This window comes from Thiolinea disciformis DSM 14473, from assembly GCF_000371925.1.
Taxonomy (GTDB): domain Bacteria; phylum Pseudomonadota; class Gammaproteobacteria; order Thiotrichales; family Thiotrichaceae; genus Thiolinea; species Thiolinea disciformis.
The window spans coordinates 115,344-171,886 of sequence record NZ_AQVE01000007.1 but is presented as its reverse complement, the minus strand read 5'-3'; the positions used below and the strand labels follow the sequence as shown (position 1 = coordinate 171,886).

General features: G+C 45.9%; 63 protein-coding genes (2 of these 63 cut by a window edge). 34 read left to right on the top strand and 29 right to left on the bottom strand.

Annotation, left to right across the window (positions count from 1 at the left end; genetic code table 11):
- From A3IE_RS0107930 to A3IE_RS0107900, 7 genes are all read left to right on the top strand, one after another.
- Positions 1-1,016 carry the 3' portion of a DUF1501 domain-containing protein gene (locus A3IE_RS0107930; RefSeq protein WP_020395073.1) on the top strand. Its footprint begins 211 nt before the window's first position, so the window shows 1,016 of its 1,227 coding nt (coding positions 212-1,227); its start codon lies beyond the left edge, outside the window; the stop codon is at positions 1,014-1,016.
- A gap of 53 nt (positions 1,017-1,069) precedes the next feature.
- Positions 1,070-1,981 carry a recombination-associated protein RdgC gene (locus A3IE_RS0107925; RefSeq protein ID WP_020395072.1) on the top strand — a complete coding sequence of 304 codons (912 nt, stop codon included), beginning with the start codon at positions 1,070-1,072 and terminating at the stop codon, positions 1,979-1,981.
- Positions 1,982-2,163: 182 nt separating this feature from the next.
- Positions 2,164-2,706 carry a GNAT family N-acetyltransferase gene (locus tag A3IE_RS0107920; protein WP_020395071.1) on the top strand — a complete coding sequence of 181 codons (543 nt, stop codon included), beginning with the start codon at positions 2,164-2,166 and terminating at the stop codon, positions 2,704-2,706.
- Between the two features lie 3 nt (positions 2,707-2,709).
- Positions 2,710-3,732, top strand: coding sequence for an AraC family transcriptional regulator (locus A3IE_RS0107915; RefSeq protein ID WP_020395070.1), 1,023 nt, complete (start codon positions 2,710-2,712; stop codon positions 3,730-3,732).
- 123 nt (positions 3,733-3,855) lie between these two features.
- Positions 3,856-4,686, top strand: coding sequence for an NAD-dependent epimerase/dehydratase family protein (locus A3IE_RS0107910; protein ID WP_020395069.1), 831 nt, complete (start codon positions 3,856-3,858; stop codon positions 4,684-4,686).
- Entirely contained in the window at positions 4,683-5,153 is a 471-nt protein-coding gene (locus A3IE_RS0107905; protein WP_020395068.1) for a DUF2269 family protein, read from the top strand. Before A3IE_RS0107910 ends, A3IE_RS0107905 begins: the two co-directional genes overlap by 4 nt.
- A gap of 5 nt (positions 5,154-5,158) precedes the next feature.
- The gene (locus A3IE_RS0107900) at positions 5,159-5,776 is read left to right on the top strand and encodes a DUF4166 domain-containing protein (protein ID WP_020395067.1); all 618 of its coding nucleotides are present in this window, start codon (positions 5,159-5,161) and stop codon (positions 5,774-5,776) included.
- 42 nt (positions 5,777-5,818) lie between these two features.
- Here A3IE_RS0107900 and A3IE_RS0107895 read toward each other — a convergent pair whose 3' ends face one another.
- From A3IE_RS0107895 to trpD, 4 genes are all read right to left on the bottom strand, one after another.
- Entirely contained in the window at positions 5,819-6,100 is a 282-nt protein-coding gene (locus tag A3IE_RS0107895) for a hypothetical protein (protein WP_157832850.1), read from the bottom strand.
- Between the two features lie 70 nt (positions 6,101-6,170).
- Positions 6,171-6,971 (bottom strand): prolipoprotein diacylglyceryl transferase, encoded by an 801-nt coding sequence (gene lgt / locus A3IE_RS0107890; protein ID WP_020395065.1) that lies wholly within the window; start codon positions 6,969-6,971, stop codon positions 6,171-6,173.
- A 40-nt stretch (positions 6,972-7,011) separates the two neighbouring features.
- The gene (gene trpC, locus A3IE_RS0107885) at positions 7,012-7,815 is read right to left on the bottom strand and encodes an indole-3-glycerol phosphate synthase TrpC (protein ID WP_020395064.1); all 804 of its coding nucleotides are present in this window, start codon (positions 7,813-7,815) and stop codon (positions 7,012-7,014) included.
- Entirely contained in the window at positions 7,812-8,846 is a 1,035-nt protein-coding gene (gene trpD, locus A3IE_RS0107880) for an anthranilate phosphoribosyltransferase (protein WP_026154841.1), read from the bottom strand. Before trpD ends, trpC begins: the two co-directional genes overlap by 4 nt.
- 239 nt (positions 8,847-9,085) lie before the next feature.
- Between trpD and A3IE_RS0107870 the strand changes: the two genes are divergently transcribed.
- The 7 genes from A3IE_RS0107870 to A3IE_RS0107840 all read left to right on the top strand — a co-directional run bounded on the left by A3IE_RS0107870 (position 9,086) and on the right by A3IE_RS0107840 (position 16,838).
- Positions 9,086-10,003 (top strand): LysR family transcriptional regulator, encoded by a 918-nt coding sequence (locus A3IE_RS0107870; RefSeq protein WP_020395061.1) that lies wholly within the window; start codon positions 9,086-9,088, stop codon positions 10,001-10,003.
- Positions 10,004-10,274: 271 nt separating this feature from the next.
- Positions 10,275-11,252 carry a TerC/Alx family metal homeostasis membrane protein gene (locus A3IE_RS0107865; RefSeq protein WP_020395060.1) on the top strand — a complete coding sequence of 326 codons (978 nt, stop codon included), beginning with the start codon at positions 10,275-10,277 and terminating at the stop codon, positions 11,250-11,252.
- Between the two features lie 203 nt (positions 11,253-11,455).
- Entirely contained in the window at positions 11,456-12,616 is a 1,161-nt protein-coding gene (locus A3IE_RS0107860) for an ABC transporter substrate-binding protein (protein WP_020395059.1), read from the top strand.
- A 66-nt stretch (positions 12,617-12,682) separates the two neighbouring features.
- Positions 12,683-13,675 carry an ABC transporter ATP-binding protein gene (locus A3IE_RS0107855; protein ID WP_020395058.1) on the top strand — a complete coding sequence of 331 codons (993 nt, stop codon included), beginning with the start codon at positions 12,683-12,685 and terminating at the stop codon, positions 13,673-13,675.
- Positions 13,672-14,610, top strand: coding sequence for an ABC transporter permease (locus A3IE_RS0107850; protein ID WP_020395057.1), 939 nt, complete (start codon positions 13,672-13,674; stop codon positions 14,608-14,610). Before A3IE_RS0107855 ends, A3IE_RS0107850 begins: the two co-directional genes overlap by 4 nt.
- A complete protein-coding gene (locus A3IE_RS0107845) occupies positions 14,600-15,403 on the top strand; it encodes an ABC transporter permease (RefSeq protein ID WP_020395056.1) in 804 nt (267 codons plus the stop codon). Before A3IE_RS0107850 ends, A3IE_RS0107845 begins: the two co-directional genes overlap by 11 nt.
- A 10-nt stretch (positions 15,404-15,413) precedes the next feature.
- A complete protein-coding gene (locus A3IE_RS0107840) occupies positions 15,414-16,838 on the top strand; it encodes a gamma-aminobutyraldehyde dehydrogenase (protein ID WP_020395055.1) in 1,425 nt (474 codons plus the stop codon).
- 44 nt (positions 16,839-16,882) lie between these two features.
- Here the strand turns inward: A3IE_RS0107840 and ssb are convergent, their stop codons facing one another.
- The 4 genes from ssb to A3IE_RS0107820 form a co-directional block, all read right to left on the bottom strand.
- On the bottom strand, positions 16,883-17,380 hold the full coding sequence (gene ssb, locus A3IE_RS0107835; RefSeq protein ID WP_020395054.1) for a single-stranded DNA-binding protein: 498 nt from the start codon (positions 17,378-17,380) through the stop codon (positions 16,883-16,885).
- A 32-nt stretch (positions 17,381-17,412) separates the two neighbouring features.
- Positions 17,413-18,768 carry an MFS transporter gene (locus tag A3IE_RS0107830; RefSeq protein WP_020395053.1) on the bottom strand — a complete coding sequence of 452 codons (1,356 nt, stop codon included), beginning with the start codon at positions 18,766-18,768 and terminating at the stop codon, positions 17,413-17,415.
- 82 nt (positions 18,769-18,850) lie between these two features.
- Positions 18,851-20,545 carry a sigma-54-dependent Fis family transcriptional regulator gene (locus A3IE_RS0107825; protein ID WP_020395052.1) on the bottom strand — a complete coding sequence of 565 codons (1,695 nt, stop codon included), beginning with the start codon at positions 20,543-20,545 and terminating at the stop codon, positions 18,851-18,853.
- Between the two features lie 87 nt (positions 20,546-20,632).
- Positions 20,633-21,271, bottom strand: a complete 639-nt coding sequence (locus A3IE_RS0107820; protein ID WP_020395051.1) for a LysE family translocator — start codon at positions 21,269-21,271, stop codon at positions 20,633-20,635.
- A 101-nt stretch (positions 21,272-21,372) separates the two neighbouring features.
- Between A3IE_RS0107820 and A3IE_RS20205 the strand changes: the two genes are divergently transcribed.
- The 4 genes from A3IE_RS20205 (at position 21,373) to A3IE_RS0107800 (ending at position 25,812) form a co-directional block, all read left to right on the top strand.
- Positions 21,373-21,684 (top strand): putative signal transducing protein, encoded by a 312-nt coding sequence (locus A3IE_RS20205; protein WP_020395050.1) that lies wholly within the window; start codon positions 21,373-21,375, stop codon positions 21,682-21,684.
- A gap of 243 nt (positions 21,685-21,927) precedes the next feature.
- A complete protein-coding gene (locus A3IE_RS0107810; protein WP_020395049.1) occupies positions 21,928-22,803 on the top strand; it encodes a YiiX/YebB-like N1pC/P60 family cysteine hydrolase in 876 nt (291 codons plus the stop codon).
- Positions 22,804-22,871: 68 nt separating this feature from the next.
- Positions 22,872-24,908: a 3-hydroxyacyl-CoA dehydrogenase NAD-binding domain-containing protein gene (locus A3IE_RS20200; RefSeq protein ID WP_020395048.1), complete on the top strand. Its 2,037-nt coding sequence runs from the start codon at positions 22,872-22,874 to the stop codon at positions 24,906-24,908.
- Entirely contained in the window at positions 24,889-25,812 is a 924-nt protein-coding gene (locus A3IE_RS0107800) for a LysR substrate-binding domain-containing protein (RefSeq protein ID WP_020395047.1), read from the top strand. Before A3IE_RS20200 ends, A3IE_RS0107800 begins: the two co-directional genes overlap by 20 nt.
- On the opposite strand, the gene A3IE_RS20195 is transcribed toward A3IE_RS0107800, so the two are convergent.
- From A3IE_RS20195 to A3IE_RS0107755, 9 genes are all read right to left on the bottom strand, one after another.
- Positions 25,760-26,656, bottom strand: a complete 897-nt coding sequence (locus A3IE_RS20195; RefSeq protein ID WP_020395046.1) for a type II secretion system minor pseudopilin — start codon at positions 26,654-26,656, stop codon at positions 25,760-25,762. The two genes, A3IE_RS0107800 and A3IE_RS20195, sit on opposite strands and share 53 nt — an antisense overlap.
- On the bottom strand, positions 26,643-27,272 hold the full coding sequence (locus A3IE_RS0107790) for a prepilin-type N-terminal cleavage/methylation domain-containing protein (RefSeq protein WP_020395045.1): 630 nt from the start codon (positions 27,270-27,272) through the stop codon (positions 26,643-26,645). The genes A3IE_RS20195 and A3IE_RS0107790 overlap by 14 nt, the downstream gene beginning before the upstream one ends.
- Entirely contained in the window at positions 27,269-27,685 is a 417-nt protein-coding gene (locus A3IE_RS0107785) for a type IV pilus modification PilV family protein (RefSeq protein ID WP_020395044.1), read from the bottom strand. The genes A3IE_RS0107790 and A3IE_RS0107785 overlap by 4 nt, the downstream gene beginning before the upstream one ends.
- On the bottom strand, positions 27,663-28,091 hold the full coding sequence (locus A3IE_RS0107780) for a GspH/FimT family pseudopilin (RefSeq protein WP_020395043.1): 429 nt from the start codon (positions 28,089-28,091) through the stop codon (positions 27,663-27,665). Before A3IE_RS0107780 ends, A3IE_RS0107785 begins: the two co-directional genes overlap by 23 nt.
- A gap of 13 nt (positions 28,092-28,104) precedes the next feature.
- A complete protein-coding gene (gene gspG / locus A3IE_RS0107775) occupies positions 28,105-28,551 on the bottom strand; it encodes a type II secretion system major pseudopilin GspG (RefSeq protein ID WP_020395042.1) in 447 nt (148 codons plus the stop codon).
- Positions 28,552-28,600: 49 nt separating this feature from the next.
- Positions 28,601-29,827 (bottom strand): type II secretion system F family protein, encoded by a 1,227-nt coding sequence (locus tag A3IE_RS0107770; RefSeq protein ID WP_020395041.1) that lies wholly within the window; start codon positions 29,825-29,827, stop codon positions 28,601-28,603.
- Positions 29,814-31,532 (bottom strand): type II secretion system ATPase GspE, encoded by a 1,719-nt coding sequence (gspE, locus tag A3IE_RS0107765; protein WP_020395040.1) that lies wholly within the window; start codon positions 31,530-31,532, stop codon positions 29,814-29,816. The genes A3IE_RS0107770 and gspE overlap by 14 nt, the downstream gene beginning before the upstream one ends.
- Positions 31,533-31,692: 160 nt before the next feature.
- Positions 31,693-32,184, bottom strand: coding sequence for a DUF5362 family protein (locus A3IE_RS0107760; RefSeq protein ID WP_020395039.1), 492 nt, complete (start codon positions 32,182-32,184; stop codon positions 31,693-31,695).
- Between the two features lie 79 nt (positions 32,185-32,263).
- Positions 32,264-33,034: a DUF3050 domain-containing protein gene (locus A3IE_RS0107755; protein ID WP_020395038.1), complete on the bottom strand. Its 771-nt coding sequence runs from the start codon at positions 33,032-33,034 to the stop codon at positions 32,264-32,266.
- Positions 33,035-33,236: 202 nt separating this feature from the next.
- Between A3IE_RS0107755 and A3IE_RS0107750 the strand changes: the two genes are divergently transcribed.
- Positions 33,237-33,491, top strand: a complete 255-nt coding sequence (locus tag A3IE_RS0107750; protein WP_020395037.1) for a hypothetical protein — start codon at positions 33,237-33,239, stop codon at positions 33,489-33,491.
- A 66-nt stretch (positions 33,492-33,557) separates the two neighbouring features.
- Here the strand turns inward: A3IE_RS0107750 and A3IE_RS23165 are convergent, their stop codons facing one another.
- From A3IE_RS23165 to A3IE_RS0107735, 3 genes are all read right to left on the bottom strand, one after another.
- A complete protein-coding gene (locus tag A3IE_RS23165; protein WP_020395036.1) occupies positions 33,558-34,550 on the bottom strand; it encodes a C40 family peptidase in 993 nt (330 codons plus the stop codon).
- Positions 34,551-34,752: 202 nt separating this feature from the next.
- Complete coding sequence (speD, locus tag A3IE_RS0107740; RefSeq protein WP_020395035.1) at positions 34,753-35,565, bottom strand: adenosylmethionine decarboxylase; 813 nt, start codon at positions 35,563-35,565, stop codon at positions 34,753-34,755.
- Positions 35,566-35,711: 146 nt separating this feature from the next.
- On the bottom strand, positions 35,712-36,128 hold the full coding sequence (locus A3IE_RS0107735) for an OsmC family protein (RefSeq protein ID WP_020395034.1): 417 nt from the start codon (positions 36,126-36,128) through the stop codon (positions 35,712-35,714).
- 146 nt (positions 36,129-36,274) lie between these two features.
- Between A3IE_RS0107735 and A3IE_RS0107730 the strand changes: the two genes are divergently transcribed.
- Positions 36,275-36,514: an HP1242/YdcH family protein gene (locus tag A3IE_RS0107730; protein ID WP_020395033.1), complete on the top strand. Its 240-nt coding sequence runs from the start codon at positions 36,275-36,277 to the stop codon at positions 36,512-36,514.
- Here A3IE_RS0107730 and gshB read toward each other — a convergent pair.
- The 7 genes from gshB to A3IE_RS0107695 form a co-directional block, all read right to left on the bottom strand.
- On the bottom strand, positions 36,511-37,470 hold the full coding sequence (gene gshB, locus A3IE_RS0107725; RefSeq protein ID WP_020395032.1) for a glutathione synthase: 960 nt from the start codon (positions 37,468-37,470) through the stop codon (positions 36,511-36,513). The genes A3IE_RS0107730 and gshB overlap by 4 nt on opposite strands.
- A gap of 15 nt (positions 37,471-37,485) precedes the next feature.
- Positions 37,486-38,493 carry an NAD(P)H-dependent glycerol-3-phosphate dehydrogenase gene (locus A3IE_RS0107720; RefSeq protein WP_020395031.1) on the bottom strand — a complete coding sequence of 336 codons (1,008 nt, stop codon included), beginning with the start codon at positions 38,491-38,493 and terminating at the stop codon, positions 37,486-37,488.
- Complete coding sequence (gene secB, locus A3IE_RS0107715; protein ID WP_026154836.1) at positions 38,493-38,963, bottom strand: protein-export chaperone SecB; 471 nt, start codon at positions 38,961-38,963, stop codon at positions 38,493-38,495. Before secB ends, A3IE_RS0107720 begins: the two co-directional genes overlap by 1 nt.
- A 32-nt stretch (positions 38,964-38,995) precedes the next feature.
- Complete coding sequence (gene trxC / locus A3IE_RS0107710; protein WP_020395029.1) at positions 38,996-39,421, bottom strand: thioredoxin TrxC; 426 nt, start codon at positions 39,419-39,421, stop codon at positions 38,996-38,998.
- Positions 39,418-39,705 carry a glutaredoxin 3 gene (grxC, locus tag A3IE_RS0107705; protein WP_026154835.1) on the bottom strand — a complete coding sequence of 96 codons (288 nt, stop codon included), beginning with the start codon at positions 39,703-39,705 and terminating at the stop codon, positions 39,418-39,420. Before grxC ends, trxC begins: the two co-directional genes overlap by 4 nt.
- A gap of 2 nt (positions 39,706-39,707) precedes the next feature.
- Positions 39,708-40,133, bottom strand: coding sequence for a rhodanese-like domain-containing protein (locus A3IE_RS23265; RefSeq protein WP_020395027.1), 426 nt, complete (start codon positions 40,131-40,133; stop codon positions 39,708-39,710).
- Positions 40,134-40,270: 137 nt separating this feature from the next.
- Entirely contained in the window at positions 40,271-40,621 is a 351-nt protein-coding gene (locus A3IE_RS0107695) for an ArsR/SmtB family transcription factor (RefSeq protein WP_020395026.1), read from the bottom strand.
- A 224-nt stretch (positions 40,622-40,845) separates the two neighbouring features.
- Here A3IE_RS0107695 and A3IE_RS0107690 point away from each other — a divergent pair, with 224 nt between their 5' ends.
- From A3IE_RS0107690 to A3IE_RS23055, 4 genes are all read left to right on the top strand, one after another.
- Positions 40,846-42,135, top strand: coding sequence for a murein hydrolase activator EnvC family protein (locus A3IE_RS0107690; protein WP_245539185.1), 1,290 nt, complete (start codon positions 40,846-40,848; stop codon positions 42,133-42,135).
- A gap of 100 nt (positions 42,136-42,235) precedes the next feature.
- Positions 42,236-43,750 (top strand): S41 family peptidase, encoded by a 1,515-nt coding sequence (locus A3IE_RS0107685; protein WP_020395024.1) that lies wholly within the window; start codon positions 42,236-42,238, stop codon positions 43,748-43,750.
- Between the two features lie 62 nt (positions 43,751-43,812).
- Positions 43,813-44,292, top strand: coding sequence for a cyclic pyranopterin monophosphate synthase MoaC (gene moaC / locus A3IE_RS0107680; protein ID WP_020395023.1), 480 nt, complete (start codon positions 43,813-43,815; stop codon positions 44,290-44,292).
- A gap of 208 nt (positions 44,293-44,500) precedes the next feature.
- Complete coding sequence (locus A3IE_RS23055; RefSeq protein ID WP_051062493.1) at positions 44,501-45,892, top strand: hypothetical protein; 1,392 nt, start codon at positions 44,501-44,503, stop codon at positions 45,890-45,892.
- Positions 45,893-45,944: 52 nt separating this feature from the next.
- Here A3IE_RS23055 and A3IE_RS0107670 read toward each other — a convergent pair whose 3' ends face one another.
- Entirely contained in the window at positions 45,945-46,388 is a 444-nt protein-coding gene (locus tag A3IE_RS0107670) for a hypothetical protein (protein WP_020395022.1), read from the bottom strand.
- 200 nt (positions 46,389-46,588) lie between these two features.
- On the opposite strand from A3IE_RS0107670, the gene A3IE_RS0107665 reads away from it, so the two are divergent.
- Genes A3IE_RS0107665 through dapE form a run of 5 tightly spaced genes read left to right on the top strand, consistent with a single transcriptional unit; the run spans position 46,589 to position 50,179 of the window.
- A complete protein-coding gene (locus A3IE_RS0107665; protein WP_020395021.1) occupies positions 46,589-46,825 on the top strand; it encodes a hypothetical protein in 237 nt (78 codons plus the stop codon).
- 42 nt (positions 46,826-46,867) lie between these two features.
- Complete coding sequence (gene cysG, locus A3IE_RS0107660; RefSeq protein ID WP_020395020.1) at positions 46,868-48,307, top strand: siroheme synthase CysG; 1,440 nt, start codon at positions 46,868-46,870, stop codon at positions 48,305-48,307.
- 2 nt (positions 48,308-48,309) lie between these two features.
- Positions 48,310-48,684 (top strand): S24 family peptidase, encoded by a 375-nt coding sequence (locus tag A3IE_RS0107655; protein ID WP_020395019.1) that lies wholly within the window; start codon positions 48,310-48,312, stop codon positions 48,682-48,684.
- Positions 48,684-49,031: an ArsC family reductase gene (locus A3IE_RS0107650; RefSeq protein WP_020395018.1), complete on the top strand. Its 348-nt coding sequence runs from the start codon at positions 48,684-48,686 to the stop codon at positions 49,029-49,031. Before A3IE_RS0107655 ends, A3IE_RS0107650 begins: the two co-directional genes overlap by 1 nt.
- Positions 49,032-49,045: 14 nt before the next feature.
- Positions 49,046-50,179 carry a succinyl-diaminopimelate desuccinylase gene (gene dapE / locus A3IE_RS0107645; RefSeq protein ID WP_020395017.1) on the top strand — a complete coding sequence of 378 codons (1,134 nt, stop codon included), beginning with the start codon at positions 49,046-49,048 and terminating at the stop codon, positions 50,177-50,179.
- Between the two features lie 90 nt (positions 50,180-50,269).
- Here dapE and A3IE_RS0107640 read toward each other — a convergent pair whose 3' ends face one another.
- Positions 50,270-51,631 (bottom strand): TrpB-like pyridoxal phosphate-dependent enzyme, encoded by a 1,362-nt coding sequence (locus A3IE_RS0107640; protein ID WP_020395016.1) that lies wholly within the window; start codon positions 51,629-51,631, stop codon positions 50,270-50,272.
- 181 nt (positions 51,632-51,812) lie between these two features.
- On the opposite strand from A3IE_RS0107640, the gene hisC reads away from it, so the two are divergent.
- From hisC to A3IE_RS0107615, 5 genes are all read left to right on the top strand, one after another.
- The gene (hisC, locus tag A3IE_RS0107635) at positions 51,813-52,961 is read left to right on the top strand and encodes a histidinol-phosphate transaminase (RefSeq protein ID WP_020395015.1); all 1,149 of its coding nucleotides are present in this window, start codon (positions 51,813-51,815) and stop codon (positions 52,959-52,961) included.
- The gene (locus A3IE_RS0107630; RefSeq protein WP_020395014.1) at positions 52,958-53,839 is read left to right on the top strand and encodes a prephenate dehydrogenase; all 882 of its coding nucleotides are present in this window, start codon (positions 52,958-52,960) and stop codon (positions 53,837-53,839) included. Before hisC ends, A3IE_RS0107630 begins: the two co-directional genes overlap by 4 nt.
- Positions 53,836-55,152 carry a 3-phosphoshikimate 1-carboxyvinyltransferase gene (gene aroA / locus A3IE_RS0107625; RefSeq protein WP_020395013.1) on the top strand — a complete coding sequence of 439 codons (1,317 nt, stop codon included), beginning with the start codon at positions 53,836-53,838 and terminating at the stop codon, positions 55,150-55,152. The genes A3IE_RS0107630 and aroA overlap by 4 nt, the downstream gene beginning before the upstream one ends.
- Before the next feature lie 83 nt (positions 55,153-55,235).
- The gene (locus tag A3IE_RS23050) at positions 55,236-56,270 is read left to right on the top strand and encodes a cupredoxin domain-containing protein (protein ID WP_020395012.1); all 1,035 of its coding nucleotides are present in this window, start codon (positions 55,236-55,238) and stop codon (positions 56,268-56,270) included.
- 9 nt (positions 56,271-56,279) lie between these two features.
- Positions 56,280-56,543 carry the 5' portion of a GFA family protein gene (locus A3IE_RS0107615; protein WP_020395011.1) on the top strand. It continues 150 nt past the right edge of the window, so only the first 264 of its 414 coding nucleotides appear in the window; the start codon lies at positions 56,280-56,282; the stop codon falls past the right edge of the window.

Below are 56,543 nucleotides of genomic sequence, written 5' to 3'. Positions count from 1 at the left end.
TAAATACACTCGTTCCTCTTAAAGACTATGCAAAATACCAAAAGTTCCGCCCAACATTAAGCCAACCTGCACAAGCTTATAAATTAGCATCTTTGGATGGCAGTGGCATGGCCTTGAATCTTTATATGTCACACCTATCTAAATGGTGGAATCAGGGTAATGTGGCATGGATTCAAGGGGTCGGCTATGAGCATCCCATTTTATCGCATTTCCGCTCTAGCGATATTTGGGATACCGCAAGTGATGCTTTCGTAGAATCTGAAATTGGTTGGCTCGCCCAAGTACTGCCTCAATACAAATCCGGCCTGCATGGCATTATTGTCGGCGAGGGTTTAGGCCCCATGTCCGGCAAAGATTGCCACACCATTGCTATGCAAAGCCCTCAGGTCTTTCTCAATCAAATTAGCTTAGTAAAAGATGCCAATCCTTTGAAAAATGCGAGCCCAGCATTAGCGCATATCACCAATATTCAGCATCAACTGCACGAGGCTGGTTTGCAAATTAAAGAAAAGATGGGGAATCCTCGCCCTATTCCGGGTTTTGCCAATGGTGTTTTAGGCCGTCGTTTGGAATCTGTTGCGCAAATGATTTTGTCAGACGTGGATACGGCGGTTTATAAAGTTGAACATAGCGGTTTTGATACCCACGCTAACCAACTCAATAAACAGAATAATTTGTTAAATGAACTCGCTATTGCCTTGGATTCTTTCGCTAACACCATGCAGGCGAATGGCCGTTGGGATGATGTTCTAGTAGTGACTTATTCTGAGTTTGGGCGGCGTGTACAGGAAAATAAAGGTGGCGGTACTGACCATGGTGCAGCTTCCGTACAACTTGTGATGGGCGGAAAAGTTCGTGGCGGTGTGTATGGTGAACGTCCGAACCTCAATGAATTGGATAAGGACGGCAACTTGCATATGACAACTGACTTCCGCCAAGTCTATGGTACTTTGGCGAGTCGTTGGTTTAATGTGAATAACCCGTGGTCACAGTTCAAAACCATTCCGTTTGTCTGATCAAGCTGATTGCTTCATAATCGCCTTCCCAATAGCGATATGAAGCCGACCCTATGTGGTTTAAAAACCTCTATCTGTACCAATTACAACAAGAGTTTCCGTTAACGGCGGAAACTCTCCACGAACGTTTATCCTCCAAGCCTTTTGCGCCCTGCACGAAAGAACAACGCGAAGCAAGCGGTTGGGTAGCGCCACTCGGTAAAGATTCTGAAAATCTCGCTCATGGCAGCGGTGGTTTTATTCTAATCTCCATGGCACATCAAGAACGCATCCTGCCTTCTACCGTGATTCGCGAAACCTTGGAAGAGCGCGTTGAAGATATTGAAGCGCGCGAAAATCGTAAACTTGGCAGTCGTGAGAAGAAAGATTTACGCGAACAAATCGAATTTGAACTACTACCACAAGCCTTTACACGTACACGCCAATTGGATGCTTGGATTGATACGGAAAAACGCTGGGTCGTCTTGAATACCAGCTCAGCCAGTCAAGCCGAGCGCTTAACCAGCTTATTGCGTAAAACCATTGACTCTTTTCCCGTGATCACGCCGGATACCCAACAATCGCCGACGTTTGTGATGACGCAATGGCTGAGTAGCGGTGTCTTGCCTGCGCCATTTGAATTGGGTGAAGAATGCGAATTACGTAGCCAAGGTGAAACACAATCCGTTGCCAGCTTTAAAAAGCACGAATTGCTCAGTGATGAGGTAAAGACCAACTTAGCCAGCGGCAAATTCGTTTCCAAACTGATGCTCACTTGGGATAAGCGCATTAGCTTTGTATTGACGGATGCCCTACATGTTAAGCGTGTCAAGTTTCTGGATATCTACGATGAGCAACTTGAGGAACAAGACCCCCAATCTCAGGCTGAACGTAAAGATATTGAATTTACGCTGATGACGGGGGAGGTCGCACGCTTGATTGAGGATTTGATGCAGTGTTTTAATTCAGCTAAAACAACAGCTTAAATTTGAAACGAGGGCTTAGTGAGAATGACCTTCTGCGCTGTTTTTCGGATTCCTATCCAAACCAGTAATAGGCTCACACTCCAACCAGTTCGCTTTTTTTGTGAGGAAGGCCATCCTCACTAAGCCCTACGGCATTAAGTATAGTCAATTTTTTCAAACGCGTTGCTTAACTGAACAAAATCATGCAAAAAAATTTCTCATCTGTTCAATTGGTCACTTGCGATGAAGCAACTTATGCGAGCGCCATAGTAGCCATCTTGAATGACGCTATCGTGACATCGACCGCGCTTTATGATTATCGCCCACGCCCGCCGGAGGCCATGAATACTTGGTTTCAAGCCAAACGTCAGGGCAATTTCCCTGTGTTAGGCTTAGTGGATGATAGCCAGCAATTACTGGGCTTCGGAAGCTATGGCACATTTCGCGCTTGGCCTGCCTATAAATATACAGTGGAACACTCTATTTATATTCGCGCTGATCAGCGCAGCAATGGCTATGGGAAAACCTTACTGAAAGCGTTGGTTGAGCAAGCTAAGCAGCAAAACTATCACGCACTTATTGGTGCTATTGATAGCCAGAATCAAGCTAGCATTGCGCTCCATCAACAATTAGGCTTTCAACAGGTCGGACTTTTTCCACAAATCGGCTTTAAGTTTGGGCACTGGCTCGATGTAGCCTTTTATCAATTGACCCTGAATACGCCGCTACAGCCACAAGATGGCTAATTTATGGCCACTTTACTGACATCCCTTGCCTTATTGCTCTGTGGCTATGCGCTTTTTAGTGCAGTAGTACTGGGCTTAACTGAATTTCGCCTTCATAACACCAACCCAGTACCCACTGTTTTAGCAGGCTGGGTTTTATTAATAGCCTTAGCGGGTTTGCAACTGAGTCATTTTGCGTATCTGGCCTCTGAGCGAGACTGGATTCACAGCGCGCCTTATCGGATGTTGCTTTTCACCGTCGCACCCGCTTTTTATTTTTTCAGCCGACCTTTATTACAAGCCAATCATCAACTGTCGCCGCGACAAAGCTTACACATCTTACCAATCCTAAGCGCTGCGTTTATGCCTTACGCTTGGGCACTGCCATTAGCTTTTGCCGTGGGAGCCGGTTATCTATTGTGGCTTGCTAAAACCATTTATGCCTTACGCGCCCAACGCAGCCAATTCCAATGGGAATTAATGATTTTAGGCGGTGTTTTTGCCCTAGCCTTAGGCGTTATGCTCTTAGGTTTAGCACTACCTTTGCTGTCAGAACCTCTTTTTTTCAGTTTATATGCTAGTGCGATTGGATTTGCGTTTGTACTGGTCAATCTCGCCTTAAGTCGTGCACCACAACTCAGTAGCCAAGTTGAAGAAGCAGCCCGTGCTACTTATGCTAACTCCACCTTAAATCATGTGGATCATAACGCCGCCTTACAGCGTTTAGATCAGGTGATGAAGGAACAACAAGTATTTCAATCCCCTGACTTTGGTCTTGATCACCTAGCACAACACCTTCAACTCTCCAGCCACCAAACCTCTGAATTGATTAATGTCCATTTAGGTAAGGGTTTCTCGCGCCTCGTTCGTGAATATCGGATTGAAGCCGCCAAGGCTATGCTCATCGCTGAACCGAGTGCTTCAGTCTTATCGGTGGGTTTGAGTGTGGGCTTTACGTCACAATCGAATTTTTATGAGGCGTTTCGAGAAATTACGGGCACCACTCCCGCCCAATATCGCAAGCTCAACGCATCGAATCAGACTTAGTCTGACTAAAATTACTTCCCACTGATCTTTTCATAAGCTTATTCTAGTTCTCTTCGATCAAACCGGAAGTCAGAACCCCAGAAAGTCCTTAATATTCACTCAAGATTTTAAGGAGATAGCCACATGAATATTTTACTCACGGGTGCTTCGGGATTTATTGGTGGGCATATTAAAAAAGCACTACAAGCCGCAGGACATCAAGTCAAACCTATTTCACGCACACAAGGCATAGATTTTAATACCATGCTTACCCCAGACGCGTGGTTACCACACTTACGAGGGATTGATGCTGTTATTAATAGTGTGGGCATCATCGCAGAAACGGCTGGTCAAAGTTTTGAGAACCTGCATTATCGCGCCCCTGCGGCCTTATTTCAGGCAAGTGCAAAAGTAGGGGTAAAACGCGTGATTCAAATTTCTGCCTTGGGGGCAGACGCAAAGGCGTTTGCGCCTTATCAGCTTAGTAAGAAAGCTGCTGATGATGTTTTACGTGGCTTAGCTTTAGATTGGTTTATTCTGCGTCCCTCTTTGGTATACGGGGAAGGCGGCAAAAGCTCGGCGATGTTTAAACTCATGGCAAGCTTACCCATTATTCCGCTAGTGGGCGATGGCAAGCAACGCATTCAGCCGGTACATGTCAGCGATGTAGTCGCAACGGTTATGCAGGCCCTGAGTGCAACACCGGCACAACGTACCTTGGATGTGGTAGGGGCTTATCCGCTGAGCTTTATTGATTGGCTTCAAACGATGCGCCAGCGTGATGGCAAGAAAAATGCGCTAACCTTGCCTATACCTTTTAGCCTCATCCTAAACAGCGCAAAACTAATGCGCTATCTCGTACCGATGATGCACCCCGATAATTTACGTATGTTGCAGAATGGCAATGCTGCGTCGGTTGAGCCCTTGGCAGAGTTTTTGGGGCGAATGCCTTTGAGTGTGGAACAAGCACCATGATGTATTTAAGCTTGAAATACCTGCATATTTTAAGCATGGTACTGTTATTCGGCACCGGTCTGGGCAGTGCTTTTTATAAATGGATGGCCGATCGCAGCGGTAATATTGCTCATATTGCAGTCACTAATCGCCATGTGGTATGGGCTGACTGGATTTTCACCACACCCACGGTCATTTTTCAACCTTTAAGCGGCCTTTGGATGGTACATATCCTGCATTTGCCACTCAGCACTCCATGGATTGCGTTGAGCTTAGCTTTTTATGCTATTGCGGGTCTTTGTTGGCTGCCAGTGGTGTGGCTACAAATTCGGATGCGCCAACTTTCTGAGCAAGCCATACAAGAGCAAAGCGCCCTACCCGCTTTATACTGGCATTATGCGCGCATTTGGTTTTGGCTGGGTGTACCTGCCTTTATTGCCATGCTCTTAGTCGTACTCTTAATGGTGTTTAAATCAAACTTAGGATAGTTCGAATGAGTCATAGCACTACACAAACCCCCATACAACAAGCCTTGGGGGCGCAATGGGAAACCTTGCCTAGCGCACTTAAACGTCATTATGCTAAACATCCCGAGGGCTATACGCACCTCGAACAAGGTCACTTGGATATTAATTACCCAAGCTGGATGCAAGCTTATTTAAGCTTTATGCGCTTAATGGGTGCATTAATTAATCAACGCGGCACTGCGGTTCCTACCCATGTCGAACGTTTACTGGTAGAAGGCAAAGAACAATGGCAGCGTAGCCTGCAATTTCCCAATGGTCGCAGCGTTCAATTTAAAAGTCAGGTGGTTTATCACAACGCGAATGAAATCATCGAATACACTAATGCCATCATGGGTTTGAAAATGGCGGTGCACGTGGAGAATGGTAAACTCTATTACAGCGGCAAAAGCTTTATTCTAAAACTCGGCTCATTGCGCCTGCCCATTCCCGAGTGGCTGATTCTTGGACATAGTACGATTGAAGAAAACGCTATTGACGACCAGTCGTTTGAGATGGACTTTCGTATCAAACACCCTTGGTTCGGCGAAGTTTTTACTTATAAGGGGACGTTTAAGGTCTTGGAAGCACAACGCTTAACCAGCTAGTCCTGCATGAAAACATGCAGGAAATTATAGCTTTTGCATCATTTAAGCTGCTTTAGGCGTAGTATAATGTTGATTAGCTGCTTCAGCCGTGTTGGTTGGAGCGCTGGCTTGCCAAGTGGGCACGTTCACCATTTCATCCAAGGTCCAAGGCATACCAGCCTTACCTTGCAATAATTTCTGGCGTGATAAATTTAAGCTAATCAACTGCGCATCACTCATTCTCAGTAATTCACGCGCCGCACGCTCATAGCCAATCGATTCAAATGCACTTAAAGCTTTGCTAAAAAATCCGGGTGTCATAAAGGTATCCTCGCTTGTTGTCATAATTGCTGCTATGCAACAATTTTGCGCTTCTACCACTACGACCACAAGCGACGATTTATACCGAAACCCGTTAGGAAAGCTTACTTGAAGCAGGCACTTGACGATAAGCCCAAGCCATGACACCTAAGCCAAATAAAATCATGGGCACACTTAATAATTGCCCCTGAGTCATCCAGTCAAATGCGACATAGCCTAATTGAACATCCGGTTCGCGCGCAAACTCCGATATGAAACGGAACAAACCGTAGCAAACTAAAAATAATCCAGCGACTGATCCTGTAGGGCGAGGCTGACGGGTAAATAACCAAAGTATCAAGAATAACAGTGGTCCTTCTAAAGTGGCTTGATAGAGCTGAGAAGGATGGCGCGGCAAATTATCAACCGCTGGGAAAATCATTCCCCATGCGACATCAGTAGGACGCCCCCACAATTCAGCATTAATGAAATTACCTATCCGTCCTGCACCTAAGCCAATCGGGATCAACGGTGCGACAAAATCAGCAATGTTGAATACACTGGTACGCCATTTCAATGCTAATCCTAGCATGACGAGAATCACGCCCATTAAACCACCGTGGAAACTCATCCCACCGTCCCAGACTTGAAAAAACGACATGGGATCTGACAAAAAACCACGTAGATTATAAAACAACATATACCCAACACGACCGCCCAGCACAACGCCAATAGCGCCCCAGAACATCATGTCATCGACCTGATCAGGCGTGAATAAACTACCCGCCTTTTTAGCACGATGTTTACCGATTAACAGAAAGCCCAAAAATCCGACCACATACATCAAACCATACCAATGGACTTTTAACGGGCCGAGCGAAATAGCAATAGGATCAAATTGCGGGTGAGTTAGCATAATAGATTCTTGAAACCCTTGAGAAAACGCGCGAGCTAGCCTAACGCGCACTAAAAAACAATTGATGAAGTGCTTCTCCTGGATCAGCGGCACGCATAAAGGCCTCGCCCACTAAGAAAGCATTCACCTGATGTTTGCGCATTAAAGCAACATCAGCTTGGGTATGTATAGCACTTTCCGTGACCAATAAGGTATTGGCTGGCACTTGTGCTAACAAATTAATAGTCGTATCCAAGGTAACCGTGAAAGTACGTAAATTACGATTATTAATACCCAATAACGGCGGATTTAGTTTCAAGGCACGCTGCAATTCTTCTTCATCATGCACTTCAACTAAAACATCCATCCCTAAATCATAAGCTAAAGCATAAAGCTCGGCTAATTTTCCATCATCCAAAGCGGCTGCAATTAGCAAAATACAGTCCGCCCCTAATACGCGTGCTTCGTAGACCTGATAGGCATCCACCAAAAAATCTTTGCGAATCACGGGTAAAAGACAGGCTGAACGCGCTGCTTTTAAATAGTCTTCATGCCCTTGGAAATAGTGCGCATCAGTCAAAATGGATAAGCACGCGGCGCCGGCTTTTTCATAAGCTTTTGCAATTGCAGGCGGATCAAAATTTTCACGAATAATACCTTTACTCGGTGATGCTTTTTTGATTTCCGCAATAACCGCAGGCTGTCCAGCCGCTACTTTCGCCTGCATAGCGTTCAAAAAGCCACGTACCGGCTCGGCCTGCTGCGCTTGTTCACGCAAGGTCTGTAACGAGACTTGTTGAGAACGCTCGTTAATTTCCTGCCATTTGGTGGCAATAATTTTTTGTAGAATATCAGGAGTGCTCATGCTTGGCTCGGTGGCGTAAATTGTTGAGTCATATCGGCTAATTGCTGCATACGCTGTAAAGCACTGCCATCAGCCATCGCCTGCATCGCCCGCTCAATGCCTGCTTGGTGCGAATCAGCCAAACCCGACACATATAAAGCCGCACCCGCATTTAAGGCCACAATATCACGCGCTGCACCCGCTTGATTACTCAAGGCTTGACGGATTAAGGCCAAGCTTTGTTGGGCAGTATTCACCCGCAAATCGTCTAAGTGTGCACGCTTCAAACCAAAATCTTCTGGTTTAATTTCATATTCGCGTACCGCACCATTTTTTAACTCGGCAACATAGGTAGACGAAGCAATACTAATTTCATCTAAGCCATCCGCAGCATGAACCACCATGACATGGCGACTACCCAATTGCTGTAATACCTCAGCCAACGGTTTCACCCACGTTTTACCAAACACGCCCAATAATTGATTCGGGGCATCGGCTGGATTGGTTAAAGGGCCGAGCAAATTGAAAATCGTGCGCACCGCCATTTCACGGCGTGGGCCAATGGCATGTTTCATAGCATTATGATGCTTTTGGGCAAACAGAAAGCCGACACCCAATTGATTGATACACTGGCCTACTTGATCGGGAGTAATTTCAAGATTTAAGCCCAAGGCCTCTAAAACATCCGCACTGCCACATTTACTGGAGACGGAACGATTGCCATGTTTTGCCACACGCGCACCTGCTGCGGCGGCGACAAAGGCACTCGCGGTAGAAATATTGAAAGTACCGGAGGAATCGCCACCTGTCCCACAGGTATCAATCAAGTATTCGGGATTAACCTTAACCTTGCTGGATAATTCGCGCATTACACTAGCTGCGGCGCTAATTTCGTCCACTGTTTCACCGCGCATCCGCAAACCCATCAAGAACGCACCGATTTGCGCTGGCGTTGCCTGCCCTGTCATCAGTGAACGCATCGCATCCGTCATTTGAGCGCGAGTCAGGGGACACTGCTCAAGTAGTATTTTTATGTATTCTGAAAATTCCACGTCGCGCTTAGCCTCAAATTTGAATGGTTAAAAGCGTATGAACGCACAAGTTTACAATCTTTTTGCCAATAACGCGTACTTTAATAAAAAACTGCTAAAGATGTGGGGGATTTTCGCGGAGCTGAGAGAATATACGGATAAACACGAACACCCCGTCCATAAACGGACAGCTAGCCTACTTGTGCTTTTAGCTTGACCATTAGAAACTATAGAGCCTCAAGCCATTTGAGTCAGCTAGCGTGGCCTTTACCCTGCGTCAATTGCATTACTTCACTGTTACTGCCGCTCTAGGCAGTATGTCGCAGGCTTCTCAGCACTTATCGATTTCGCAATCAGCCATTACCGAAGCCATTAAAGAACTTGAATCTGATTTAGGGATTATTTTATTCGAGCGCCATGCACGTGGCTTGCGCCTCACGCATGCTGGTCAAAAGTTTTTGCGCCATGCCCAGCTTATTTCTGAGCAAGTGGCCGACGCACGGCAAGCCTTTAGTGAAAAGCATACCGATCCTATTTTGGAAGGTGAGTTTAATTTAGGTACCAGTCCCTTAGTATCAGGTTATGTGCTCTCCGATATTTTGGCGCGTTATCGTCGTGCTTATCCCGATGTTAAAGTGAATGCCATTGAAGATAGCGGTGAATATCTGGAGCATTTACTGATTGGTGGAGAACTAGATGCTGCGGTTATGGTTTTGTCGGATATACGTCCGCGCATGGGTTTGGAAATCGAGATTTTGCAAGTCTCTCCCTATCGTTTGTGGCTCCCCCTTGGCCATGCGTTATTGGAAGTTGAAAGTGTTTCACTCACTGACTTGGCGCAAGAGCCACTGATTATTTTGACCTTGGATGAAATCGAAGAGGCGACGCATCGTTTATTGAGAGGCTTCAATACTCGTCCTAGTGTGGCGTTCCGAACCCGCTCGGTGGAAGCCGTGCGCAGTTTAGTCGCCACCCATGCGGGCGTAGCACTATTACCCGATTTAGTGTACCGCCCTTGGTCTTTGGAAGGTGATCGGATTGAGTCACGTGATATTTCGGGCTATTTGCCAGTGATTCAAGTTGGCGTGGTGTGGCGTAAGGGTACACGCTTAGCTGAACACGTACGCCATTTTATTAGTATTGCGCATTGGCAACATCAATTTCGTTGGCGTAACTAAGGAAATTTTCTCACGGTTGACCATAAGAACAACCTCAGACAGTCCTCAACTAAATCGAATTCTGCGAGCCTTACTGTTGCTGTACTAATCCTTAGATAATACTGTGCGAATTATAAAAACCTGCTAGTTTGCTGGTAGTTTAACATAAACAGTTAAGCCCGCTAATCGCTGAAGAACTCAAACATAGTCCAAAACCTTACCTGCTTGTATTACTGCCAGACCACCCTTAAAGGCTCTCGGCCAATGATTGACTAACTGGAGAGTTTGTTCGATGACTGAGATTGCACATACTGGAACGCCGCTCCTCTATGCAGGTTTTAGTATCCTCGTCGTGGTTTTACTGGCGGTAGATTTTTTGTTGCTGCGCACACAGGGCAGCCATAAGGTTTCCGTGAAAGAAGCTGCAGGGTGGTCAGTCGTATGGTTTATGGCCGCTGGAGCCTTCGGTGCTTGGTTCTGGTGGCACCTCCATAGTCAATTCGGCTCAGACATTGCAGACCAAAAAGTACTTGAATATGCAACTGGCTATCTCATTGAGAAGGGTCTTGCTATCGAGAATGTATTCGTGTGGATTACCATCTTCACCTATTTTTCGATACCCTCCGAGCTTCAGAAGCGCGTACTGCTTTGGGGGGTTATTGGCGCAATCCTGATGCGTGCGGTACTCATCTACCTTGGCGCTTTGCTCATTCAACAATTTTCATGGATCTTTTATGTGTTCGGCGCGTTTCTAATTTTCACAGGCATCAAAATGTTCCTGTTCACTGGCAAGAAAAGTGATCTTGGTTCTAACCCGCTGTTACGCTGGCTTCGCAATCACTTACCGATTACCAACGATCTACATGGGGAACGCTTCGTAGTCATTGAGCATGGCAAAAAGGCACTTACACCACTTTTCCTAGTGCTTGTGTTAGTAGAAGTCACTGATCTTATTTTCGCTGTTGACAGTATTCCTGCTATCTTCGCCGTGACGAACGATCCGTTCATCGTATTCACAGCGAATACCTTTGCCATCCTTGGATTACGCGCTATGTACTTTTTGCTAGCTGACGTAGCCGATCGTTTTCACCTGCTAGGTTATGGCCTTGCTATCATCGTTACACTGGTAGGGGTCAAAATGCTGATCATGGAATTCTATAAAGTGCCTATTCTGTGGATGCTGGGCACTGTGGCATTGGTACTAGCCGTTTCTATTCTAGCCAGCCTTTTCGTGAAACCACCTGAACCTCAGGGTTCTTCAAAGCCCTAAACTATTAGCGGCTAGATCTTTTTTAAGCACCTAGCGCTATAGCAGTGCGCAAGCGCGGAATCTTGAATAGTACTTAGATACTAAGCTAGCCATCTTTTTTTCCGATAGCTCACTTCTGTGTAATTAACTGGTTATAGCTCACTATATTTGTTCTAATCAGGCTACAGCAGTCAATAATCAATCTGAGCTAAGGAGGAGAGCTTATGAATGGGGTGACGAAATTTAGTCTAAGTGTAGTAATAGGTACGGCGCTAGCGAGTTCTGTAGCCCAAGCCGATATGCTGCAAGAACTTGGCAAAAGTGAAGGCAAGCTCAATATTGTCGCTTGGCCGGGCTATATCGAACGCGGCGAAACCGATAAAGCCTACGACTGGGTAACCAAATTCGAGGAAAAGACTGGCTGTAAAGTCAGTGTTAAAACCGCGAATACTTCGGACGAAATGGTCGCCTTGATGAATGAAGGTGGCTTTGATTTGGTTACAGCCTCAGGCGATGCGTCCTTGCGCTTGATTGCGGGTGAACGCGTCCAGCCGATCAATCCTAAATTAATTCCCAGTTGGTCGACTATCGACAAACGCTTGCAAGATGCGCCTTGGCATACGGTCAATGGTGTGCATTACGGTACGCCCTATATGTGGGGGCCGAATGTCTTAATGTATAACACCGAAGTTTTCAAAGAAGCACCGAAAAGCTGGAAGGTGGTATTCGAGCCGATGGATTTCCCTGACGGCAAACCGAATAAAGGTCGGGTGCAAGCTTACGATGGCCCAATTCATATTGCCGATGCAGCGAACTACCTGATGGCGCACAAGCCTGATCTTGGTATTAAAAGTCCTTACGAGTTAAACGAAGATCAATACAAAGCAGCGTTAGATTTGCTGCGTCAACAACGTACCCTCGTGTCGCGCTATTGGCATGATGCCATGATTCAGATTGATGACTTCAAGAATGAAGGTGTGGTCGCTTCAGGCTCATGGCCTTTCCAAGTGAATTTATTGCAAGGCGAGAAAAAGCCGATTGCCTCAACGATTCCGGAAGAAGGTGTCACCGGCTGGGCGGACACCACCATGTTGCACGCTAAGGCTGAAAATCCGAATTGCGCCTATATGTGGATGGAGCACAGTCTATCCTCCAATCTACAAAGCGACTTAGGTGTATGGTTCGGTGCCAATCCGAGCGTGCCAGCAGCCTGTACCGATAAGCGCGGCCTGTTGGATGAAGCGACTTGCAAGAAAAATGGCATGGAAGACTTTGAGAAAATTAAGTTCTGGGTCACCCCTGCTGCAAAATGCGCCTCACAAACCGCTTGTGTACCTTATTACCGTTGGGTTTCTGATTATATTGCAGTGATTGGCGGCCGCTAATCCTGCACTACGGCGAGTTTAAGTTTTTAAGCTCGCTGATTTTTCTTGCTTTAGATCAGGAATACCATGACCACACCCACGGCTGTGCTATTTGAGCAAGTCTCGCGTCATTTCGACCAAGTAAAAGCGGTCGATGGCGTCAACTTATCCATTCAGGAAGGCGAATTCTTTGCCATGCTGGGACCTTCTGGCTCTGGAAAAACCACCTGTTTGCGTTTAATTGCTGGATTTGAACAGCCTAGTGCTGGACATATTGAAATCTTTGGTGAACGTGTTGAAGGCGTACCACCCTATCGCCGACAAGTGAATACTGTTTTCCAAGACTACGCGCTTTTCCCACACCTCAATATTCTCGATAATGTCGCCTATGGCTTAATGATTCGCGGCATGGATAAAAAGGCACGTCATCAAGCGGCTGAAAATGCGCTGGCTTTAGTAGAACTCAAGGGCTTTTCTAGGCGTAAACCAGCCCAATTATCTGGCGGACAGCGTCAACGGGTTGCCTTAGCACGTGCGCTAGTAAATCAACCCAAAGTATTACTGCTGGATGAACCGCTTGGTGCTTTGGATTTAAAACTGCGCGAGCAAATGCAGGAAGAGTTAAAGGCGCTGCAAAAACAGCTCGGTATCACTTTCGTATTCGTTACTCATGATCAAGGCGAAGCCCTATCAATGGCGGATCGGATTGCGGTGTTTAATCAAGGCAAAATTATCCAAGTTGATACGCCCCAAGCCTTATACCGCCATCCCAATTCACCCTTTGTAGCGAATTTCGTCGGATCGTCCAATGTCTTGTCGCCAATTTTTATGCAAAGTTTAGGCTTGCCTGTACGCTGGGCTAGCTTGCGTCCGGAAGATATTCAAGTGGTGCAAACCGGTGGTTATAGCGCGACTTTATTGAGCCGCAGTTATATGGGTAGCGCCAATCGTGTGCAGCTAATACTCAACGACCAACCACTACAGGCATTAGTACCACATCATATTCCCTTACCCGCCGATCACAGCAGCGTACAAATTGCATGGCAGCCCAGTAATTTGCATTTGATGGAATCGGCATGAACACACTGGTCACACCACATACCTATTCACGTTTGGCACGCTTATCCGATTACTTGTGGCATCACCCTAAACAAGTATTGATAGCGATGTTAGTTCTGCCGGTGTTGTGGTTAGGGGTGGTTTATTTAGGTTCACTCGCGACTTTATTGATTCAAAGCTTTTTCTCAATTGACGAATTTTCTGGTCTGATCAAACACGAGTGGACACTAAAAACCTATCAAGAGCTCTTCGTCCCCGCCAATCTCGATATTATTCTGCGTACAGTCTTGATGGCAGCCCTAGTCACCATCGCCTCAGCCATTCTTGCTTTTCCGATTGCTTATTATGCAACGCGGTATGCTAAAGGTGTTTGGAAGGCGCTGTTCTATATCGGCATCATGCTGCCGCTGTGGTCGAGCTATTTAGTCAAAATCTATGCGTGGAAATTGATTTTGGCGCGGGAAGGCATCTTGAATTGGCTATTCACCAGTTTGCATTTAGATGGTTTATTGAATGTGTATTTAGCGCTACCCGTGGTAGGGGGTAGCTCGCTATCGGTGAGCTATACCGGCACTTTTTTAGTGTTTGTGTATGTGTGGCTGCCTTTTATGATTTTGCCCTTGCAAGCCGCTCTAGAACGAGTGCCCAGCAGTTTATTGGAAGCTTCTGCTGATTTAGGTGCTAGTGCTTGGCAAACCTTTCGCCATGTTTTATTACCACTCGCCCTGCCCGGTTTAATTGCCGGTTCGATTTTTACCTTTTCGCTCACCTTAGGCGATTACATTATTCCGCAAATTATTGGTTCCTCGCGTTTGTTCATTGGCCAAGCGGTATATATGCAGCAAGGTACAGCGGGCAATATTCCCTTAGCAGCAGCTTTTTCGGTAGTGCCGATTGTGATTATGGGCATTTATTTGTGGCTGGCAAAACGCGCGGGGGCTTTCAATGCACTCTAAAGCGCCTTGGAGCTTAAAAATTGCGGCTGGCTTAGGATTGGCCTTTTTACACTTGCCAATCCTATTGATCTTTGTGTATGCCTTCACCACCGAAGAAAAAAGCTATCAGTGGCCGCCACCCGATTTCACATTAAAGTGGTTTGGGGTCGCGTGGGAGCGCAGCGATGTGTGGGAAGCGTTAACGCTCTCTGTAAAAGTCGCCAGTATTTCCACCTTAATTGCGTTAGTGCTAGGTACTTTATGCGCCGCTGCGGTATCACGCACGCGCTTTTTTGGCCGCGAAACCATTTCCTTGTTGGTCATTTTGCCCATTGCCCTCCCCGGCATTATCACCGGTATTGCGCTACGTTCAGCTTTCAATCTGGCGGAAATTCCTTTCTCGTTTTGGACGATTGTATTGGGACATGCGACCTTTTGTATTGTGGTGGTTTATAACAATGCAGTGGCACGTTTTCGGCGACTTTCGGGTTCATTAATTGAAGCCTCAATGGATTTGGGCGCGAATAGTTTTCAGACTTTTCGTTATGTGATTTTGCCGAATATTGCCACTGCATTATTAGCAGGCGGGATGTTGGCATTTGCGCTCTCATTTGATGAAGTCATTGTCACTACTTTCACCGCAGGGCAACAAAGCACTTTGCCGATTTGGATGTTGGAAGAATTGGTACGCCCACGCCAACGCCCCGTGACTAATGTAGTCGCAGTGATGGTGGTGTTAATGACGTTGCTGCCGATTATCGCGGCGTATTACTTAACTCGTGACGGCGAGCACAGTGCTGGCCAAGGTAAATAAAGGAGCAGGTATGGATACTCAGATGTTAATTGGTGCAAGCTTTGAAGCGGGCACTGAAGCAGAAGAAACCATTTTTAATCCTCGAACTGGCGCTAAGATTTTAGGCATCCCTGAAGCCTCACCAGATCAAATTAATCGCGCAGTGGCTGCTGCCGAAAAAGCTTATGATGCTTGGTCACGCACCACACCCGCGCAACGCTCAGCTTATTTATTAAAAATAGCCGATCGTTTAGAAGCCGAAGCGGATGAGTTTGCGACACTGGAAGCGCTCAATTGTGGCAAGCCGATTAATGCGGCACGCAATGATGAATTGCCCGCGATTATTGACTGCTATCGTTTTTTTGCCGGTGCAGTGCGTTGTATGCCGGGAAATGCTGCGGGTGAATATTTACCCGGCCATACTTCAATGATTCGGCGTGATCCAATTGGTTTGGTGGCCTCCATTGCGCCTTGGAATTATCCTTTAATGATGATGGCATGGAAACTTGCCCCTGCTTTAGCGGGTGGCAATACCGTTGTATTCAAACCTTCCGAGCAAACCCCACTCACCGCCCTCAAATTCGCCAAACTCCTTGCTGATATTTTGCCCGAGGGGGTAGTGAACGTGGTATTAGGACGTGGTGATAGCGTTGGTAATGCCCTGATTAACCATCCAAAAATCAATATGATTTCTATTACGGGTGACATCGCGACCGGCAAGAAAGTCATGCAAGCGGCTGCAAAATCGGTTAAGCGCACCCATTTAGAATTAGGTGGTAAAGCGCCAGTCATTGTATTCGATGATGCTGATTTAGAAGCGGTGGTGAATGGTTTACGAACCTTCGGGTTTTATAATGCCGGACAAGATTGCACGGCTGCTTGTCGTGTGTATGCAGGCCCGAAAATCTATGAACGTTTAGCAGCGGATTTGTCCTCTGCGGTCAGTTCTATTCGCTATAACCAAGCAGATGATAGTGCTAATGAAATGGGGCCTTTGATTTCAACGCGCCAACGTAATCGCGTGGCTAGCTTTGTTGATCGTGCGGCTGAATTGAAACATATTGAAGTGACTACCGGTGGCAAAATAGCAGGTGAAAATGGTTTCTATTATGAGCCTACGGTGGTAGCAGGCGCTTTACAAACGGATGAAATTGTTCAGCGTGAAGTCTTTGGTCCTGTCATTTCACTGACGCGTTTTACCGATACGGACGAGGCAGTCAATTGGGCCAATGACTCCGATTATGGCCTAGCCTCTTCGGTGTGGACGAAAGACGTCAGTAAAGCGATGGCAACTGCTGCACGCTTACGTTATGGCTGCACGTGGATTAATACCCATTTCATGCTGGTGAATGAAATGCCTCACGGCGGCTTAAAACAATCGGGCTATGGAAAAGATATGTCGCTGTATGCACTGGAGGATTACACCACTGTACGCCATGTGATGATTGCGCATTAACATTGCCACTCATAAAAAAGCCCCTAAAAGGGGCTTTTGAGGTATTAGAAGGGAATATCATCATCAAAATCTTCGAAGCCACGATCAGCAGGTGGTGGCGGTGGTGCGCTAGCACGAGGTGCTTGTGAGGCGGTGGTACGAGCTGGTTTTTGTGGCTGTTCTTGATCAACTGAAGGCGCATTAAAATTCTCGCCCGACGCCTCAGATCGACCACCCAGCATTTGCATGGAATCGCCTACGATTTCTGTCGTATAACGATCCTGTCCATCTTGGCCTTGCCACTTACGCGTTTGAAGCTTGCCTTCAATATAAACCTGCGAGCCTTTGCGTAAGTATTGTGCTGAAATTTCAGCTAATTTATTAAATAAAACAACACGATGCCATTCAGTGCGCTCTTGTTTTTCATTAGTATTTTTATCGACCCACTGTTCGCTGGTCGCAAGACTTAGGTTAGTCACCGCGCCGCCGCTCGGCATATACTTGGTCTCTGGATCGCGACCCAATGTACCGACCAAAATAACCTTATTTACTCCACGAGCCATGTAGTATTCCTCATTAATAATGACAGCTAATTTTACGCGGAAGCCCCCGAAATTGCACGGAGCGCCTGCTCATTTAACTCAGACTTTTTCACCTTCAAATAAGCCACTTGCTCCTTGGCGACAATTTCGACTTCATACACGCCAGGGGTCTCTTTGAGCTGCTGATAAATCTGTTCCCAATCCTGATTTTCACCATCCAAACGGATCACACGGCTGGTGTAAAAGGTCGGCGGTGGCAAACGCAAGCTCACTAATAACCACAATCCCGCAACCAGAGCACTCAGTAAAAATACACCGAGTGCTTGCCAGTGGGTATTGACCCAGCCGCCTAAAGCGCCGCCCGCAAAAATACCCAAAAATTGCGTGCTGTTATAAATCCCCATCGCCGTTCCCTTAGTCTCAACGGCTGAATACTTAGCCACCAAGGACGGTTGAATGGCCTCTAAAAAATTAAAGCCTAAAAAAAATAATGAAAAGGCGAGTAACAATGAATATGCGGCTTGATAGCCAAAAGCCAACAGCAGTTCGGCCATCATTAATAAACTAATCGCCGCCAGTAACAAGGGCTTAATTTTCTGTTTCTTTTCCGCCACAATAATCAAGGGAATCGCACCCAAAAAAGCAATTAAAAACACTGGTAAATAAATCTTCCAATGCTCTAAGGTTGGCAAGTTGAGTTTTTCGCGGAACAAGGTTGGAATCACTAAAAAGTTTGCGGTCATGATGAAATGCAAAGCAAAAACACCGGCATTCATGCGCAGCAATGCGGTATTTTTCAGAGCCTTACCCAGATAATCGCTTAAAATCCCAGCATCACGATGCGCTCGAATATGGAGTGGCGTAGGTACAGCAAAAATCACCAACAAAATACCGCAGATAGCTAAGCTAAAAGCAAACCAGAAAATCCCTGACATCCCCGCTTTAGCGTACAAAATCGGCCCTACTACAATCGCCACCATGAAAGACAGACCGATGGTCATACCAATGAAGGCCATCACACGAGATCGGTTTTCTTCGCGCGTTAAATCGGCTGCCAAAGCCATCGTCGCGGCGGCAATTGCCCCCATGCCCTGCAAAGTACGCCCCACAATAATCATCTCAATTGATTGTGCGAAGGCGGCTACCAAGCTCCCTAGCGCAAAGATTAATAAGCCACCAATAATCACTGGCTTACGTCCTATCCGATCTGAGGCAATCCCTAATGGAATCTGGAAAATGGCTTGGGTAAGGCCATAAATGCCAATCGCAAGTCCTGCTAGAAAATCAGTCGAATGCGGTAAACTGTGCGCATATAAGGCAAACACCGGCAGAATCATGAATAATCCGAGCATCCGAACCGCATAAACTGCGGATAATGAAGCAGCAACACGCCATTCCAGAGCATTCATAAAAGCATCGCTATTGTCAAAATCATTGGGGGCTGTATGGTAGCGCTTCTCAACTAAAGCGCATAGCGTCTTGTGCGCTGCACTAAGCTAGACCGAGTTTTTTTAGGCGATAACGGCATTGGGGACCGCTGATTTTTAATAAGCGTGCCGCCTCTAAAACATTACCCTGAGCGCGTCGATACGCGGCTTCTAATAAGTGATGCTCGATATCTTCTAAACTATGCTTGCTCGCCATTAATTCATTCAACAGGGTATTGGCATTATTATCCAAGATGGTATGAGGCTTCAGTTGCCCATCTTGGTCAATGACTAAGAAATTATCCTCTGGTAACGGCATTCCCAAACACACATGCTTCGATTCAATCCGCCCTTGTGTATCCGCCAAAATTACCCCACGCTCCAATAAATTCTCTAGCTCGCGAATATTCCCCGGCCAATCATACGCATTAAAGCGCTGCAAGGTTTCATCGCTAATTCCTTGCACTTGCTTGCCGTATTTTTCGTTATAGCGCTGAATAAACTTACGAATTAAACCCTGCATATCGGCGCGACGTTCCCGCAAAGGAGGGATGAGAATCGGAAATACATTTAAACGATAAAACAAATCAGCCCGAAAAGTCCCTGCTTTAACACGCGCCTGCAAATCTGCATTAGTAGCAGCAATCAAACGCACATCGACTTTTATCTTTTCTGTTCCGCCAATCCTTTCAAATTCACCGGTTTGAATCACGCGTAGTAATTTAGCCTGAGCCTGCTCACTGAGCTCACCGAGCTCATCTAGGAATAATGTACCGCCATTAGCACGTTCAAAACGTCCCGCCCGTGACTTATCGGCACCAGTATAGCCGCCTTTTTCTACGCCAAATAATTCAGATTCAATCAAATCACGGGGCAAAGCGGCACAATTTACCGCAATAAAAGGCCCTTGTTGACGCTTACCCATTTGATGCAAAGCATTGGAAAAGATCTCTTTGCCCACGCCCGTCTCACCGAGCATTAATACGGTCACATCCGTTTCAGCCGCCTTACTCAATAGATACATAGTGTCACGCATTTCAACCGAATCGGTCACAATATGCTCAGGGCGGGCATGGGCGTGCATTTCACCACGTAATAAACGTACTTCTTCTTCTAACGAATGCAGCTTATCCGCTAAGGATTCACGACTAAATAAATCGGCCAGTTCATCAGCATCTTCCCATGCTTCCAGAGGCTTACCGATAATGCGACATTGCGCATCGCCCTTGCCGACACACTCGACTTCTTTAAAATAAACCGGCTTACTCATAAACGTGCTGGTATAGCCTGTCGCATACCCCAATAAATTCCAACACACCGGTTGACGCGAGAGACCATATAAACGCAGATGCTCGGCTGCCTCAAAAGAGTTTTTCCAAGTAAATTCGCCATAAAAGTGCCCTCGGGGTTTATCCATATCGACGCGGACAGGTTTGACACTGACGACACCTTCTAAGGCATGAAGCTGGGGGCCAACCAGAAACATATCCATGATATCATGGGCATTAGCACGAATTTGCTGGGCTAAATGCGCATCCGAATCACCCGCCGCATAGCCCATGCGCATTAAGACACCGCGTGCATAGTCTTCACCAAACGATTGAATAAGTTCACTACGCATGGAGCCAAAAGCGGAAGCATGGAGCAGAATCATGCGCTGTTGCCCTAGCCAAATATTGCCGGACTCTCCCTCGAAACGAATCATCGCTTTTAAGTCTTGATCTGAGGGATAAGTCGATTTTTTGCCGCGCTGACTCATGGGCAACTCCTGCTCTCACTGGGAGTGCCTAGTGTAACTGATACACACTAATTTTTATCGATATTTTTTAAAATAGCGATATTTTAACTAGAGGCTGCTGAAGTAGAGCTGACCATTTAGCTCCAGCAAATACCAACCCTCCCACGCCATTAAAACCGCAAACAGCCATAGCAGCACACCCAAGCTACGGATCATGTAAAGATAAAGTGAACTGCTTAAAAAATGGCGGAAACGCCCCGTGATCAGGGCAAGAACCATTTTCGAACCCACTAATAAGGTATAAAAGGCGACTAAAAAGCCGAGCGCCGCCCACCAAGAATAGTGTGCAGCGCGATAGACTAAAGGCGCTCCCACTGGCAGCCAAAACAAATAAGGGTGTGGATTTAACCAATTCGCTATCATGCCCTTTTTAAGCGACGCCCCTGCTTTTGCTGGTTTGGTCAAATCTAAAGCCTCTGTGCGCAAGGTCTCATAGCCCATCCACAGCAAAACACCCGCGCCCAATAGCGAAATAAGGCCTAAGGCAAAATCCATTTTACTCAGTTGCCCAACTAACAAGAGCGCTACTACAACAATGGGAATATCGGTAATCAAAGGACTCAATGCTATTTGAAAACCAGCTCGTGTGCCATGGCGCAAGGTTTCTGATAAGACTAAGGTGAGGGTTGGTCCTGGTACGAACCCCGCATAAAACCCCAACATTAAACCTGCTAAAATAAATGACATCCCGACAACTCACTAAAGGCTAGTGCGGTATTTTAATAGAAACGCTTTCAGCCTTACTATAATCTTGAGAAGCCAGTTCCCATCCTAAAGGAAATGCTGTTATGACCAATTCAGTTAGAGTGGCTACCTTTAACAGTCTTGCCGAAGCTGAAATCGCACGCGGTATTTTGGAAGCGAACCATATTCCATGTGTGGTTTATGGCTACAGCTCTGAACGCCCACACTTAAACCTATCCATGGGTGTGCCTATTGCTGTAGCACCTCATGATCACGCCAAAGCCTCGGAACTATTAGCCATTAGTTTCAATGGTAGTCTAGCGCAAGGTGCTCAATGGGCGTGCACCCAATGCACCGAAACGATCGAAGCACAGTTCGTTCAATGCTGGAATTGCGGCGCGAATCGCCCGATTTAATCCCTTTATCAATTAGGTAGACTAACCCTTCCATTTGTCAAGAAATGCAACCTTTTTCCATAAAAACTCATCTAATGTAACAAACATAGTATTTAAAAAACGATTTAAAAACGTAGATAACCAAAATCCCGTTTTAATCGCTGGAGTTGCCAAGAGCGCTCCGCATCTTCGCCCTCTTTAGATCATGCGAGCCTCTTAGCTTCCCAACGCGACCAACGGGAGGGAGAGGTAGGAGAGCGGATTATGTTAAGAAAAACACGCGATTGGCTATGGCAAAAAGGCATTAATTGGCTGAATGCTATTCCCCCTAATGAACCCGACAGCAGCGCCTATTGCAATTTTGATTTCCTAGAGCATACGGTACGTCCTGGTGATGTGATTTTATTTGCAGGTAAAGCACGCGTCAGCAAAGTCATTCAAATGGTAACGCTTTCACCATGGACGCATGCCGCCATTTATATTGGGCGTATTGCTGATATTCGTGATCCCATCGCCCGCGAAAAATTACAAGCGCATTACCATGGCGACCCTAATGAGCGCTTAGTCGTTGAATCGTTGCTAGGCCAAGGCACCATTGTTAATCCTATCAGCCATTATCGCCAAGAACATTTGCGTATCTGCCGCCCCTCTGGACTCGATTGGCGCGATAGCGAGCATGTGGTAAATGCTGCGATTGATCACCTTGGCCTAGATTATGATGTGAAACAGCTATTAGATTTAGCACGCTTTTTATTCCCTTATGGCATTTTACCTAGACGCTGGCGCTCTTCTTTGTTTCAGCATAATGCAGGCAAGCCCACGCATATTATTTGCTCCAGCATGATTGCACGCTGTTTCCAGCAAGTGCGCTATCCGATTTTGCCCGTGATCCGCTCTAAAACGGATAAGCCTCTTAGTTTTGCTGAACGTAATTTTAGATTGGTGATCCCGAGCGACTTTGACTTTTCACCTTATTTTGAGGTTATCAAATACCCCGCTTGGAATTTTAGTGAGCAGCCCGTGTATCGCTCCTTACCTTGGCAAACGGAGGAAGATGTCGAAGTCGCACAAGTGGTTCCGGCCAGAACATTTTTGCCAGCACCGATGCGTAAACGTTTTACTGCCGTATTTTTTAGCTAGACACTAACACCCAATAGCCTTTTGTTGTAATATCGTTCTGAAAAATAGATCAAGAGGCTACAGGTTTAATGGGGGTTCATCAACTATTGGCAGCGACCTCTAGTTCTACAGGGCTGGTTTCGTTAAAACATTGGACGCTACAGTACGATGAGCGAGGGATTGCTTGGCTAGGCTTAGCAGTGCACCAGTCCAAAGTGAATGTTCTACATCAGGCGATGATGTTGGAACTTGAACAGATCTGCCAGCATTTAAAGCAAAACAAGCCACTAGGCTTTGTTATTTTCTCCAGCAAGCCAGATAGTTTTTTGGCAGGCGTTGATTTGCGTTTTTTCGAGCTGATCAAAGACCAGCTTGAATTTAGCCGCCTTGCACAACAAGCACGTGATATTTTTGCTTGCCTTGCTCAACTACCCATCCCTTCGGTGAGCTTGATTGATGGCGCTTGCTTAGGTTCAGGCATCGAGTTAGCGCTTCTTACTACTTACCGTATTGCTAGCGATAGTCCTAAAACGATTTTTGGTTGTCCTGAAATTGCCTCAGGCTTTCATCTTGGTTTTGGAGGTACAGTGCGTATCATGGAGCACATGGGGGCTAGTGCTGCTATGGATATGATGCTAAAGGGCTATCAAGTCAGCGCCCAAGCGGCGCTACAGAAAGGCTTGGTGGATGCGATTTGTCCAGCCTCTCAATTAAAAGCCAGTGCCACGCACTATTTACTCAAACGCCCGCGCCGTGTATCAGCCGCACCTTTTTCCTTATTACTCGATAATATTTTAGTGCGACCTTGGTTAGTTGCGAAGTGGCGTAAAAGGCTTATCGAACAAAACATGAAGCCGGAGCATTATCCAGCACCCTATGCCCTACTTCAGTTATGGTCTAGTAAGGGGCGTGATTATAAGGCGATGTATGAAGCAGAAGCTAAATCGGTTCATGAGCTGGTTTTTAGTGAGCAGTCTCACAATTTAATCCGCCTGCAATTCCTAAAAAGCCGCCTCAAAACCTTTAGTCGTCACAGTGATTTCAACGTCGGTCACGTGCATATCATTGGTGCAGGTATGATGGGACGTGCCATTGCCGCTTGGTGCTTAAGCCAAGGATGCCGCGTTAGTCTGCAAGACACGACTGAAACTGCCCTTACTCAGGCAATCAGTTATGTACATGATTTTTTGCAGAAAAATGAACTCAATACTGAGAAAATCCCCAATTTCTTGGCTCAACTAAAAGCTGATCCAAAAGGTACAAAGATTGCGACAGCGGATGCTGTTATTGAGGCTTTGCCAGATAAATTAGCCGCTAAACAAGAAGTTTTAGCGTGGATTGAAGAGCAAGCACGACCTCAAGCACTGCTTGCTACTACAACGTCGATACTTCCCTTCGATAAACTGGCTGCGGTGCTATTAAAGCCTAAGCGTTTGGTGGGATTACATTTTCTTAATCCGATTGAGCGTTTATCCTTGGTGGAGGTGGTCTATCAGCCACAGCTTACTGATCAAGAGGCAATTAATAAGGCCAGCACTTTTGTCAAACAAATCAATAAGCTCGCTTTGCCCGTTCAAAGTACAGCGGGTTACCTGATTAATCGCATTCTTTTTGCTTATATCCTCCAAGGAATTCGCTTATATCAACAACATGTACCGCATACTGTGATAGATAAGGCAGGTATTGACTTCGGTATGCCAATGGGACCTTTGCAACTCGCTGATTTATATGGCTTAGACTATTGCAGACAGCTCGGTGAATTATTAGCCAAGACCTACCAAGTGAAATTACCAGAATTAGTCATCACGATGGCGAATAGTGGGAAATTAGGCCAAAAATCGGGCACAGGTTTTTACCGTTACCGTTATGGCAAAATGATGAAACCTGAACGCGAGGCTTGGGATGGCAATGTTTCTGCTTTACAGGATAAGCTGATTAATCAAATGCTTGAGGAGGCGGCTTTATGCTTGGAGCAAGGTATTGTTGAAGACCAAGACTTATTGGATGTGGCTGTTGTTTGTGGCACTGGCTTTGCACCATTTCGCGGTGGCCCCTTGCATTACGCCCTAACGTTACGTAAAGATTCCCTGTTGAAGGAGAGCGCCCTTGAATCTCCCCACCGTTAAACAATTACGCTATTTTATTGCGCTAGAAACGTATGAGCATTTTGGTAAAGCAGCGGAAGCTTGTTTTGTATCACAGTCGGCTTTTAGTACAGCCATTCGCGAATTAGAATCCACTTTAGAAGTTCAGTTAGTCGATAGAACAAATAAAAATGTTACCGTGACCCATATTGGCCGTCAATTAGCGGTTGAAGCGCGCCGGTGCCTGCGTGATTTAGAATCCTTAGTTGAATTAGCACGTAGTAATCAACAACCCTTAACTGGCGAATTACGCATTGGCGTCATTCCTACCGTCGCTCCTTTTTTATTGCCAAAAATTCTGCCTAAATTACGTGAGTCTTTTCCGCGCTTAAAAATATTTCTTACTGAAGATATTACTCAGCGTATTTATGATAAATTGATGGCAGGCGAACTGGATTTAATGCTTTTAGCGCTACCTTATAATCTACGCAATGTCGAAGTTTTAACGCTTTTTGAAGACCCTTTTTACCTAGCCTGCCGCGAACCTTCGGAACACATTAACCCTACTCATTATACTTTTGATGATTTAAAGCCTGAAAGCATTCTATTACTAGAAGATGGTCATTGTTTACGAGATCATACTTTATCGGCTTGTCATTTACAGGATGTCGAGAAAATTAGTCGTTTTGAAGCGAGTAGCTTATTAACGTTAGTGCAAATGCTGGATGCCGATTTAGGGATTTCTTATTTGCCTGAAATGGTCGTAGGCTCGCCTTTATTAGCGGGGACTGAGGTTAAGTTATGGCCGCTTGCTGAACGTAGCTTTCGTGAAATTGGCTTAGCTTGGCGGCGCGGAAGTGCGCGTGAACAGGAATTCCAACAATTAGGCAAGGCTATTCAAAACGCTTGGCTGACGCCGCCAGTTGATGACGATAATAAGTCATAAACGGCGGATTGCGTCCCGACAATAAACGAATAGCGCGTTGCTCACGATAAACTACATCACTATTATTTGCTTTCACCGTCAATTGCAATCGATAGCTTGAGGATTCGCTCGAGTCCATTAAATCACTCGTAAACGAAGGTTTTATCCACCCGCCTTTAGCATCCAAGCGCTCCTGCAAATAAGCATCGACTGCCGCCGAATCGCCATCCGCTAGTAGCATTAAAACATGGCGCGGTGCTAACATAGGATTTATTACTGATCCATTGGAGTAAACTGAAAAATAATCTACCAGCGTATTATAGACATCGGGCGTCATCGCTAATACTTGCTGCAATTCTTCAATGGTCTCAAATGGCGCATCTTTCGCACCAGCAGTACGCCCTGCCCGCTCATAATCCTCATCTTCAGCGCCATTAACACGCTTTAATGGATCTGCATCACGAAAATCCTCGATTTGATCGAGCAATACTTCACTATCGGCATCCGATAACTTAGCAAACTTTAAGCCTCTTTGAATCAAATCACGTGGCGCTGTATTGAGATTGATTAAACCATTCTCGCCCACCACACGAATTTCGGTTTGAAAGTCCTGATAAGGCCATAGCAAAACTTGATCACCGCCAAGTTTTAATTCACGCTGATCCGGCGGAAGTGAAAGTTGCAACACCGTATAATGCGCGGCAGCCTCAGCGATGGCTCGTGCTTGTGCGGTTTCACGGGCATAGCTCATCATATTGCTTTCTGTTTTGACTGTATAACTTAGCGTCACGGCTAGGCTCAGCATGACCACAATCATCCATAGCACCATAATGAGGGCGACACCACGCTGCTTAACCACCAACATAAGCATCTACTTGTGGCAAATCGACGATCAGTTCCGGCCACACTTGCTTATCCTTGCCTTGGATGCTGGCTTTAAATAACAAAGGATAAACAGGCTTATCTAGCCACTCATCTTCCCAAGTCGGCTCTTCTTCGCTACTAGCTGCTGCATAATAGGAAAAACGCAGCTCAGCCAGACCTTGATAAACCGGCACCGCTTCAACTTGACTAAGCGCATCTTCCCAACTCTGATCGGGACGATAAGGCGCATAACGCATTTCTAAGCTTTGTTCTTCACGGCTTTTAACCACTTTCAATTCAATAAGGTAAATACCGCCTTGTTGTTGCAAAGGCTGAAGCGGGGCAGCATAACGCACATAATCTTTTGCACCATCAAACGCAAAACGATAGCCCTCTTTCGTTTGTAAACGTACCACCATGGCTTGGCTGAGTTGATTGCGCAAAAACTCACTTACTAAACGTTGATCGCTAGTTGCTAAAATACGCCGATCCACTGCTTCCCATGCACGGCTTAAATTATAAAAACTAGAAAAAAGCGCCACAAATAAAGTCGCTAACAGTGACAAAGCAATCATCATTTCCAACAAAGTAAAACCTTGTTGCTTAGGCCGACTCATGGTTTTTCTTCCCCAAAACGCATAGAGTTCAGTTGAAACGCGCGGGTTTTCCCTGCGCTATCCCAGCGTACCTGCACCGTGACTTGAAAGGCTTGAAGCGATAAGGAGGAGGCTTCAGGATTTTTTAATAACTTCAACGGCACCATGTCCACGAACCACTGATAGCGTGTTCCTGTCACTTGGCCACTCAGCTTGCCTTGTTGTATAGGAATTTCTTTGCCGAGAGTTTGGAGTTGGGATTCAGCTACTTGAATCGCAGCACTATATTCTTCGCTCAGCGCTGCGCTTTGCATGGCGCCACTAAATAATTGAATTAGGCTACCAATCACAAGCGCCATTAATACGAAGGCGACTAAGATTTCGAGTAAGGTAAAACCCGAGGAGTAAGACCTAGCGCGTACTAACCCGCCCACTGATCCACTCCACATTGATGCGATAGGTTTCACCTTTAACCGTCAGCTCGACTGAACCGCCGGTAGAACTGCCATCTGGATAAAAACGAATATTAGCTTGCTGTGTAGAAATGACTTCGCGTGTGGCGGTATTAATTTTAGGGCTAACCCCATCAGACAACTGATGCTTTTGCGGATGCCCCTCTAGCCAATATAATTTCGCGCTCGTGTCCATCGCCCAAACCGTTTCCCGTTGACGTAAAATCGCGACGCTACGTGCGTGGCGCAAGCTAGTAGCCAGCTCTTGCGCCGCATTCCGCAATACGGGGCCTTCGTTTAAGTTAGCGGCCACAACCCCCATCATTAATCCCACAATCGCCAGTACCACAATTACTTCTAATAAACTAAAGCCCTGTAGTTTTTGCATAGTTTAATACGGATTATTTCTTCCAAACTGAAATATCAGCATTTTCACCTTCCCCACCAACCGCTGCATCAGCCCCTAAAGACACGACATCATAAGGCTCATCGGCACTCGCTCCTGAACTTTTATATTGATATTCATTATTCCAAGGATCGATAGGCAATCCTTTTTTCAAATAGGGACCATTCCAACCGCGAGCCCCTGAAGGCGCTGCTACCAACGCCTTTAATCCTTCCGCTGTCGTCGGATAACGCCCTACTTCAAGGCGATACATCTCCAAAGCGGCGCTAATATTTTCGATTTGAACCTTTGCTGACTGGCTTTTCCCTTTACCCAAGGTTTTCATAGCCTGTGGGGCAACAATCCCTGCAATCAAGCCAAGAATCACGAGCACAATCATTAATTCCATTAAGCTAAAACCACGCTGTGAAGCCACAGTAGGCTGGCTATAAACAGTGAACATATCAATCAAACTCCAAGTTTATTTTTATGATTAAGGATTTGGCTATGTATCAGTGAACTAAATTCGTCATATTAATCATCGGCAACAAAATCGCGAACACAATCACTAAAATCGCCATGGCCATCACTAAAATCAGCAGCGGCTCTAATAAGGCTAAGAGACGTTTTATGGAAGTTTTCACCTCATCATCATAAATGACCGCAATGTCATTTAATAACTCTTCCATCCGTCCCGTTTCCTCCCCCACTCGCATCATGTGCAAGGCATAAGCCGGAAAAACTTTCTTGCTCAATAAGGTGCGCGTGAGGGTTTCGCCTTGCTTTAAGCTTTCGGCGGCCTCAGCGACCGAGCGCGCCATAATGCGATTACCCATCGTATTTTTTACAATATGCAACGACCCTAATAACGGCACACCATTATGTAACAACGTACCAAGGCTGCGTGAAAAACGCGCCATTTCTACTTTGCCCACCAAAGCACCGATCAGAGGCCAGTGTAAGATCGAACGATCTAACCATAAACGGGCTTGCTCATGAGTGAATAAAAAACGTACCAATAAAACTAAACCCAAAGCCACGCCCAATACCACCCACCAATACTGTTGTAGTATTTGCCCTAACCCCACCACAAGCTTAGTGACCGTTGGCAGTTCGGCTCCCATATCACTAAACATTTGTGAGAATTGCGGCACGACAAAAAACAATAAAGCAAAAATCGATGATAAGGCTACGACCAATAAAATCGTCGGATAAATCAATGCTGAAATGACGGTTCCACGTAATTCTTTGGCTCTCAGCAAATAATCGACCAAGCGTGCTAAGGCATCACCAATCGAACCGCTCGCCTCCCCTGCTCGCACCATATTCACGTAAAAACGATTAAATTGCCCTGTGGTTTCGAGGGCATCAGCAAAATGAACACCGCTACGCACACGGGTTTGTAAATCACGAATTAAATTGGCTAAGGCTGGGCTAGATACAATTTCTAATTGAATACCCAAGGAGCGATCTAGTGGCAAACCGGCTTTCAACATAGAGGATAATTGCTGGGTAAAGGCCACAATCTCATCTTGGTTGACTTTTTTCGTAGCAAACCAACTGCTACGCGCCATGGGTGTAGCAACAACAGCGGCTGGCTGAACTTGTGCACTTACACGAATCGGCATTAAACCTTGCTGATGCAATAGCTCCAGTACTTGCGCCTCATTACTGGCCTCTAGCGAACCTTGTTTAGCCTCACCCGCAGCACTAATCGCCTTATACTCAAACGCTGGCATTCGGTGACCCCTCAGCCACGCGTAACACCTCATCGAGGGTGGTCACACCTTTTAACGCCTTAAATAAACCATCTTCGTATAAAGTACGCATTCCATTCCGTCGTGCTTGCTCTTGGATCACGCCTGCGTCTTCGTGCTTTAAAATAAGGCGACGTAGCGCATCATTCATCACCAGTACTTCATGAATAGCACTACGCCCTTTATAACCAGTAAAACCACAGGCCGAACAGCCTTTTGCCTGCCACAAACGCAAATCGCCTTCCGTTTGATACTGGCGCAACCCCAATTCCGCTTCAAGCTCAGGCAGTACAGGATAAGACTCGCGACATTGTGGGCATAAACGACGCACTAAGCGTTGGGCGAGAATGCAATTGACCGTTGAGGTAATCAGATAATCCTCAATCCCCATATCCATCAAACGCGTAACACCGCCTGCTGCATCATTGGTGTGGATAGTGGATAAAACCAAGTGGCCGGTGAGTGCCGATTGGATCGCAATGCGCGCCGTTTCCACATCGCGCATTTCACCGATCATAATAATATCGGGGTCTTGACGTACAATAGAGCGTAGGGCATCAGCAAAATTCAAACCAATTTTAGGATTAGCTTGAATCTGATTAATGCCTTCTAGCTCGTACTCCACTGGATCTTCGACGGTAAGAATTTTGTTTTCAGCCGTATTGAGTTGCGTAAGCGCCGCATAAAGTGTTGTAGTTTTCCCAGAGCCGGTAGGCCCTGTCACGAGTATAATACCATGGGGCTGTGCCAATTCACGCTGCAAACGCTCATAGTTTTCTGGCGAAAACCCTAAACTATTCAAATCGAGTTTGACGCTATTTTTGTCCAATAAACGCATTACTACACTTTCACCGTGCATCGTTGGCACCGTAGAAACACGCATATCAATCTCTTTGCCTTGTGCTTTTAATTGAATGCGCCCGTCTTGTGGCAAACGACGCTCAGCAATATTTAAACGTGCCATCAGTTTAATACGCGACAAAATCGCGGCGGTCATTGCGGCGGGAGGGGATTCCACTTCATGAATCACCCCGTCAATCCGATAACGAACTTTCAGCAGATTCTCGAAAGGCTCAACATGAATATCAGAGGCACGCCGTGACATGGCTTGGGTCATAATATGATTCACAATTCGAATCACGGGCGCTTCGCTCGCCATATCTTTTAAATGCTCAATATCATCCGTATCGTGATCAGTATTAGCAATCTCAAACTCATCTTCCTCCACTTTGGTTTGGGTATTGCTATATAAACGTTCGATTTGAGTGCGAATTTCAGAGGGCAAACCCAATAAGGCTTTAATCCTTTTCCCGGCTGCCAATTCCAAAGCCTGTAGCGCAAAACGATCACTGGGATCAGCCATTGCCAGCACTAATTGATCACCTTCTACCCGTAACGGCACCACGGCCGCTGTCCGCATATAATTTAGCGAAATACCCACCTGCTCCAAGGCGTGTTCAGGGTAATCACGGGTCGTGGCCAACGGCAAACGAAGATGGCGTGATAAGACTACTGCCACTTCTTGCTCGGTCAATAAACCAAGGCGTACTAAGACGCTACCAAGGGGTTGATGGATTTCATGCTGGGCGCGCAAGGCACGTTCTAAATCGGCCGGTTTAAGTTTGCCTAATTGAACGAGACGTTCACCAAAACGTTGATCGGGAGGTGTCGCAGCAGCAGCCAGCATAGCGTTTTCTTTATAATAATTGTGGCTCAACAACAGCAAAGCGCTGTATTTTGCGTTTATGTATCTTAGGGGAACTACAAGGATTTTAAGAATAGTAGCATTAAATGCAAATTTCAAAGATGAAAGGCTGATGTCTTCGAATAAACATCAGCCTTAACACTTATGGCATAGTGGGTCCCATCACCGCTAACCCAATGACCATCACGAGATACAAGACAACACCAACTAAAGTCATAATGCCTGCTAACTTCCAAAAACTGGCTTGTGCTTCTAAAGCAGCCTCTACATCAGCCACATTTAAACCCGTAACAGCACGCTTAATAGCGCCTGCATAGCGCAATAGATATAACGAAACGAAAAAATAAATTAATGCCATTAGAAGCATCATAATCCCAAAGCCGATCATTCCTCCCATAGCGCCTGACATGCCGCCCAGTTCACTTTGAGTGCCTAACATACTACCGCCAGCCAACATCCCTACCGCCCCAAGCACACTGAAAGCAGTGCCGATAAAACCTAAAACGGCAAATAATAAAACCCAAGGGCGCGTTTTACGCAATGCCGCCAAAATACGATCTGACACTACCCCTGTACCTCCACTCACGTCACGTACCATTGAACTTGGTGGAGCATATGCATTTTCGACAGCCATTCTTTTTCCCTTTGATTAACGGATTCAAATAAATTTCAAGCATAGCCCAAATCCCTTAAAAAAAGTCAGTCAAACATCATCATTTTTTATGTAAGGCTTTTAAAATACCATCCCATAAATTTAAGCGTGCTTTTATCGCAACTTGTGCTGCCGTGATAGCTTGTTGATATTTAAGATCATCATCGGCACAGAGATTATTTAATAAACGTAATGACAAGGGCGCATGAAAATCTTCATCTAAATGAATATGGCGATTTAAATAGAAATGGAAAGTAGGCGCTTGTTCAGGTGAAACGCCTGTTTTTTGTAAAATTGCGCGAAACATGGCAGGAATAATATGCTCACGACCTAATGCTAAGGCTGCGGCTACTTGATGCGCTTGATTAGATTGAATAAACGCGAACGTTTGTTGCGTAAATTGGCGTGATGGCGCTGGCACGCTCGGCAAAGCCAAGGCTTGATCAATGCCTTGGTATTGAACCGCTTCAAGAAAGCCTAAGAAGGGTTCAGGATTCGCACCGACCTCATGCATGGCACGTATATACAATTCTAAATGACTAGAAAACTCACCCTCTTGATTAGTCGCATCCGATTCTTCTTCTAATACCAGCTCATTAATAAAACGTCTAACAGCACCATCCCCCACGGGTAGCCAAGGTGCCTTAGCAGGCGCTAATAAACCTTGCAGTTCTTTAATCAATGACATGAAATCCCATACTGAATACACATGGTGTTCCATAAAACAACGCAAATCATCTAAAGTTTGTACCGCTTGGTAAATGGGATGCTGTTCCAAACGCGATTGGAAACGACTAATCACAGCTTGGTTAATAGGCTTTGAACTTGTCATAAAAAATTTCGACACGGGTTATTGAGAATTAAGACTTTATTGGGACATGATCCCTAGCTAGCGTCTATATCTCTTTCTATTGAGAATGGCATTGACTTGACAAAAGTGGTTCTCAAGACCATCGCTTAGAGTAATATACGGCTAGGAAGCTGCGACAAACGCGTTAGTTTGCGGCTAGGCCGTCATTAAGGGAGTAAATTTTATGAGTTTTGCTGGAACTATATACACCATTGCTGCTGCTGGAGTTTTTGCTTTTATGATTACACGTCCGCCCATGGAAATGACCAGCGCTGAGCCGAAGCCTGCGTTAGAAAGTAGTGTGAACTCAGCGGCTGACGTCAAAGCAACAGAAAGCTCAACCAGCAGCACAGGCACTATCGCCCCTAGCTCACCTCTGAAAGCCACCGATCCAGCAGCGGGTGAAAAACCAGCCGAAACCAGTCCCTCCGCCCAATAATTCCATCAACTTCTCATAAAAAAAGGCCGCAGATGCGGCCTCTTTTAAATTAAGTAGCGTAGTCTATTAGCCAAGGCCTTTAATAGGGAAACGGCACGCCCCCGGAATACGGCCAAAGCCAATTAAACGATCTTGCCAATAACCTTCAATGGTACTGGTTGTAATCGCCTTGCCAGAACGTGGCGCATGGATAAATTTATTATTACCCAAGTAGATGCCAACATGGCTAACGCGATTACCGCGTGTACGGAAAAATACTAAATCTCCACGGGTTGCTTGGCTGCTGCTAACTTTTACTGAGGCCGCATACTGTTGCGCTGCGGTACGTGGCACTTGTACATTCGCACCTTGCTTCAATGAGTGTTGCACCAAACCACTGCAATCAAAACCTGTTCGTGGGCTAGAGCCACCCCATACATACATCGAACCAATATTACTCGCCGCCGTTTGAATAACATTTTCAACTTTACGTTCAGCTAGCTGCAGCGTTTCGCGCTTTTTCTTAACGACTCTTTGTTTGTTGACAGAGGCTTGTGCTGCACGACGCTGATTGATCGCTAACTCCGCTAAGCGCTCCCGCTCAGCATTGGCTAGCTGCATCATACGTCTTTGTTTGGCTTGCTCTATTTTAGCAATACGCGCTTGCTCAGCCGCTAATTCCTTACGTCGCTGTTCAGCCTCAAAACGTTGCTGGTAATATTCGCGGCTCAAGGCTGGCTTAATCGGTGTAGCGGGTTGAGTAGCGGCAGAATTAGTCAGCGCACGTCTTACACTCGCTTTTCTGAAAACCGGTTGGCTAGAAGGGCGGCTCGGAATATAGCTAGGGGTATAAGCATGAGAAGGACGCACAGCCCTAAAACGATCAGAAGAAGGAGTACGAATGGAAGCACGTTGTACAACGTATTTAGGTGAAGCATTAGTGGCTAAGGCCGTTTTTTTGGGTGCTTCCGATGAAGATTCGGTGTTATTGGCTGCACATCCTCCTAATAGCGAAGCCAATAAAGCCAGAGAACAAAGTGTTGTAGTTTTCAAAAAAAACGGCGTTATAGTTACGTTCATGATGCCCTCAGATACAAATGACCTAGGAGTCCCTTCCCCTAGTCCCATGTGTCATCCCGATACATGCGCATTTCGATAGTCTATCCACTTACGGAAACTAACAAAAACTCAAGTCCATTTCCACGAGTTTCGTCAGAATTGTTACAATGTGCATGATCAGTCCCAGAATTATTATTTTTTTAATCATTTAATCAGAATCAAGTCATAATCCACCGGTATTACGCCCGTAAAATATCTCAGACATTTCCTTGCGCAAACGTTTCTCAATCTGGATTAACTCATTTTCTGTGTAATCAGATTTACCCATACCAAACAGATAGTTGTCAATTTCAAATTGCTTCAGCAGCATTTTTGTATGAAAAATATACTCCTGATAGACATTCACATCGATCATAGAGTAAATGCGCTTGGTATCAGGCGCAATAAAGTCTTGTATAGAGGTAATGTTATGATCAATAAAGTGTTTTTTGCCTTTCACATCACGCGTAAAACCACGTACACGATAGTCTAGCGTCACAATATCTGAATCAAAACAATGGATAAGATAGTTCAACGCCTTCAAAGGCGAAATGCGTCCACAGGTAGATACATCAATATCGGCACGGAAAGTACTGATACCATTATCAGGATGACTTTCTGGATAGGTGTGCACCGTAAGATGGCTTTTATCAAGATGAGTTACTACATCTGCTGGTAATGGACCTGGTCTAGCACTGGTGTTTAACTGCTCTTCCGTCAACACAGGCTCTTCTGACACTAAAATAGTGACGCTAGCCCCTTGAGGGTCATAATCTTGCCGCGCTACATTCAGGATATTAGCACCAATAATGTCTGCTACATCCGTCAGGATATTGGTTAAACGATCCGCGTTATACTCTTCATCGATATAAGCCAAATATTCTTCACGATGCTCAGGTTGGCTTGCATAACAAATATCGTAAATATTAAAGCTCAAGGTCTTGGTTAAATTATTAAAACCATGCAGACGAATTTGCTTTTTATGGCGGTCGATCAACGTTCACTACCCTCATTAAAACCATTATTCCAAATACTTAAGCTAGCCAAAAAAACCAGCCCAGCATCTAGAAAGATGCGCACTATGCAGAACTCTGCGCTACGAATCAAGATTATTCGGCATTTGGACAAGTCAACAAAACTCACCTACTCGTTGATGACCACAAAATCATGAGTAATTTCAGCAGTTTTACCTAACATCATGGAAGCTGAGCAATATTTATCCGCTGATAATTTAATCGCGCGTTCCACCTTAGAATCCGCCAAACCTTTACCTTTTACAATAAAATGAAGGTGGATTTTGGTGAATACTTTGGGATCTTCAGCAGCACGCTCTGCCTCAATCGATACCTCACAATCACTAATAGCTTGGCGTGATTTTTGTAGAATCATCACCACGTCAAAGGAAGCACAACCACCTAAACCAATCAAGAGCATTTCCATCGGACGAATGCCCAGATTTCGACCACCTGCTTCTGGCGCGCCATCCATCACAACAGAATGTCCACTACCAGACTCGCCCACGAAACTCATATGATCCAGCCATTTTACGCGTGCTTTCATAATTTACCTTGTCAATATGACTAATACATTAAAGGGTTAACGAGTTACTTGCCTCTTGATTTTAATCAACTAACAGATTTGCCCCTACTAATAACGCTTGTTACCATCAAACTGTCTGTAGAAACTTTAGGTTTGGGGAGTCAATGATGTTTGGTGAATCACACGATTTAGTCCATGAATTTCCAGAGCATCGTGAACGTATTCACGAGCTAAAAATTAACGACCATCATTTTGCACACTTATTTGAGCAATATAATGAGGTCGAACACCATATCCACCGTATTGAACAAGGCATTGAAACCCCTGAAGATGCGTATGTTGAAACACTCAAAAAACAGCGCCTTCATTTAAAAGACGAGTTATTAGCAATTATCAATCGCCATTAATGGCGCGGCAGGGCTACTCGCTGGGCAATGGCATCCATCAGTAGTCCTGCAATATTTGCCCCATATTGCTGATCCAACTCACGAATACAGGTCGGGCTAGTGACATTAATTTCCGTCACATAGTCACCAATCACATCCAAACCCACAAATAATAAACCCATCTCTTTTAAAACAGGCCCAATGGCGGCACAAATTTGCTGTTCACGCTCAGTCAGTGGCTTACCGACACCGGTTGCTCCAGCGGCTAGATTACCACGACTCTCCCCTTCAGCCGGAATACGTGCCAGCCCATAGGGGAAGGCTACTCCATCGATCACTAAAATACGCTTATCACCTTGCTTAAACTCGGGTAGGAAACGTTGTGCCATGACAGTGCGCTGTCCGTTATTCGTAATAGTTTCCAAAATAACATTGCGATTCGGATCAGTTCCGTGCACCTGAAAAATCATTGAGCCGCCCATGCCATCCAAAGGCTTGACAACAATATGTTTATGGATTGCCAAAAACTCTCGGATACGCTGCATATCACGCGTCACCCGTGTTTCGGGGGTAAATTCAGGAAACCACGCCGTGAAAAGCTTTTCATTCGCACTGCGTACACTATCAGGGCGATTGACCACTAATAAACCTTGACGTTGCGCTAATTCCAGCAAATAGGTGCTATAGATATATTCCATATCAAAGGGCGGATCTTTGCGCATCAAAACGCCATCTAGCTCAACCAATGGACGTGTGACTGGCTCAGCTAAGCGATACCATTGCTGCGGATTATCCTCAACCTTCACCGGATGCATGCGAGCATGTACCGCGCCATTATCAGCATATAAATCCTGTTGGAGCATATAAAACAAAGACCAACCGCGCCGTTGCGCTTCCAACATCATGGCAAAAGTGCTGTCTTTTTTAATATTGATCCGCTCAATCGGATCCATTACAACACCAAGCTGAAGGGTCATTTCGTACTCCTTACACTAAAATTCGGACTTGAGATCACGACCAATCAACTCTTGTACGGCTTGTCGGGGTGGCAATTGCTCATACAAAATACGATAAACCTGATGGCAAATTGGCATTTCAACGCCCATACGCTTCGATAATAAGGCAACCGCTTGCGCTGTCTTTACACCCTCAACGGCTTGACCGATATCGCTCATCGCCTTTTCGAGCCTATCACCCTTACCCAACGCTAAGCCTAAACGCCGATTACGCGATTGGTTATCCGTACATGTCAGCACCAAATCCCCCAAGCCTGCCAAGCCCATAAACGTTTCCGAGCGTGCCCCCATGCCCTGCCCCAAGCGCATCATTTCAGCTAAACCACGGGTAATAATAGCGGCACGTGCATTCGCACCAAAGCCCAAGCCATCCGAAATACCCGCGCCAATCGCTAGCACATTTTTAATCGCACCACCCAGCTCCACTCCAACAATATCATCGCTGGTATACACCCGATAAGGTTGACCATGAAAGGCTTGTGCGACTTGTTGTGCGAGCACTTGTGAAGTAGCTGCGGCGGTCATTGCGGTTGGGAAGCCCTGTGCTACCTCACTAGCAAACGTTGGCCCCGATACTAAGCCATAGTCTCGATGCTCAGGGATTTCCTCTAACAACACCTCATGCAGTAATTTACCACTGTCTAATTCCAAGCCTTTGGTCGCCCAGAATAATTTATCGCCACCTTTGAAATGTGGTTTCAGTTGCTGGAGTAAAGTACGAAATCCATGGCTTGGCACAACTATTAAATGTGCATCATGCTGGCCTGCTACTAGCGCAAGCTTAGCTTGAAAAGAAAGATTAGCGGGCAAAGGAATGTTGGGCAGATAACGCTGATTTTCACGCCTAGCCGCTAGGTTATCTAAATGCTCGGGATTAATATCCCATAAGGTTACATCTAATTGATTGTGCGCCAATTGTAGCGCTAGCGCTGTGCCCCATGAGCCAGCGCCATAAACGGCAATCGAACGAATACTCTCAGACACTAAGCAGTAGCCGTATTACGACTAGCTTGCTCTTGTAAGCGCTTAGCATATAGAGCATCAAAATTGATGGGCGAAAGATGCATTTCCGGAAAACTACCCTTCGATACTAAGCCAGCAATCACTTCACGCGCATAAGGAAATAAGGTATTTGGACAATAAGCAGCTAATAAGTGGCTTAATTGCTCTTGTGAATAACCATTAATAAAAAATACACCTGCTTGTTTAACCTCAACCAAGAAAGCCAAATTCTCATTACTTTTTACCGTAATGGTTAGGGCTAACTCCACTTCGTAATTATTATTTTGCAAGACGTTGACATTGGTACTTAAATCCAACTTGGTATCCGGTGTCCACTCTTCCGTAAAAACGGCGGGAGAATTGGGCGCCTCGAAAGACACATCTTTTAAATAGATGCGTTGGATAATAAATTGTGATTCTGGCTGTGTATTAGTGTCAGCTTGATCCGCCATGACGGCCATTCTCCTGATTTGTTATATAAAAATTAGGCCAGATGTTGTTTTACCCAGCTTTCTATTTGAGCGGTATTCATCGCCCCACTCACCCGCGCCGCTTCTTGCCCACCCATGAATAGCACCATGGTGGGAATACTGCGAATATTATAAATCATACCCGCCTGTTGATGGTCTTCGGTATTAAGTTTTGCCAAACGTGCATAAGGGGCTAAACGTGCTGTCGCCTCGGCAAAAGACGGCGCCATCGCACGACAAGGACCACACCAAGGCGCCCAAAAATCAACAAGGAGGGGAACTTCACTTTTCTGAATATGCCGCTGTAAAGCATTAAAATCGAATTCAGGTGGCTTATCTGGAAATAAAGGCTCACGACATGCACCACAGCTGGGTGTTGCATATAATTTATCGTCAGGAACACGATTTATTTTTTGGCAATGTGGACAAACAATATTCATATCACACCTGTCCTCAGTAGTTGATCTAGCTCACCAGCACGTTCAAGCGCCGCCATGTCGTCGTAGCCACCTACATGATGTGTTCCAATATAAATTTGTGGCACTGTATCTCGCCCACTGAGCTGAGATAATTCTGACCAAGACACACCATCCGCACTACCCACCAGAATTTCTCGAAAGGCTACACCTTTACGCGTTAATAAAGAACGAGCGCGCATACAATACGGACAAAACCGCGTTGCATAAACTACCACATCGACAGAGTCTGATGTATCTGTGCTCATCATTAACGCTTGACAACCGGTAGGTTGGCCGACTCCCACGCAATAAAACCACCCGACAAATTATTTACGTTTTCAAAGCCTTGCTTGACCAATTGTGAGCAAGCCTGCGCAGAGCGATTGCCTGAACGACAATAAACCAATATAGGTTTAGCTTTGCTTTTCTCAAGCTCTACTAAGCGTTTTGAAAATTGCGATAAAGGCAGATGCTTTGCACCTTGAATCTTGCCTTCCTTCACCTCGTTATCTTCACGTACGTCTACAATCACCGATTGTTCATTATTCATCAGTTGCACGGCTTGATTTGTATCTAGGTTCTTGAATTTTTGCGTAAAACGCGAATATTCTGTCCAGATAATCATCCCCAATACAGCTACAAAGCCCAATACCAGAAAAGTATGATTTTGGGCAAACTCCAAGTATTCATTCACGTTTAGTAGTCTCCGACAATGGGAGCTAAAGATATACAGATGTGTGCAAAGCGTAAACCCCTTTGCACACTGTATTCTGCGGAAAAATTAATCTTATTGAACAAACTTCGATCTAATCTTGTTTAAACCTAAGAACATTAATGTGCAGGACAGAAAACTTCCTGCATCATGCTAATCAAACGCAATGTGCGATAGTCGCCGACGCGATAAAATACACGATTAGCATCTTTGCGCGAGGTCAGGATGCCTTTATCACGCAAAATGGCCAAATGCTGAGAAATATTACTTTGCGAAGTACCAACGCTATCCACGATGTCTTGTACATTGACTTCTTGGTCGCCTAATACGCAAAGAATTTTCAGGCGTAAGGGGTGAGAAATAGCTTTTAGCGAGCGAGAAGCGCGATCAATATCCTCTTCTTTCGCCAGCATAGAATGGGTAATGTCGCAGGTATTACCCATGGTCATTTCGTTGGATTCTTGTTGCATAGAATACCTTTACTGAACAAAGTGGCTTGTATTATGTAATTATTCATCACAATTCTAAGGTGAGATGCGCCTATATTAGCATACATAAATAAAATAATATACGAAAATACCCAGCCTGCGCAGGCTAGCTAAGTCAGGGGCACTAAGACTTAACCATCATTTATCAATCGATTAATGCGCACGCTTGGGGTTTGACTTAGTCTATCATGTGAAGTTTAAAGCTCATGAATCCAACGCTAATGAAACACCTTTCTACTGCTACACGCCATTTGATTAATGTCAGCTTGGTTAGTTTGACGATGACCTATTCTGCGTTTGCCTCCCACAGTGTAAACGCAGAAACCCAAGATCAGCAACGCCTAAACAATGAGATCACACGTTTATCTGATCAGCTTGCGGATCAGCAAAAACAATCCGAGGCGATTAATAGTGAAGTAACACGTTTAGAAAAGCGCGTGGGCGAGATAGACAAAAAACAAAATGCGACCGAAAACCAGCTTGAGGCATCGGTAAAAAAACTAGCGGATGCTAAAAAACAACGCGATGATTTAGAACAAGAGTTGGCGAAACAACGTTCGGCTTTAGCCCAGCAATTGCAAGCAATGTACACCGCCGGTGAACAATCGCACTTACGTTTATTACTTAAACAAGATAATCCTGCCGATCTTAGCCGCACCCTACATTACTTTGAGCATCTTAATAAATATCGCAGTGAAAAAATTCAGGATGTGGACAAAACACTCTTAAAGCTCACCCGCTTAACCGAGTCTATTGAACAGGATCAACTTGAATTTCGTAGCCTACAAACAGCTCTCGAACAACAAAAGAAAGAATTACAACAAAATCTACAAGCCCGTGAAGTCGCTCTCAACTCGATGAATCGCGATATTAAAACACGCCAAACCCAACTCGATAAATTACGCCGCGAAGAAGCTGCTTTAGATACCACGGTAGATACCTTGGCTACTAATAGTTTAGCCACGACGAATGAAACACCTAGTGTTACCGATGTTCCCACTAGCACTGAAGAAGTACCATCGGCTGATGATCCTTTAGTAGTTGCACGGAATCAACGTAGCATTGCACGTGGCCGTTATTTACAGCCCTCTGAAACCCCGACAGGACGCTTTGCAAATCTAAGAGGTAAACTTTCAGCCCCTGTGAAAGGACGGGTGCTCTACAATTATGGCGCAAGACGCAATGAAAAACAGGTTTGGCGTGGACTTGTGATTGCGGCTCCCGGTGGTTCAAAAGTACAAGCTGTTGCTGCAGGAAAAGTACTTTATGCCGGATGGATGGATGGTTATGGCCAATTAATTATTATTGAGCACGACTCAAATCACATGAGTTTGTATGGTTATAATCGTGCGGTCTATAAACGCGTTGGTGACTATGTAAAAGCTAATGAAGTGATTGCTTCCGTAGGCAATTCCAGCGGTCAAAGCCAAGATGCATTATACTTCGAAATCCGTTATAAAAAAGCGACGCAAAATCCTGCACGTTGGCTACGCTAAGCTGCTAAACTGGGCAGATTTAAAGGGATGTGTTTCTAAGTTAAACACTTGTGCGCTTATATAGTTAAAAAAATGGCAATCTGGCCTGGAGAAGAAATTAATGCACTCAAAACACCGCCTTACTTTGGGCATTTTAGCTGGGACTGTGCTAGGTGCCGCAGCGAGTGTTAGTCTTAATGTGTTTGCCTTTAAGCAAACTGTTGCAGATGAAGTCACTGATATTCCGGTTGAACAATTACAAAAATTTTCTGAAGTCTACACACGTATTAAAAAAGACTATGTGGAAACGCCTGATAGCAAAGAGCTGATTAACAATGCGATTCGCGGCATGGTTTCTGGTCTTGATCCACACTCTGATTATTTAGACGAAGAAAGCTTCAAAGAACTGCAAGTGGGTACTACTGGCGAATTTGGTGGTTTAGGGATTGAAGTCGGAATGGAAGATGGCTTTGTTAAAGTTATCTCGCCTATTGATGACACCCCAGCCAAAAAAGCAGGCTTAGAAGCAGGTGATTTAATTATTCGTTTGGATGAAAAACCGGTTAAAGGCATGTCACTCAACGAAGCTGTGAAGCTCATGCGCGGTAAGCCGGGTTCGAATATTGATCTGTTAATTGTGCGCGAAGGTAAGGATAAACCTTTTAAAGTAACGATTACCCGTGACATTATTAAAGTTCAAAGTGTTAAAACCAAGATGCTTGATCCGGGTTATGCTTATGTCCGCATCTCAAGCTTCCAATCCAAAACCACCGATGATTTGCTCGCAGCCGTTGAAAAGCTAAAGCTCGAGAACAAAGGCAGTCTGCGCGGTTTAGTGCTTGATTTGCGTAATAATCCAGGTGGTGTGCTGACCGGTGCGGTCGGTGTTTCGGATGCGTTCTTAAATGATGGCAAAATTGTTTATACCGAAGGCCGTGTTGAAGATGCGAAGATGGAATACACAGCACGCGACGGCGATGAGCTAGATGGCGCACCCTTAGTTGTCTTAGTGAATCAAGGCTCAGCCTCAGCGTCCGAGATCGTATCCGGTGCATTACAAGATCATCATCGCGCTTTAATCGTAGGCCAAAAAACCTTTGGTAAAGGTTCAGTACAAACCGTTCTGCCTTTAGATGAAACCACGGCGTTGAAATTAACCACAGCACGTTATTTCACACCATCGGGCCGTTCGATTCAGGCGGAAGGTATTGTACCCGATATCGAAATTAAGCCATTAAAAGTCAGTGAAGATACCGCGAATGCAGATGACTTACAGCCCTTATCTGAAGCTGATTTTGGCCGCCACTTAAGTAACCCAACAGCCAAACCTACTGAAAAACCAGCCGAAGCACCTGCGGATACCAAAACAGAAGAAGTTAAACCTGAAACGACGCCTGAAGAAGCAAAACCAGAAGCTTCGCCACAATCTAATGGGGTGACTGAGCCTGCTTTGGATCAATCACTAATGCCATCGAAAGAGGCTAAGCCCAAGGATCAAAAACCTAAAACCTTAGCCGAAGAAGATTATCAGTTGTTTGAGGCCCTGAATATTCTCAAAGGTATGGCTTTAGCAACTAATCGTACTAAGCCCGCTCCAGAACCTGCTGCTAAGCAAGAATCTGGGCAAAGTATGTAATTGTTCGTAGGGCTAGCTGATCTAGGATGAGCTAGCCCCTTTATTTGGAAATATTGACAACCATGTCTGGTCTTACACATTTCAATGAGCAAGGTCTTGCTCACATGGTCGACGTTGGTAATAAAGCGTTTACACATCGGACAGCTATCGCCCAAGGTCAGATAGAAATGCTGCCATCCACCCTCGAAACCATTCTACAAGGTAAGCATCGCAAAGGTGATGTATTAGGCATTGCGCGTATCGCTGCCATCATGGCTTCGAAAAAAACTGCTGAGCTAATCCCTTTATGCCACCCGCTTGCGCTAACGCGAGTTGACATTGAGCTAGAGCCCATTCAAGCGGATTGGTATGGTGTAATGTGTCGCGCCACAGTAGAAACCAGTGGTCAAACTGGCGTAGAAATGGAAGCATTAACGGCTGTACAAATCGGCCTACTAACCATTTATGATATGTGTAAAGCCGTTGATCGCGGCATGAACATTACACAGGTTCGCCTTCTTTATAAAGCTGGTGGAAAATCTGGCGTTTGGCAAACGTCATAGTATTTTTCAGGCAATAAATTTAATCTATTAAATTATAAAATCAATTCATCAGATAATAAGTTCCATTTATCCCTGCTGCTTTCGATTTCTCAGTATACAGCCTCTATCATTAGCCTTAATTCAATACAAACCGTTTGAATAAAAAATTTTAATGCTAATGCCAGCCTAAATAGTTAGCAATCAACAATAAACATAGGAAAGCGCAAACATGTTAAACACCAGCTATTACAGTCCTACTAGCCGTTATTATTCTGGCTTACCTAGTTACTACGGTGGTAGCTCTTCGTACAACCCTAGTTATTCTAGCTATTACAACCCCTATGGCAGCTATGGTTCATTTGGTGGTACCGGTACTAACAGCTATTTCAATAACATGATTCGTGACTTATTAAGACAAATGTACGGCGGTGGCTGGGGCAGCACTGGCAGCACTGGCAGCACTGGCAGCACTGGCAGCACTGGCAGCACTGGCAGCACTGGTAGCACTGGTAGCACTGGTAGCACTGGTAGCACTGGTAGCACCGGTAGCACTGGTAGCACCGGTAGCACTGGTAGCACCGGTAGCACCGGTAGCACCGGTAGCACTGGCGGCAACACGTTTAGTACACTTACACAACGTGTACTCGATAATCTGTATGGTAACTATGGTTCCGGTACCAGCGCAGCAGTTCGAGTCATTAACGCTAATGATACTAATCGCGATGGTAAAATTTCTGTAGGTGATCAGGTAAAAGTATTAGATAACAGCGGTAATACCGTTTCTACACGTACCTTGACCCAACAAGATGTCTATGACATTACTTTCCGTGAAAATATGTTGAAAAACACGGAATCGATTGGCCCAGGCTGGGGATTCACCAGTCAATTGGTTCAGTTACAAAATAATTCATTAAGAAGTTCGGAAACACGCTCTTATCGCACTGCAAATGGCCAAACTGGTCAAGAAAAAGTGATTGAGCGTAATAAATATTGGGAAGTGGTCGAGCGTGATTCCAATCGTGTTATGGTGATGCGCACTACGGATGATAGTGGCCGCCCCATTAAACCATCGGATGCCTTAAATGATGTGTTCTCGAACCGCAATAGTTATCGTTTTGATTGCGCAAGCCCAATGACCTTATTGAATCTAAAAGCGACTTTAGATGCCATTGGAGCGGATAAATTTAACTCCAAGGCTGGACAATTAACCGTTTCATCTTGGTATGACCAATATGACAACTCAGATTTTGATGGTGGCTATCAAACCTCGGTGCGTACCGCTGCGGCCGGCTCTATTAACGTCAATGGTGTTAGAAACCTAGAAGGTGAGGCAGCGATGTTCGATCCAAGCCGTGGCGATAAACTACAGGTGGGTAGCTCTTATTACTTTGAACACCCCGGTAATAATACTGACGCCTCGCAAGGTTGGAATACAGTTTACTTAGGCAAACAGGCAGACGGAAGTTATAACTTCTGGGCTATTGGTCAAGGTAAGGTTAATGTGAAATTTAATGAAAATAGTAGCCAACCTTGGGTATCTGGTACAGGTTTCCCAGGTCATTATCTCGGCGCGATTATCTCCAACCCTAACTCCGCTCGCTTAGCAGAATGGGGCGCATAAACGCGAAAAACTTCAGCTAAAACCAAGGCAGCCAATTTTTTGTTGGCTGCTTTTACCACGTTTCTTGGCAAGTAATACCATTTTCATGGTATTCAGAGGCCACATGCAAGGTAACAATTTTCTTGCCAGTTACCGATTCAGTGACCCCATCAATCAAACCAAAACCAAAATGGCATAAAGCATGAGTGCCAGCCTGAATCCCTCGCTCACGCAAGACTAAACCAATACGACAACCGCTTAATTCAGCGTTCTCGCCCACTAGCACCACATCATCCATAAACTCCTTTTCGCGAAAAAACTGGGCCACAATACTACGCGCTAACTGCTCATCGCCTTGTTGATTAGCGCCCATGCGCTTACCCATTTGCTTACCCGCATAACGAAATACACTCAAAGTCCCACGACGCCCAATCAGTAACTCAATCTGCTCGGCTAAATCCGCTAGCAGATTCACAAAGTCCCTTGTTGTCATAGCAGTTGATTTTTGATCACTCATAGGCTCGCATCCTTGGCTAATACTGTTTCTTGCCCTATCTTATAGTAGGTCAAATTAAAACGAAGTTATCGACAGTAAATTTTTGTACGCATTTCAAGGTCGAATAATCTACCCTAATGCAGTCTATTGCATTCGGGCTATTGGACAAGGGCAAATTGCCATGAATAATGCACCAATGCTTATTCAGACTGAGAACCACCATGCCCTATTTTGTATTCAGCATTACCCAACCCAACCCGCTGGTTAAAAACCTTGAGTTGAAGGCTAGTTTTGAAGGTTATGCCGATGCGCGCCATGCAGTTCGTTCCTTACGTATTAATGCCCAACCGGAAGATCGGGCTAGCTACAAAATGGTATTTGCCGCCAATCAATTAGAAGCCGAAGAACGCTTATTAGAGCAACGCGAAAAGCCTGTGCTAATGGAGTGGGAAAAGTAAGCTCACTTCTTAGCCCAAAGCCAAACTTATCTGGAGGATGTTGTGGAGCGTTTCCCTATCTTTTTATGCTTAAAAGATCGCCTTTGTGTCGTGGTGGGCGCCGGTCAGGTCGCGCTACGTAAAGCTCAAGCTTTAGTAAAAAGTGGTGCAAGATTACAAATTATCGCGCCCGACCTAGCCCCTGAAATGCAAGAGCTAATCGTGCAACACCCGACTCAAATAAAATACTTAGCCCGCACTTTCTCCCCGAATGATCTAAATCAGGCCTTTCTCATCATTGCAGCTACCAATAATAGGGCTGTCAACCGAGAAATAGCGCAACTCGCACACGAACGTAATCTTTTAGTCAATGTGGTGGATAATACTAAGGCCTGTAGCTTTATTGTCCCTTCGGTCGTAAACCGTGATCCCGTACAAATTGCGGTTTCCACAGGCGGTGCATCACCTGTTTTAGCACGACAAATTCGCATGAAATTGGAAACCATGATTCCGTCTTCATGCGGCGAATTGGCGACGATTACCGAAGAATACCGCGACACAGTCAAACAACGTTTTGCCGATCCTGAACAGCGTAAACATTTTTGGGAGCAAACCCTGCGCGGACCTTTTGCGGAATTGGTCTATGCCGGCAATACGCAAGCCGCGCGCCAAATGTTAGATGCAATGCTGGCAAACCCATCGGCTGAGCCTAGTGTGGGGGAAGTTTATTTGGTCGGCGCAGGTCCTGGCGATCCTGATTTATTAACCTTTCGCGCGTTACGTCTCATGCAACAAGCCGATGTGGTGGTCTATGATCGCTTGGTCGCCAAATCGATCTTAAACATGGCTAGCCAAGATGCAGAACGGATTTATGTAGGCAAGGAAAAAGCCAATCATGTCGTGCGCCAAGAAAAAATTAATGATTTGTTAGTCGATTTAGCGAAACAAGGCAAACGTGTACTGCGCTTAAAAGGCGGAGACCCCTTTATTTTTGGGCGCGGGGGTGAAGAGATTGAGACCTTGGCGGAAAATGGCATTCCCTTCCAAGTCGTTCCGGGGGTTACCGCCGCTTCAGGATGCGCATCTTATGCAGGTATTCCACTCACTCACCGCGATTATGCACAATCCTGTACGTTTGCCACGGGACATTTGAAAGATGGCACAATTGATTTAGATTGGGAAAAACTGGCGCAACCGCGTCAAACCGTAGTGTTTTATATGGGTTTAACCGGTATTCAAGTCATCAGCAAACAATTAGTGGCGCACGGTATGTCACCCGAAACACCTGCTGCTTTAGTCGAACAAGGCACAACACGCAATCAGCGCGTACATATTGGTACATTAGCCACTTTACCAAGCTTAGTCAGCGAACGCGCGGTACGTGCCCCCACCTTAACTATTGTGGGTGATGTGGTTCGATTGCATGAAAAATTGCATTGGTATCAACCTGAACGTCACGTAGCAGCCAGTGAATTTAGTCGCAATCCAGTGATAGAGGATTAAATATGGCCGAAGTGCGTATTGCTGTTAGTGATATTTTCAAAAAAGACATTAGCAGCGCCTTACAAGAAGGTAGTAGCTGCTCTGAGGCCGAACCCTTCGCCTTACAAGTCACCGATAATAGTATGGAGCCTGAATTCGACCAAGGCTGCATTATTATTATTGACCGCAGCGGCATTGTACGCGATGGCGCATTTGTATTTGCTAAAGATAGTCACGACGAGTATATTTTCCGCCGCTTGCGCATTCGTGATGGGCGGCATTATTTGGAAGCCTTAAATCCAAGTTATGCTAGCTTTGAAATTCAGCCGCAACAAGTCGAAGGTGTCATCACCCAACGTGCAGGCAAGCGGCGCTCTTATCACAAATGGTATGATTAATGACCATCCTGTATGGCTTAAGTAACTGCGATACGGTGCGCAAAGCACGCCAATGGCTCGACGAGCGCGGCATTCCCTACACCTTCCATGATTTCCGTAAAGATGGCCTCAATCCAGTCCAATTACGTGCGTGGGTTGATGAGTTGGGTTGGGAAGCCATGCTGAATAAACGTGGCACCACGTGGCGCTTATTGCCGGAAAAAACCCGTGAAAACTTAACTGAAACATTGGCCTTAGCGGTCATGGAAGATCAACCAGCGATTATTAAACGCCCCTTGCTAGATACAGGAAGTCGACAGGTACTTGGCTTCGATCCAATGACCTATAAAGCTATTTTTCAACATTAAATACCTAGCACACCATGTCCGCCACCTTAGAACTTGCCAAAGATTTAATCTCACGCCCTTCTGTAACCCCGAATGATGGTGGCTGTCAGCCCTTAATAGCGGAGCGCTTGGCTGCTTTGGGTTTTGAAGCCGAATTCATGCGCTTTGGTGATGTCGACAATTTATGGTTGCGCCGAGGTCATACATCACCGGTTTTTTGCTTTGCTGGACACACAGATGTTGTTCCGACAGGGCCTTTAGACCAATGGACTAGCGCCCCCTTCCAACCCGAAATTCGCGATGGCTTGTTATACGGACGCGGTGCGGCAGATATGAAAGGTAGTATTGCCGCCTTTGTTGTGGCTTGTGAAAATTTCGTGCGTGCTTACCCTGATCATCAAGGCTCGATTGCCTTTCTAATCACCAGCGATGAAGAAGGTCCTTCGATTAATGGTACGGTCAAGGTGGTTGAAGCCTTAGAAAAGCGTGGTGAAAAAATTGATTGGTGTTTAGTCGGCGAACCTTCTAGTTCATGCTGTGTCGGGGACGTGGTAAAAAATGGGCGACGTGGCTCACTAAACGCTAAATTGCTTGTCAAGGGTAAACAAGGTCATGTCGCCTACCCGCAATTGGCAGATAATCCCATTCATCGCGCTGCGCCCGCTTTAGCAGAATTGGCGGCGGAAATGTGGGATCAAGGCAACGAGTTTTTCCCGCCCACGAGCTTTCAAATTTCTAATATTCATGCTGGCACAGGCGCCAATAATGTCATTCCTGGGCAATTAGAAGCATTGATTAATTTCCGTTATTCTACTGAATTAACGCAAGAAAAAATCAAACAGCGCACCGAAGCCATTCTGGCGAAACATCAGCTTGATTACGCTTTAGAGTGGAGCTTGTCGGGACACCCCTTTTTAACAGGGCGTGGTGATTTAGTCGCCGCTGGACAAGAGGCCATCAAACAAGTGGCAGGCTTAGAACCGGAGTTATCCACGGCGGGTGGTACTTCCGATGGACGTTTTATTGCACCGACTGGCGCCCAAGTCTTAGAGCTTGGCCCTGTTAACCGCACCATCCATCAAATTAATGAATGTGTATCCGTTGCAGATTTGGACACTTTAACCACTATTTATCAACGTATCCTTGAGCAATTATTAACTAAATCATAATAAGTTTATGAGGGACTTAAATGATTTAAGGGAAACATTCCTCCAGCGTGGCAAAAAACCCTAACCCGTAGGGCTTTTGCCTGTACCAAACTAAACTTTTGCAAAGCTCGGCAAATCTGCCAAAGAGGCTTTAATAGCTTCTTCGGGATAATCAAAGTCCGTTAGTTCCCCTTTCAAATAACGATCATACGACGTCATATCAAAGTGACCATGACCGGATAAATTGAAGAGTAAGGTTTTTGCTTCGCCGGTTTTCGCGCATTCTTTGGCCTCACGAATCATCGCGGCAATCGCGTGGCAAGACTCTGGTGCTGGCACGATACCCTCACTCTTCGCGAACATCACACCCGCTGCAAAGGTTTCTAATTGACCGACTGAAGTGGCTTCGATGAGTTTTTCATTATACATCTGGCTGACTAAGGCTGATGCGCCATGATAGCGTAAACCACCTGCGTGAATACCGGGCGGCATAAAGTTATGACCCAGTGTGTACATTTTCATCATTGGGGTTAAACCTGCGGTATCGCCAAAGTCATAGGTATACACGCCTTTGGTTAAAGTCGGGCAAGACATAGGTTCAACCGCCACTAAGCGCACTTGTTTACCGGCCGCATTATCTGCATAAAAGGGGAAAGCAATACCACCAAAATTCGAGCCGCCACCACAAGGCGCAAACACCATATCAGGATAGTCACCGACTAATGCCAATTGTTTTTTCGCTTCCAAACCAATAATAGTTTGATGCAATAACACGTGATTCAAAACCGAACCCAGTGCGTAATTGGTATCAGGACGGCTAGCCGCTTCCTCCACCGCTTCCGAAATCGCAATCCCCAGTGAGCCATTCGAGTTCGGGTCAGCCGCTAAAATAGCTCGGCCTGCATTCGTCATATCGGTAGGGCTTGGGAACACCTCTGCACCCCAAGTAGTCATCATCGAGCGTCGATAAGGTTTTTGCTCGTAGCTGATTTTCACCATGTAAATACGCACATCAATACCAAACATTTGTCCCGCTAAGGCTAAGGAACTCCCCCACTGCCCTGCACCAGTTTCTGTAGTCAGACGGCGAATCCCTGCCTCACGGTTATAGTAAGCTTGCGGTACAGCACTGTTGGGTTTGTGAGAGCCTGCTGGACTGACGGCTTCGTTTTTGTAATAAATTTTTGCGGGTGTACCTAGCATTTTTTCCAAACGATGCGCACGGTACAAAGGTGAAGGCCGCCACATGGTTAAGGCCTCGCGCACTGGCTCGGGAATGGGAATCCAACGCTCTGCACTCATTTCCTGTTTTAAAATTTCCTCAGGAAAAATAGCAAGCATCGCCTCAGGTGGAACCGGCGTTCCATCGGGGCCACAATAAGGTGCGGGGGGCGTTGGCAAATCCGCCGCAACATTATACCAATGGGTTGGCATCTCACTTTCAGGCAGGTAAATTTTTGTTGGTGTCGTCATTCGCGTCCCTCTCCTTACATGTGTTCATTCGATAATAGAAAAACAAAATTATAAATTATTTAAACTGAGTGAGTTCTACCACTTGTCTAGTGTCAGAGCAATCGCTGCGGCTGATTGATGGCATGTACTGGCAAAGTCTTGAACGATATGATTGAATGCGTGCTTCCATAGCACACCAATAATGAAACTTATGCCGTCCAATCTCGACTATCGTAGCCTTGCCGTGAAAGGCGTTCAAAAATTGCATCCCTATCAGCCGGGCAAGCCAATCGAGGAACTTGAGCGGGAGTTGGGTGTAAAAGACATTATTAAACTCGCATCCAATGAAAATCCCTTAGGCTCAAGCCCCAAGGCCAAAGCAGCCATGCAAGCTGCGCTTAATGATTTGGAACTGTATCCAGATGGCAGTGGTTACCAATTAAAATTGGCCATCGCCGGTAAATTCGATTTGCTCCCACAGCAAATTACCTTAGGCAACGGCTCCAATGATTTATTGGAAATCGTGGCACGTGCCTATTTAACGCCTGGACGTGCAGCAGTCTTTTCACAATATGCGTTTGCGATCTATGCCTTAGTGAGCCAATCCGCCGGTGCTGACTTATTAACGGCAGAAGCCTTTCCGCCAGAACATGTAACGATGCCTTACGGGCATAATGTTGATGCGCTGCTGAAAACCATCAAGGACAATCCACACACAGCCTTAGTCTTTATCTCCAACCCGAATAACCCGACCGGCACTTGGATTGCACGTGAGGAGCTGTATCGCTTCCTGAAAAATGTGCCGCCTCATGTGGTCGTGTTGCTGGATGAAGCTTATACCGAATATGTGCAAGATCCGGCCTTCCCTAATGGCATGTTATGGCTAAACGAATTCCCGAATCTCATTGTGACACGTACGTTTTCTAAGATTTATGGCTTAGCCGGTTTACGGGTTGGTTATTCGATTTCCAGTCCTGAAATCGCCGATATTCTGAATCGCGTGCGCCAACCCTTCAATGTAAATAGCTTAGCCCTAACAGCAGCATCGGCAGCTTTAGAAGATGATGCGTTTTTACAAGCCAGTGTTACCACTAACGAAGCCGGTTTAAAGCAATGGTATGCGGCTTGTGCCGCGCATGGCTGGTCCTATATTCCAACGGTGGGTAATTTCATTACCGTCAAAGTGGAAGGCAAAACAGGTGCACAAGTCTATGAAGCCTTATTGCGTGAAGGTGTGATTGTACGTCCCATTGGTGGTTATGGTTTGCCGCAACACCTGCGTATTACCGTTGGTACAGAGGCGCAAAATACGCGCTGCATCAAAGCGTTAGACAAGGTACTTAAAGCGTGATCGGTCGCTTAGTTATCTTTGGTGTCGGTCTGATTGGGGGTTCGCTTGCGCTAGCCTTGCGCGAAGCTAATTATGTGCGTGAAGTTATAGGTTGTAGCCGTAATACCGTGCATTTGCAGAAAGCGGTGGATTTAGGCGTAATTGACGCCTATGTCACTGATCCACAGGAAGCCGTTAAAGACGCCGATGTGGTGTTGCTAGCCGTTCCCATGGGGGCGATGAAGCCTTTATTAGAACAAATCCGCCCTGCTCTACCCACTCAGGCAATCCTCACTGATGCAGGTAGCACCAAAGGCTCAGTGGTTGCGGAAGTGAACGAAGTGTTCGGTCACGATTTTACGCGCTTTGTGCCCGGCCATCCGATTGCAGGGCGTGAAAAAAGTGGTGTGGAAGCAGCCGTTGCGGACTTATACCATAAACGACGCGTAATCCTGACTCCACAAACTTATACTGACCGTAAAGCCTTAACGCAGATTGCTCAAATGTGGCAAGTGACCGGTGCTTTAGTCGAAGAAATGCCAGTGAAGTTGCACGACGAAGTATTAGCGGCCACCAGCCATTTACCACACGTACTCGCCTTCTCATTGGTGGATACGCTCCTTAACTCGCCACAGCGTGAAGATATTTTGCGTTATGCAGCGGGTGGGTTTCGCGACTTTACGCGCATTGCCTCAAGTGACCCGATTATGTGGCGTGATATTTGTTTGCATAATGGGGCGGCTATTTTGCCCATGATTGAGGCGTTAAAACAAAACCTAACGGAATTTGCTGACTTCATCCACAGACAAGATGGAGAAGCACTGCGCCAACGCATGGAAAAAGCAAAAACCGCGCGGGATAACTATATTGCTCGTTTTGAATCAGGAGCTAATTCGTGAGTCACTCTGCATTACGTTTCACTGTCCAAGCTGGTGGTAGCCTAACAGGGCGCATTCGTGTCCCTGGTGACAAATCTATTTCACACCGCTCAATTATGCTCGGCTCCTTGGCTGAAGGTACAACACAGGTCAGCGGCTTCTTACAGGGTGAAGACTGCTTATGCACCTTACAAGCCTTTCGGAATATGGGTGTACACATTGAAGGCCCCAGTGCCAATGGCGAAGTCACTATTCACGGCGTTGGTTTACATGGTTTGAAAAAACCGACTGTTGATTTAGACATGGGTAATTCCGGTACTTCCATGCGTCTCATGTCTGGCTTAATGAGTGGACAAGCGTTTGATGTGACCATGACGGGTGATAGTTCTTTATCAAAGCGTCCCATGAAACGCGTGACCGTGCCTCTAGCACAAATGGGAGCAAAAATCGTAGCGACCGAAGCAGGCACACCACCGCTACACGTGCAGGGTGGTCAAAAACTGAAAGGTATTCATTACGATATGCCGATGGCTAGTGCGCAGGTGAAATCCTCACTCTTGCTAGCAGGACTTTATGCGCAAGGTGAAACCTCGGTCACTGAGCCTGCACCAACGCGTGATCATACCGAACGCATGTTGCGCGGTTTTGGCTATGAGGTCATCGTTGAAGGTAATACGATTCGCTTACAAGGCGGTGGAAAACTAATGGCCTGTACGATTGACGTACCCTCCGATATTTCATCGTCGGCCTTTTTCTTAGTCGGTGCAAGCATAGCGCCGGGTTCCGATTTGATTATCGAGCATGTGGGCATTAATCCTACTCGTACTGGCGTCATTGATATTTTGCGTTTGATGGGTGCTAATTTAGAACTATTGAATCAACGTGAAGTGGGCGGTGAGCCGGTTGCGGATATTCGAGTGCGTTATGCCCCTTTGAAAGGTATTCGCATTCCCGAAGCCTTGGTGCCACTGGCGATTGATGAATTCCCTGTTTTATTCGTAGCGGCGGCTTGTGCGGAAGGCGAAACTATTTTAACCGGCGCGGAAGAGTTACGTGTTAAGGAAAGTGACCGCATCCAAGTGATGGCCGATGGCTTAATCGCTTGTGGCATTGATGCACGCCCAACACCGGATGGGATCATTATTCAAGGTGGCAAAATCGGCGGCGCAACCGTGACGAGCCATAATGATCATCGTATCGCCATGTCGTTTTCGATTGCAGGTTTGCGTGCCAGTGAAACGATTTATATTGATGACTGTGCCACGGTGAACACCTCCTTCCCCGGCTTCGTTCAGTTAGCCTCAGGCGCGGGTCTCCAGATTACAGCGGGTTAATTGCTAAGCCTTTGAATCTTTGCTATTAATGCCTCGAATGGCTCAACTTCGGGGCTTTAATAGTAAAAAATAAGGAGTTCTGCATGCAAGCTTCTGCATCGTTTCAGCACAAACATTTAGCCATGGTTTTCAAATACGCCGGCATTAGCTTTATCGCTGGTTCAGTGAGTCACGGCGTCTTTTCTGGCTCACGCTCGCTACTTACGGCTGGCCTAGGCATCATCGCTTTCGTGATAGGGACTGTGCTGGAATATCGCTATACGCCTGCTGAGGAACGCTCTTCTTTGTGGAGCACATTAATGGTGGGCGCTTTGCTCTCGGTGGGTTTAGGCTTCTTCACCGGCAGTTTGCAGCATTTTCCCGACTCACCCGCCCGCAGCCTGTGGGCTGTACCTTTAGGCTTTGCGCTTTCCTTAATCGCCTTTGCCCTGATAAATCGTAATCATTTTCCCCCCAATGCCAAGAAATATGCCGCTGCATCCTTGATCAGCGTGGCTGCACTATCCTTTGGCGCTTATAGCTATTTCTTGAACAATCCCGTCACCGGTGGACATGACCACGGTTCTCATGCCCATAACGATTCCATGGCAACTAATGCTACGCCAACGGTTTCCGATACTGCTCATGACCATGCAGCACACGATCACGGTACACCCACACCAGCAGGTGATGCTAAGGCTAGCGCCGCAACAGCCAGTGCTGATAGCCACGCCGATCATTCTCACAGTACCCATTTAAGCGCTATTGGCAAGCCTGCCAACGCCGATCAAGTGCAGCGCGTGGTGGAAGTGCGGATGGATGACAACATGCGCTTTACCCCTGATAAATTGGATGTGAAGCCGAATGAAGTAGTGAAAATCGTGGTCAATAATAGAGGAAAAATCAAACACGAACTCACCTTAGGCGACGCAAAAGCCTTGCAAGAACATGCCCAAGCTATGCTGAAACATCCAAATATGGAACATAATGACCCGAATATGGTAGCCTTAGAACCCGGTCAAACGGGCGAAATTATTTGGCAATTCACCCAAGCTGGGCATGTCGATTTTGCATGTTTGCAACCCGGACACTTTGAAGCAGGTATGAAGGGTGTGGTCAATGTAGGCCATGTGCATTAAGGAAACACGATGAAAACCGTTTACAGTGGAAGTTGTTTGTGTGGCGCAGTGACTTATGAAGTGGATCACATTGAACCCTATATGGCACATTGTCATTGCAGCATGTGCCGAAAGTTTCATGGTGCGGCCTTTGCTACTTATGGTGAGGCAAAAGCCGAAGATTTTCGTTGGACATCTGGTGAAAACAAACTTAAAAGCTATTTCGCGCCCAATGGAACCACACGTCGTTTTTGTGAGCAGTGTGGTTCGAGTATGACTTTTGAGCCTGCCAAT

Bases quoted from the DNA above. Each gene is read 5' to 3' on its own strand.
- A3IE_RS0107925 (WP_020395072.1), top strand. From the start codon at position 1,070: ATGTGGTTTAAAAACCTCTATCTGTACCAATTACAACAAGAGTTTCCG.
- A3IE_RS0107920 (WP_020395071.1), top strand. From the start codon at position 2,164: ATGCAAAAAAATTTCTCATCTGTTCAATTGGTCACTTGCGATGAAGCA.
- A3IE_RS0107915 (WP_020395070.1), top strand. From the start codon at position 2,710: ATGGCCACTTTACTGACATCCCTTGCCTTATTGCTCTGTGGCTATGCG.
- A3IE_RS0107910 (WP_020395069.1), top strand. From the start codon at position 3,856: ATGAATATTTTACTCACGGGTGCTTCGGGATTTATTGGTGGGCATATT.
- A3IE_RS0107905 (WP_020395068.1), top strand. From the start codon at position 4,683: ATGATGTATTTAAGCTTGAAATACCTGCATATTTTAAGCATGGTACTG.
- A3IE_RS0107900 (WP_020395067.1), top strand. From the start codon at position 5,159: ATGAGTCATAGCACTACACAAACCCCCATACAACAAGCCTTGGGGGCG.
- A3IE_RS0107895 (WP_157832850.1), bottom strand. From the start codon at position 6,100: ATGACAACAAGCGAGGATACCTTTATGACACCCGGATTTTTTAGCAAA.
- lgt (WP_020395065.1), bottom strand. From the start codon at position 6,971: ATGCTAACTCACCCGCAATTTGATCCTATTGCTATTTCGCTCGGCCCG.
- trpC (WP_020395064.1), bottom strand. From the start codon at position 7,815: ATGAGCACTCCTGATATTCTACAAAAAATTATTGCCACCAAATGGCAG.
- A3IE_RS0107865 (WP_020395060.1), top strand. From the start codon at position 10,275: ATGACTGAGATTGCACATACTGGAACGCCGCTCCTCTATGCAGGTTTT.
- A3IE_RS0107860 (WP_020395059.1), top strand. From the start codon at position 11,456: ATGAATGGGGTGACGAAATTTAGTCTAAGTGTAGTAATAGGTACGGCG.
- A3IE_RS0107855 (WP_020395058.1), top strand. From the start codon at position 12,683: ATGACCACACCCACGGCTGTGCTATTTGAGCAAGTCTCGCGTCATTTC.
- A3IE_RS0107850 (WP_020395057.1), top strand. From the start codon at position 13,672: ATGAACACACTGGTCACACCACATACCTATTCACGTTTGGCACGCTTA.
- A3IE_RS0107845 (WP_020395056.1), top strand. From the start codon at position 14,600: ATGCACTCTAAAGCGCCTTGGAGCTTAAAAATTGCGGCTGGCTTAGGA.
- A3IE_RS0107840 (WP_020395055.1), top strand. From the start codon at position 15,414: ATGGATACTCAGATGTTAATTGGTGCAAGCTTTGAAGCGGGCACTGAA.
- ssb (WP_020395054.1), bottom strand. From the start codon at position 17,380: ATGGCTCGTGGAGTAAATAAGGTTATTTTGGTCGGTACATTGGGTCGC.
- A3IE_RS0107830 (WP_020395053.1), bottom strand. From the start codon at position 18,768: ATGAATGCTCTGGAATGGCGTGTTGCTGCTTCATTATCCGCAGTTTAT.
- A3IE_RS0107825 (WP_020395052.1), bottom strand. From the start codon at position 20,545: ATGAGTCAGCGCGGCAAAAAATCGACTTATCCCTCAGATCAAGACTTA.
- A3IE_RS0107820 (WP_020395051.1), bottom strand. From the start codon at position 21,271: ATGTCATTTATTTTAGCAGGTTTAATGTTGGGGTTTTATGCGGGGTTC.
- A3IE_RS20205 (WP_020395050.1), top strand. From the start codon at position 21,373: ATGACCAATTCAGTTAGAGTGGCTACCTTTAACAGTCTTGCCGAAGCT.
- A3IE_RS0107810 (WP_020395049.1), top strand. From the start codon at position 21,928: ATGTTAAGAAAAACACGCGATTGGCTATGGCAAAAAGGCATTAATTGG.
- A3IE_RS20200 (WP_020395048.1), top strand. From the start codon at position 22,872: ATGGGGGTTCATCAACTATTGGCAGCGACCTCTAGTTCTACAGGGCTG.
- A3IE_RS20195 (WP_020395046.1), bottom strand. From the start codon at position 26,656: ATGTTGGTGGTTAAGCAGCGTGGTGTCGCCCTCATTATGGTGCTATGG.
- A3IE_RS0107790 (WP_020395045.1), bottom strand. From the start codon at position 27,272: ATGAGTCGGCCTAAGCAACAAGGTTTTACTTTGTTGGAAATGATGATT.
- A3IE_RS0107780 (WP_020395043.1), bottom strand. From the start codon at position 28,091: ATGCAAAAACTACAGGGCTTTAGTTTATTAGAAGTAATTGTGGTACTG.
- gspG (WP_020395042.1), bottom strand. From the start codon at position 28,551: ATGTTCACTGTTTATAGCCAGCCTACTGTGGCTTCACAGCGTGGTTTT.
- A3IE_RS0107770 (WP_020395041.1), bottom strand. From the start codon at position 29,827: ATGCCAGCGTTTGAGTATAAGGCGATTAGTGCTGCGGGTGAGGCTAAA.
- gspE (WP_020395040.1), bottom strand. From the start codon at position 31,532: ATGCTGGCTGCTGCTGCGACACCTCCCGATCAACGTTTTGGTGAACGT.
- A3IE_RS0107760 (WP_020395039.1), bottom strand. From the start codon at position 32,184: ATGGCTGTCGAAAATGCATATGCTCCACCAAGTTCAATGGTACGTGAC.
- A3IE_RS0107755 (WP_020395038.1), bottom strand. From the start codon at position 33,034: ATGACAAGTTCAAAGCCTATTAACCAAGCTGTGATTAGTCGTTTCCAA.
- A3IE_RS0107750 (WP_020395037.1), top strand. From the start codon at position 33,237: ATGAGTTTTGCTGGAACTATATACACCATTGCTGCTGCTGGAGTTTTT.
- A3IE_RS23165 (WP_020395036.1), bottom strand. From the start codon at position 34,550: ATGAACGTAACTATAACGCCGTTTTTTTTGAAAACTACAACACTTTGT.
- A3IE_RS0107735 (WP_020395034.1), bottom strand. From the start codon at position 36,128: ATGAAAGCACGCGTAAAATGGCTGGATCATATGAGTTTCGTGGGCGAG.
- A3IE_RS0107730 (WP_020395033.1), top strand. From the start codon at position 36,275: ATGTTTGGTGAATCACACGATTTAGTCCATGAATTTCCAGAGCATCGT.
- gshB (WP_020395032.1), bottom strand. From the start codon at position 37,470: ATGACCCTTCAGCTTGGTGTTGTAATGGATCCGATTGAGCGGATCAAT.
- secB (WP_026154836.1), bottom strand. From the start codon at position 38,963: ATGGCGGATCAAGCTGACACTAATACACAGCCAGAATCACAATTTATT.
- trxC (WP_020395029.1), bottom strand. From the start codon at position 39,421: ATGAATATTGTTTGTCCACATTGCCAAAAAATAAATCGTGTTCCTGAC.
- grxC (WP_026154835.1), bottom strand. From the start codon at position 39,705: ATGAGCACAGATACATCAGACTCTGTCGATGTGGTAGTTTATGCAACG.
- A3IE_RS0107695 (WP_020395026.1), bottom strand. From the start codon at position 40,621: ATGCAACAAGAATCCAACGAAATGACCATGGGTAATACCTGCGACATT.
- A3IE_RS0107690 (WP_245539185.1), top strand. From the start codon at position 40,846: ATGAATCCAACGCTAATGAAACACCTTTCTACTGCTACACGCCATTTG.
- A3IE_RS0107685 (WP_020395024.1), top strand. From the start codon at position 42,236: ATGCACTCAAAACACCGCCTTACTTTGGGCATTTTAGCTGGGACTGTG.
- moaC (WP_020395023.1), top strand. From the start codon at position 43,813: ATGTCTGGTCTTACACATTTCAATGAGCAAGGTCTTGCTCACATGGTC.
- A3IE_RS23055 (WP_051062493.1), top strand. From the start codon at position 44,501: ATGTTAAACACCAGCTATTACAGTCCTACTAGCCGTTATTATTCTGGC.
- A3IE_RS0107670 (WP_020395022.1), bottom strand. From the start codon at position 46,388: ATGAGTGATCAAAAATCAACTGCTATGACAACAAGGGACTTTGTGAAT.
- A3IE_RS0107665 (WP_020395021.1), top strand. From the start codon at position 46,589: ATGCCCTATTTTGTATTCAGCATTACCCAACCCAACCCGCTGGTTAAA.
- A3IE_RS0107655 (WP_020395019.1), top strand. From the start codon at position 48,310: ATGGCCGAAGTGCGTATTGCTGTTAGTGATATTTTCAAAAAAGACATT.
- A3IE_RS0107650 (WP_020395018.1), top strand. From the start codon at position 48,684: ATGACCATCCTGTATGGCTTAAGTAACTGCGATACGGTGCGCAAAGCA.
- dapE (WP_020395017.1), top strand. From the start codon at position 49,046: ATGTCCGCCACCTTAGAACTTGCCAAAGATTTAATCTCACGCCCTTCT.
- A3IE_RS0107640 (WP_020395016.1), bottom strand. From the start codon at position 51,631: ATGACGACACCAACAAAAATTTACCTGCCTGAAAGTGAGATGCCAACC.
- hisC (WP_020395015.1), top strand. From the start codon at position 51,813: ATGAAACTTATGCCGTCCAATCTCGACTATCGTAGCCTTGCCGTGAAA.
- A3IE_RS23050 (WP_020395012.1), top strand. From the start codon at position 55,236: ATGCAAGCTTCTGCATCGTTTCAGCACAAACATTTAGCCATGGTTTTC.